Source organism: Aequorivita sp. CRS11 (genome assembly GCF_059693805.1).
Map to the genome: position 1 here is coordinate 1 of NZ_JCATIG010000010.1, position 57,671 is coordinate 57,671.

General features: G+C 39.6%; 48 protein-coding genes and 1 pseudogene (1 of these 49 running past the window's edge). 16 read left to right on the top strand and 33 right to left on the bottom strand.

Annotated features, from left to right (window positions below):
- Window positions 1-263: 263 nt before the first annotated feature.
- From AC58DT_RS14060 to AC58DT_RS14075, 4 genes are all read left to right on the top strand, one after another.
- On the top strand, window positions 264-692 hold the full coding sequence (locus tag AC58DT_RS14060; RefSeq protein WP_497217451.1) for a hypothetical protein: 429 nt from the start codon (window positions 264-266) through the stop codon (window positions 690-692).
- A 182-nt stretch (window positions 693-874) separates the two neighbouring features.
- Complete coding sequence (locus AC58DT_RS14065) at window positions 875-1,129, top strand: hypothetical protein (RefSeq protein WP_497217452.1); 255 nt, start codon at window positions 875-877, stop codon at window positions 1,127-1,129.
- A 29-nt stretch (window positions 1,130-1,158) separates the two neighbouring features.
- The gene (locus AC58DT_RS14070; protein ID WP_497217453.1) at window positions 1,159-2,136 is read left to right on the top strand and encodes a DNA adenine methylase; all 978 of its coding nucleotides are present in this window, start codon (window positions 1,159-1,161) and stop codon (window positions 2,134-2,136) included.
- Entirely contained in the window at window positions 2,137-2,625 is a 489-nt protein-coding gene (locus tag AC58DT_RS14075; protein ID WP_497217454.1) for a PD-(D/E)XK nuclease superfamily protein, read from the top strand.
- A gap of 251 nt (window positions 2,626-2,876) precedes the next feature.
- Here the strand turns inward: AC58DT_RS14075 and AC58DT_RS14080 are convergent, their stop codons facing one another.
- Complete coding sequence (locus AC58DT_RS14080) at window positions 2,877-3,203, bottom strand: hypothetical protein (RefSeq protein WP_497217455.1); 327 nt, start codon at window positions 3,201-3,203, stop codon at window positions 2,877-2,879.
- Between the two features lie 100 nt (window positions 3,204-3,303).
- Between AC58DT_RS14080 and AC58DT_RS14085 the strand changes: the two genes are divergently transcribed.
- The 3 genes from AC58DT_RS14085 to AC58DT_RS14095 all read left to right on the top strand — a co-directional run bounded on the left by AC58DT_RS14085 (window position 3,304) and on the right by AC58DT_RS14095 (window position 6,896).
- Window positions 3,304-4,008, top strand: coding sequence for a hypothetical protein (locus AC58DT_RS14085; protein ID WP_497217456.1), 705 nt, complete (start codon window positions 3,304-3,306; stop codon window positions 4,006-4,008).
- 133 nt (window positions 4,009-4,141) lie between these two features.
- The gene (gene uvrB / locus AC58DT_RS14090) at window positions 4,142-6,139 is read left to right on the top strand and encodes an excinuclease ABC subunit UvrB (protein WP_497217457.1); all 1,998 of its coding nucleotides are present in this window, start codon (window positions 4,142-4,144) and stop codon (window positions 6,137-6,139) included.
- A gap of 103 nt (window positions 6,140-6,242) precedes the next feature.
- Complete coding sequence (locus tag AC58DT_RS14095; RefSeq protein WP_497217458.1) at window positions 6,243-6,896, top strand: hypothetical protein; 654 nt, start codon at window positions 6,243-6,245, stop codon at window positions 6,894-6,896.
- Between the two features lie 119 nt (window positions 6,897-7,015).
- Here the strand turns inward: AC58DT_RS14095 and AC58DT_RS14100 are convergent, their stop codons facing one another.
- On the bottom strand, window positions 7,016-8,545 hold the full coding sequence (locus tag AC58DT_RS14100) for a GH3 family acyl-acid amido synthetase (protein WP_497217459.1): 1,530 nt from the start codon (window positions 8,543-8,545) through the stop codon (window positions 7,016-7,018).
- Window positions 8,546-8,660: 115 nt separating this feature from the next.
- Here AC58DT_RS14100 and rluF point away from each other — a divergent pair, with 115 nt between their 5' ends.
- Entirely contained in the window at window positions 8,661-9,515 is an 855-nt protein-coding gene (gene rluF / locus AC58DT_RS14105; protein ID WP_497217508.1) for a 23S rRNA pseudouridine(2604) synthase RluF, read from the top strand.
- A 73-nt stretch (window positions 9,516-9,588) separates the two neighbouring features.
- Here the strand turns inward: rluF and AC58DT_RS14110 are convergent, their stop codons facing one another.
- Complete coding sequence (locus tag AC58DT_RS14110) at window positions 9,589-10,023, bottom strand: Hsp20/alpha crystallin family protein (RefSeq protein WP_497217460.1); 435 nt, start codon at window positions 10,021-10,023, stop codon at window positions 9,589-9,591.
- A gap of 207 nt (window positions 10,024-10,230) precedes the next feature.
- Between AC58DT_RS14110 and AC58DT_RS14115 the strand changes: the two genes are divergently transcribed.
- The gene (locus tag AC58DT_RS14115) at window positions 10,231-11,505 is read left to right on the top strand and encodes a DUF2254 domain-containing protein (protein ID WP_497217461.1); all 1,275 of its coding nucleotides are present in this window, start codon (window positions 10,231-10,233) and stop codon (window positions 11,503-11,505) included.
- Here the strand turns inward: AC58DT_RS14115 and AC58DT_RS14120 are convergent.
- On the bottom strand, window positions 11,502-11,897 hold the full coding sequence (locus tag AC58DT_RS14120) for a tellurite resistance TerB family protein (protein ID WP_497217462.1): 396 nt from the start codon (window positions 11,895-11,897) through the stop codon (window positions 11,502-11,504). The genes AC58DT_RS14115 and AC58DT_RS14120 overlap by 4 nt on opposite strands.
- A 62-nt stretch (window positions 11,898-11,959) precedes the next feature.
- On the bottom strand, window positions 11,960-13,150 hold the full coding sequence (sucC, locus tag AC58DT_RS14125; protein ID WP_497217463.1) for an ADP-forming succinate--CoA ligase subunit beta: 1,191 nt from the start codon (window positions 13,148-13,150) through the stop codon (window positions 11,960-11,962).
- A 196-nt stretch (window positions 13,151-13,346) separates the two neighbouring features.
- On the opposite strand from sucC, the gene lysA reads away from it, so the two are divergent.
- The 3 genes from lysA to AC58DT_RS14140 all read left to right on the top strand — a co-directional run bounded on the left by lysA (window position 13,347) and on the right by AC58DT_RS14140 (window position 20,864).
- On the top strand, window positions 13,347-14,552 hold the full coding sequence (gene lysA / locus AC58DT_RS14130; RefSeq protein WP_497217464.1) for a diaminopimelate decarboxylase: 1,206 nt from the start codon (window positions 13,347-13,349) through the stop codon (window positions 14,550-14,552).
- A 159-nt stretch (window positions 14,553-14,711) separates the two neighbouring features.
- Window positions 14,712-14,903, top strand: a complete 192-nt coding sequence (locus AC58DT_RS14135) for a cold-shock protein (protein ID WP_026451656.1) — start codon at window positions 14,712-14,714, stop codon at window positions 14,901-14,903.
- 159 nt (window positions 14,904-15,062) lie between these two features.
- The gene (locus AC58DT_RS14140) at window positions 15,063-20,864 is read left to right on the top strand and encodes a M36 family metallopeptidase (protein WP_497217465.1); all 5,802 of its coding nucleotides are present in this window, start codon (window positions 15,063-15,065) and stop codon (window positions 20,862-20,864) included.
- A gap of 82 nt (window positions 20,865-20,946) precedes the next feature.
- Here the strand turns inward: AC58DT_RS14140 and AC58DT_RS14145 are convergent, their stop codons facing one another.
- The 12 genes from AC58DT_RS14145 to bshC form a co-directional block, all read right to left on the bottom strand.
- Window positions 20,947-21,888 (bottom strand): NAD(P)H-dependent flavin oxidoreductase, encoded by a 942-nt coding sequence (locus tag AC58DT_RS14145; RefSeq protein WP_497217466.1) that lies wholly within the window; start codon window positions 21,886-21,888, stop codon window positions 20,947-20,949.
- Window positions 21,888-23,519 (bottom strand): S8 family peptidase, encoded by a 1,632-nt coding sequence (locus AC58DT_RS14150; protein WP_497217467.1) that lies wholly within the window; start codon window positions 23,517-23,519, stop codon window positions 21,888-21,890. Before AC58DT_RS14150 ends, AC58DT_RS14145 begins: the two co-directional genes overlap by 1 nt.
- Window positions 23,520-23,530: 11 nt before the next feature.
- Window positions 23,531-24,721: a tRNA 2-thiouridine(34) synthase MnmA gene (gene mnmA / locus AC58DT_RS14155; protein ID WP_497217468.1), complete on the bottom strand. Its 1,191-nt coding sequence runs from the start codon at window positions 24,719-24,721 to the stop codon at window positions 23,531-23,533.
- A 78-nt stretch (window positions 24,722-24,799) separates the two neighbouring features.
- Window positions 24,800-25,489, bottom strand: coding sequence for a toxin-antitoxin system YwqK family antitoxin (locus AC58DT_RS14160; RefSeq protein WP_497217469.1), 690 nt, complete (start codon window positions 25,487-25,489; stop codon window positions 24,800-24,802).
- Between the two features lie 74 nt (window positions 25,490-25,563).
- On the bottom strand, window positions 25,564-27,444 hold the full coding sequence (yidC, locus tag AC58DT_RS14165; RefSeq protein ID WP_497217470.1) for a membrane protein insertase YidC: 1,881 nt from the start codon (window positions 27,442-27,444) through the stop codon (window positions 25,564-25,566).
- Window positions 27,445-27,543: 99 nt separating this feature from the next.
- Entirely contained in the window at window positions 27,544-29,163 is a 1,620-nt protein-coding gene (pyrG, locus tag AC58DT_RS14170; protein ID WP_497217471.1) for a CTP synthase, read from the bottom strand.
- A gap of 170 nt (window positions 29,164-29,333) precedes the next feature.
- Window positions 29,334-29,564: a DUF3820 family protein gene (locus AC58DT_RS14175; protein ID WP_497217472.1), complete on the bottom strand. Its 231-nt coding sequence runs from the start codon at window positions 29,562-29,564 to the stop codon at window positions 29,334-29,336.
- Window positions 29,548-30,078 carry a DUF922 domain-containing protein gene (locus AC58DT_RS14180; protein WP_497217473.1) on the bottom strand — a complete coding sequence of 177 codons (531 nt, stop codon included), beginning with the start codon at window positions 30,076-30,078 and terminating at the stop codon, window positions 29,548-29,550. The genes AC58DT_RS14175 and AC58DT_RS14180 overlap by 17 nt, the downstream gene beginning before the upstream one ends.
- An 82-nt stretch (window positions 30,079-30,160) precedes the next feature.
- Window positions 30,161-30,565 carry an OsmC family protein gene (locus AC58DT_RS14185; protein ID WP_497217474.1) on the bottom strand — a complete coding sequence of 135 codons (405 nt, stop codon included), beginning with the start codon at window positions 30,563-30,565 and terminating at the stop codon, window positions 30,161-30,163.
- Window positions 30,562-32,463: a LysM peptidoglycan-binding domain-containing protein gene (locus tag AC58DT_RS14190; protein ID WP_497217475.1), complete on the bottom strand. Its 1,902-nt coding sequence runs from the start codon at window positions 32,461-32,463 to the stop codon at window positions 30,562-30,564. The genes AC58DT_RS14185 and AC58DT_RS14190 overlap by 4 nt, the downstream gene beginning before the upstream one ends.
- A 51-nt stretch (window positions 32,464-32,514) precedes the next feature.
- Window positions 32,515-34,044 (bottom strand): glutamine-hydrolyzing GMP synthase, encoded by a 1,530-nt coding sequence (guaA, locus tag AC58DT_RS14195; RefSeq protein WP_497217476.1) that lies wholly within the window; start codon window positions 34,042-34,044, stop codon window positions 32,515-32,517.
- 72 nt (window positions 34,045-34,116) lie between these two features.
- Window positions 34,117-35,715 carry a bacillithiol biosynthesis cysteine-adding enzyme BshC gene (gene bshC / locus AC58DT_RS14200; protein ID WP_497217477.1) on the bottom strand — a complete coding sequence of 533 codons (1,599 nt, stop codon included), beginning with the start codon at window positions 35,713-35,715 and terminating at the stop codon, window positions 34,117-34,119.
- Between the two features lie 181 nt (window positions 35,716-35,896).
- On the opposite strand from bshC, the gene AC58DT_RS14205 reads away from it, so the two are divergent.
- Window positions 35,897-38,371: a M14 family metallopeptidase gene (locus AC58DT_RS14205; protein ID WP_497217478.1), complete on the top strand. Its 2,475-nt coding sequence runs from the start codon at window positions 35,897-35,899 to the stop codon at window positions 38,369-38,371.
- Between the two features lie 144 nt (window positions 38,372-38,515).
- Here the strand turns inward: AC58DT_RS14205 and AC58DT_RS14210 are convergent, their stop codons facing one another.
- From AC58DT_RS14210 to AC58DT_RS14220, 3 genes are all read right to left on the bottom strand, one after another.
- Window positions 38,516-39,271 (bottom strand): DUF6503 family protein, encoded by a 756-nt coding sequence (locus tag AC58DT_RS14210; RefSeq protein ID WP_497217479.1) that lies wholly within the window; start codon window positions 39,269-39,271, stop codon window positions 38,516-38,518.
- Between the two features lie 706 nt (window positions 39,272-39,977).
- Entirely contained in the window at window positions 39,978-41,159 is a 1,182-nt protein-coding gene (locus AC58DT_RS14215) for a lipoprotein N-acyltransferase Lnb domain-containing protein (RefSeq protein ID WP_497217480.1), read from the bottom strand.
- A gap of 223 nt (window positions 41,160-41,382) precedes the next feature.
- A complete protein-coding gene (locus AC58DT_RS14220; protein WP_497217481.1) occupies window positions 41,383-42,450 on the bottom strand; it encodes a putative type IX sorting system protein PorV2 in 1,068 nt (355 codons plus the stop codon).
- Window positions 42,451-42,677: 227 nt separating this feature from the next.
- Between AC58DT_RS14220 and AC58DT_RS14225 the strand changes: the two genes are divergently transcribed.
- The gene (locus AC58DT_RS14225; protein ID WP_497217482.1) at window positions 42,678-43,427 is read left to right on the top strand and encodes a CDP-alcohol phosphatidyltransferase family protein; all 750 of its coding nucleotides are present in this window, start codon (window positions 42,678-42,680) and stop codon (window positions 43,425-43,427) included.
- A 30-nt stretch (window positions 43,428-43,457) separates the two neighbouring features.
- Here the strand turns inward: AC58DT_RS14225 and lptB are convergent, their stop codons facing one another.
- From lptB to AC58DT_RS14245, 4 genes are all read right to left on the bottom strand, one after another.
- Window positions 43,458-44,198, bottom strand: coding sequence for an LPS export ABC transporter ATP-binding protein (gene lptB / locus AC58DT_RS14230; RefSeq protein ID WP_068762006.1), 741 nt, complete (start codon window positions 44,196-44,198; stop codon window positions 43,458-43,460).
- 277 nt (window positions 44,199-44,475) lie between these two features.
- A complete protein-coding gene (locus tag AC58DT_RS14235) occupies window positions 44,476-44,826 on the bottom strand; it encodes a carboxymuconolactone decarboxylase family protein (protein WP_497217483.1) in 351 nt (116 codons plus the stop codon).
- Window positions 44,827-44,963: 137 nt separating this feature from the next.
- The gene (tatC, locus tag AC58DT_RS14240) at window positions 44,964-45,797 is read right to left on the bottom strand and encodes a twin-arginine translocase subunit TatC (protein WP_497217484.1); all 834 of its coding nucleotides are present in this window, start codon (window positions 45,795-45,797) and stop codon (window positions 44,964-44,966) included.
- A complete protein-coding gene (locus tag AC58DT_RS14245) occupies window positions 45,797-46,762 on the bottom strand; it encodes a KpsF/GutQ family sugar-phosphate isomerase (protein ID WP_497217485.1) in 966 nt (321 codons plus the stop codon). The genes tatC and AC58DT_RS14245 overlap by 1 nt, the downstream gene beginning before the upstream one ends.
- Before the next feature lie 203 nt (window positions 46,763-46,965).
- Here AC58DT_RS14245 and recQ point away from each other — a divergent pair, with 203 nt between their 5' ends.
- The gene (gene recQ / locus AC58DT_RS14250; protein WP_497217486.1) at window positions 46,966-49,158 is read left to right on the top strand and encodes a DNA helicase RecQ; all 2,193 of its coding nucleotides are present in this window, start codon (window positions 46,966-46,968) and stop codon (window positions 49,156-49,158) included.
- 30 nt (window positions 49,159-49,188) lie between these two features.
- On the opposite strand, the pseudogene AC58DT_RS14255 reads toward recQ, so the two are convergent.
- The 9 genes and pseudogenes from AC58DT_RS14255 to AC58DT_RS14295 form a co-directional block, all read right to left on the bottom strand.
- Window positions 49,189-50,345: pseudogene (locus AC58DT_RS14255) on the bottom strand (nucleoid-associated protein).
- Window positions 50,346-50,432: 87 nt separating this feature from the next.
- Window positions 50,433-50,945 carry an IS1096 element passenger TnpR family protein gene (locus tag AC58DT_RS14260; protein WP_497217487.1) on the bottom strand — a complete coding sequence of 171 codons (513 nt, stop codon included), beginning with the start codon at window positions 50,943-50,945 and terminating at the stop codon, window positions 50,433-50,435.
- Window positions 50,946-51,020: 75 nt separating this feature from the next.
- Complete coding sequence (locus AC58DT_RS14265) at window positions 51,021-52,040, bottom strand: COX15/CtaA family protein (RefSeq protein ID WP_497217488.1); 1,020 nt, start codon at window positions 52,038-52,040, stop codon at window positions 51,021-51,023.
- 67 nt (window positions 52,041-52,107) lie between these two features.
- Window positions 52,108-53,553 (bottom strand): CCA tRNA nucleotidyltransferase, encoded by a 1,446-nt coding sequence (locus AC58DT_RS14270; RefSeq protein WP_497217489.1) that lies wholly within the window; start codon window positions 53,551-53,553, stop codon window positions 52,108-52,110.
- A gap of 39 nt (window positions 53,554-53,592) precedes the next feature.
- Entirely contained in the window at window positions 53,593-53,967 is a 375-nt protein-coding gene (locus tag AC58DT_RS14275) for a GxxExxY protein (protein ID WP_497217490.1), read from the bottom strand.
- Window positions 53,968-54,017: 50 nt separating this feature from the next.
- Complete coding sequence (locus AC58DT_RS14280) at window positions 54,018-54,578, bottom strand: L-threonylcarbamoyladenylate synthase (RefSeq protein WP_497217491.1); 561 nt, start codon at window positions 54,576-54,578, stop codon at window positions 54,018-54,020.
- A complete protein-coding gene (locus AC58DT_RS14285; protein ID WP_497217492.1) occupies window positions 54,568-55,479 on the bottom strand; it encodes a glycosyltransferase family 2 protein in 912 nt (303 codons plus the stop codon). Before AC58DT_RS14285 ends, AC58DT_RS14280 begins: the two co-directional genes overlap by 11 nt.
- 94 nt (window positions 55,480-55,573) lie before the next feature.
- Entirely contained in the window at window positions 55,574-56,638 is a 1,065-nt protein-coding gene (locus AC58DT_RS14290) for a glycosyltransferase family 4 protein (RefSeq protein ID WP_497217493.1), read from the bottom strand.
- A gap of 11 nt (window positions 56,639-56,649) precedes the next feature.
- Window positions 56,650-57,411 carry a glycosyltransferase family 2 protein gene (locus AC58DT_RS14295; protein WP_497217494.1) on the bottom strand — a complete coding sequence of 254 codons (762 nt, stop codon included), beginning with the start codon at window positions 57,409-57,411 and terminating at the stop codon, window positions 56,650-56,652.
- A 59-nt stretch (window positions 57,412-57,470) separates the two neighbouring features.
- Here AC58DT_RS14295 and AC58DT_RS14300 point away from each other — a divergent pair, with 59 nt between their 5' ends.
- Window positions 57,471-57,671 carry the start of a polysaccharide deacetylase family protein gene (locus AC58DT_RS14300; RefSeq protein ID WP_497217495.1) on the top strand. 504 nt of this gene lie beyond the right edge of the window, so 201 of the gene's 705 nt are visible here — the first part of the coding sequence; it begins with the start codon at window positions 57,471-57,473; the stop codon falls past the right edge of the window.

Below are 57,671 nucleotides of genomic sequence, written 5' to 3' on the forward strand. Positions count from 1 at the left end.
TTAAAGCTTGTGAAGAGTTTTTCCTGATAGTTTTTCTTGCCTTGCATAGGCATGAAATTAAGAAACTTCTCAATTTTATACAAGCCTTTTGCTATATTTGAAGAGGTGGTTGTGCAACAGGCACACCGTATATAATTTATTGCTAGTTCTAGCCTACTTACGAAAATCCTCGCGGATTTTCTATTCGGTTTTTATTTGCTAAATTTAGTGCTTAAACCACGCAACAAACCATATACAAACACGTTGTGCGGCAGCTAAAAAAAATGAACCGAATAGTAAAATATGGACTGATAACGATTTCAATTTTGATAATTGGACTGTTTGTCGCTTATGGAATTTTCATAAACAACTTTGACTTGTTCGGAGAACCTGAAAAAGAAATCTTGAAAACAAACTGTGACTATGAAGGACTTAGACAGGCGACAATTTTCGAATATGGCGGAAATGCAGTGACCATACCTGCTATAATAGTTTCAATTGACTTAGGTTGCTCTGACAATCCAGACAACTCAAAAAAGAAAACAGTTTTCTCCGCTGAACACACAGGCGGTACGACTGTGGAGACAGAGTGGAAATCGTTTGACACATTAAAAATTATCTATTCGGACAGACTTGAACCGATAACACAACTTGACAAAGTAACTTTCTCGGATTCAACTTTGAATGTAATGATTGACTATGAAACGAAATAAAAAAAGCCGACCGCACAACAACACCTAAAGCTAATGCGGCCATTTCGTCTTCGGCAGACACAGACGCGGTTGACGATGACGATCTCGGTTCTTTTGGAACTTGCGGAAAACCGCACTAGCTTTAGCCAAACCGTTGTGTGTAATGCGAGAAAAAAAGGAACAAAACATTAAAAATAGAACAAATGGAATGTAAAAAGGACCACAGATTTAACGAAGAATTTAAAGAATTACCTCACGATCAAGGAGGACACGGAAGACACAAATGTGCAGGTTGTGCTTACGATAAAGGCTACGAAGATGGACTTCAAAGGAAAGAAAAATTAGATTTAGATTTAGATAGTATACCTAATAGTCAAGCAGGAACTGTAAGACACAAAAGTCCTCACGCGTCTTATGCTAAAGGATATTATGATGGTGTTACGCAATCTTACAATTAAATTTTTATCTTTGATCAAAACCGAAAATTATGTCCAAACCTTATTCAATTCCAAAAAATGAAAATAAAGCAGAAGATTTATTTTATGAATATAGACTTGGAGCAAAACCATTTTTAAAATGGGTTGGCGGAAAACGTCAATTACTTGACCAATTTGAAGATTTATATCCAACAGAACTAAAACAAAAAAAAATAAAAAACTACTACGAACCTTTTGTTGGTGGTGGAGCAGTATTCTTTGATATCGCTCAAAAATACGAAGTTGAAAATGCCTACCTATATGACATTAATGATGAATTGATCTTAACATACAAAGTCATTCAAAAAGAGCCTAATAAGTTACTTGAATTTTTGTCTAAATATGATAAAACTTACAAACAATTATCAGAAAAAAAACAAAAAGAATTTTATTACGAAGTCAGAGAAAGTTTCAATCTAAATCGCTTTCACATTGATTATGAAAAATATTCAGAAAATTGGATTTCGAGAGTAGCACAAACCATATTTTTAAATAAAACTTGTTTTAATGGCTTGTTTAGGTTTAATTCAAAAGGTGGATTTAATTCACCACAAGGTCGTTACAAAAACCCAAAAATTGTTGACGAGCAGAATATACTTAACGTTTCTAAACTATTAGAAATTGCGACAATCCGTAAAGCTGATTTCAAAGAAGTTAAAAACGATATCAAAACAAGTTCGTTTGTTTATTTCGATCCGCCTTATCGACCAATTAGCAAGACTGCAAGTTTTACAGCTTATAGCAAATTTAACTTCGAGGATGATGAACAAATGCAACTTGCTGGTTTATTTTATGATCTTCACAAACAAGGAAGTAAATTAATGTTGAGTAATTCAGACCCAAAAAATAACAATCCTGATGATGATTTTTTTGATAGTATCTATTCAAATTTTCAAATATCAAGAGTTGATGCTAAAAGATCAATAAATTCAAACGCAAAAAGAAGAAACTCAATAAAAGAAATAGTTGTTACAAACTATAAAGACTAAATGGAAAAAGGAAAGTTCACAAACATTACTGGAAACCAACTTGAGGTTGCAGTACAAACAGTTTTATTAGGAAAAGGGTTTGAAATTGAAATGTATCGAAAGTGGGCAAAAAACCCAGAAAATTATGGAGAAGAGTTATTATTAAAAAATGTTCCTTTCACTACAATCTATGGACACGGTGGAAATACAGAATTTCTTTTGGTTTCAAAAAAATATGATTTAAGAATTCGTATTGAGTGCAAATGGCAACAAAGTGCTGGTTCGGTAGATGAAAAACTACCTTATTTATATCTTAATACAATCGAGGCAATGCCTGAAAAAGATGTAATGATTTTGATCGATGGCGACGGATTTAAAGCAGGTGCAAAAGTTTGGCTTCGAAATGCAGTTAAAGAAAAGCTTTATACTACCGAATTGAATAATGACACAAATGTTATGGTGTTTTCTTTAGCGGAGTTTTTCACTTGGGCAAACGTAACTCTACATTAACAAAAAAAAGCACTACACACAACACCGGTAACCGTTGCACAACCCCTTAATTTTTTAAGTCCGAACCAATATAAGCCGTTTTAAGCCCCCCCTGCTAGCGCACGTGTGCAACGTGTGCCCCCAAACCTGCTCAATCCCAGTTCCGAATCATACCAGAGGCAAGGCACACCCCTGTCATACTCAGCTTCGCCAGTCCTCAGCTTGTCGAAGGGTCAAAGCCTCACCTCGAGCTTAATGGTACAGTCAAAGCACTAAACAATAAAGAAGAACCCAACAGACACCGGCAGGGGCCTAAACAGCCAAGAAGGGGCCACATAAGTTGGGTTCTTTATATTTTCCATACACCATCCAATCATCACACCCCCTTTCATAGTGCCCTTTGTGCCTTCTCCGTGCCCTTTGTGGTAAAAACCCAATGAACCAATCCCCCAATTAAACAAGAAACAAGAAACAAGAAACACAACACGTTCCTCAAAGCCAATATCATTTCCCTCACAGCCAATATATTTTCCCTCAAAGCCAATATCATTTCCCTCATTCCTCATCGCTAATCCCTCAGCACCAGTATCATAAAGCACAAATCCTTAAAAATTTAACTCAAATTAATTTTGAAATTTCACGAAAGCATTTTAAATTTATTTTGATAATTAATTGTCTTAAATCTAAAATCCAAAACCTATGGCATCCCGCACAGAAAACACCTTCGGAGCGCGTCTTTATAACGCAGAACAACTCTCCACAAACCTTGCAACCTTTGCAGGGTATGTACCACTAACCCCAGAAACTTCAGTGGCAGCATACAATACCTTAATTACGGCTATAGAAGACGTCAACGCTCAAGTTGCCGCCGCACACTCTCAGTTCTCCCTCGCGGTAGATAACCGTCAGTACCTATTTATGAAAAGCGAAACATCATTGTTCAAAACAATGTCACCCATCCTCTCTTACGTTAAGGCAAAGTTTGGCAAAAAGTCTGAACAGGCTGCAGAAATAACCACCCTTGTAAACAATATAAGAGGAGAAAAAACAACCAAACTAAAAAGAGACGAAGAAGGCGAATTTGTATCTCAATCACACCGTTCCTACGGTAGCCAGACCCAGTATTTTGCAGATATTATTACAATTCTTAACAGTTATGGCGCAGCATACGCCCCCACAAACACAAGCATCACCACAGAAAATCTAACCCTGCAGTTAGAAGCCTTAACAGCCGCAAACACGCAAGTAACAACGGCATACAGCACATTAAAACCCCTTCAGGACATGCGCCTCAATGAGTACAGTACCCTTTCAAGCCGCTCCCAAACCATCAAGGACGCAGTAAAATCACAATATGGTATCCAATCATCAGAATACAAACTCATAAAAGGCTACAAAATATAAAAAGACGCCCGCACCAGCGGGCGTTTCCATTTTTCTCACTCAAAGAAAAGCCTACCATCAAAACTTCTCACCACTCACCACTCACTACTCACGTTCTATTTCACTACTTTTGTAAAGCAATGAAAAAGAACAAATGAATTTTAAATTAGCTACAGAATACACCCCCTCCGGCGACCAGCCCGAGGCCATAAAAGCCTTGGTAAACGGCCTAAACGCAGACGAAAAATACCAAACCCTCCTCGGCGTAACCGGCTCCGGAAAAACCTTTACCGTGGCAAATGTGGTGCAGCAAGTGCAAAAGCCAACCCTGGTGTTGGCGCACAACAAAACCCTCGCGGCACAGTTGTACACAGAGTTTAAAAACCTCTTCCCCGAAAATGCGGTGGAGTACTTTGTGTCCTATTACGATTATTACCAGCCCGAAGCGTTTATTCCCAGCAGCGGCACCTATATAGAAAAAGATCTTTCCATAAACGAAGAGATTGAAAAAATGCGCCTTAGCACCACCTCGTCCCTGCTTTCTGGCAGGAGGGATGTGCTGGTGGTTTCCTCGGTTTCCTGCCTCTACGGTATCGGAAACCCTGCGGAATTTCAGAAAAACGTAATCAGTTTGGAAAAAGGGCAGATCATCTCCCGCACCAAATTGTTGCACCGTTTGGTACAAAGTCTTTACTCAAGAACCGAAGCGGAATTCAATCACGGCCGTTTCCGCATCAAGGGCGATACGGTAGATGTGTACCCTGGATATGCGGATGATGCATTTAGAATCCACTTTTTCGGAGATGAAATTGAGGAAATAGAAGTCTTTGACCCATTGAACAACAACATAAAAGCCAAATACGACCGACTGAATATCTATCCCGCAAATATGTTCGTTACTTCGCCAGATGTCCTGCAGGGCGCCATTCGCCAGATTCAGGACGATTTGGTAAAACAGGTGGAATATTTTGGCGAAATAGGAAAACATCTGGAGGCAAAACGTCTGGACGAACGAACCAATTTCGATTTGGAAATGATACGCGAACTCGGCTATTGCAGCGGGATTGAAAACTATTCGCGCTACTTGGACCAGCGACTGCCCGGCACGCGCCCGTTCTGTTTGCTGGATTACTTTCCCAAGGATTATTTGATGGTAGTAGATGAAAGCCACGTGACCATCCCGCAGGTAGGCGCAATGTACGGCGGCGACCGTTCCCGAAAAGAAAACTTGGTGGAATACGGCTTTAGATTGCCCGCCGCGATGGACAACCGTCCGCTAAAATTTGAGGAATTTGAAGCCCTGCAAAACCAAGTAATCTACGTAAGCGCCACGCCCGCCGATTACGAACTTGAAAAAAGCGGTGGCGTGTATGTGGAACAGATTATTCGCCCCACAGGTTTGCTGGACCCACCCATTGAAGTGCGTCCCAGCCTAAACCAGATTGATGATTTATTGGAGGAAATCCAATTGCGCGTGGAGAAAGACGAACGCGTTTTGGTAACCACCCTGACCAAAAGAATGGCGGAAGAATTGACTAAATATTTAACAAGGGTACAAATCCGTACCCGCTATATTCACAGTGATGTGGATACCTTGGAACGCGTAGAGATTATGCAGGATTTGCGTCTTGGTCTTTTTGATGTGTTGGTAGGAGTGAACCTTTTAAGGGAAGGATTGGACTTACCGGAAGTTTCCTTGGTAGCCATTCTCGATGCCGACAAGGAAGGGTTTTTGCGAAGCAACCGCTCCCTCACCCAGACCGTAGGCCGCGCCGCCCGGAACCTAAATGGAAAGGCAATTATGTATGCCGATAAAATCACCCGAAGTATGCAGGAAACCATTGACGGCACCGAGTACCGCCGCCAAAAGCAGATTGCCTATAATGAAGCGCATGGCATTACGCCGACGCAGATAAAAAAGTCATTTGAAAACTCATTGACGAAATCCAAGCAGGAGGCCTATACGTTTGAAAATGCCGAAACCCTCGCCGCGGAATCGGAGGTGGAATATTTGACCAAGGCACAGATAGAAAAGAAAATCCGCGACACCCGAAAAGCCATGGAAAAAGCCGCAAAGGATTTGGATTTTATGATGGCCGCCAAATTGCGGGATAAGATTAAGACGTTTCAGAAACAATTGGAGGAGGTTTGAGATTAGTTGGAAGTTTTCAGTCACAGTCTCAGTCGCAGTTAACACTTAACACTTAACACTTAACGTTTAACCCCAAACCCAAACTCCAAACAATAACTTTATAATGCCTTTAACGTCCCTCATAAAACCTATTTTGAACTTTACCATTTCTATGGTTTCAGCGCAAAATATCAATTTGGACAATAAGATTATTCCCGAAAGTATCAAAAAAGAAGTTATTGAGGCGATTTCCTTTTATCCTGAACTGTACGATACCGCAATTGAATTCAAATTCAAGGATAATATTAAAAAATCCACCATGCAGGCCCAGCCGCGGTTTGCGAGTTTTTTTAAGAGAAAGGAAAATCGGGAGTATGTAATTTTGATAAGCAGAAATATTCAGATTGAAGGCGAACAATTCACCATGGAAGACATTCCTTCAGATGTAAAAATAGGTTGGCTAGGCCACGAACTGGGCCACGTAATGGATTATAGGGAGCGCACAAATTTTGGAATGCTCATCTTCGGAATAAAATATCTGTTCTCTTCAGCACATATCAAGGAAGTTGAGCGCACTGCAGATACCTATGCCATTGCCCACGGGATGGGAGATTATATTTTAAAGACAAAAAACTTCATACTCGACAACGCCAGCCTGTCCGAAAAATACAAGGAGCGCATCCGCCGCCTTTACATTTCCCCAGAGGAAGTAATGGAGCTCATCAATGAAAATAAAGTAGAGGAGGAGCCAGAGATTGTGGGGGGAGAGGGTAGTTGATATGTTTAACTGTTGAAGCGTTAATTTGTTTAATAGACCCTTCGGCCTCGTTCACGGCAACAGGATTTGTGATTAGAAATTTTCGGAATTTGTATTTTTAGAACCTCACACCTCACACCTCACACCTTAACCTGAGTTTTTACAAACCTTTCCCACTCAGCAAACTTTTCCTCATCCATAACCTTTTCCATTTTTACCTGTCCGCCCTTCTTTTTGTTTTTGGCGTTCCATTCGTGGAAAATTTCAGGATTAACAGTATTCACTTTTACGCCCTTCAACGCTTTTGAACGTGCGACTGCGTAGTTTTTATTTGCTTCCTTTAAGGCTTCATCCAGCGCGTTCGCTATTTCTGCTGCGTCGATTTCGGTTTCCGTACCTAAATACCAATGGTGATAAAATTCGCCATCTATTTTGACCGCTGCTAAAGTAAATTCGGGGATTTTTATATCGAATTTCTCCTCCATTTCACGCAGGGCAACTTCCATTTTGTTCACGGATAATTGTGAACCAACCACATTTAAAAAGAATTTGGTGCGCCCCGTGATTTTTATTTCGGCCTTTTCCACATCGGTAAAAGCAATGGTATCGCCAATCAAATAGCGCCAAGCGCCCGAGACTGTACTGATTATCAAAACATAATCCACACTCGGTTCCACTTCGGCGAGGGTTAGGGCAGGGGCGTCCTGTGCAAGGGAACCATCATCGTTGATATACTCGGGTTTGAAGGGAACGAATTCAAAATAGATTCCATTGTCGGTAACCAACTTCATTGAAGTGGTATCGGGCCTATTCTGAAATGCCAAAAACCCTTCCGAGGCCAAATAGGTGTCAATCACAATAATGGGATGCGCCAATAATTGGTTAAAACTCTTCTCATACGGCTGAAACGCAACACCGCCAGTGGTATAGACCTGCAGGTTTGGCCAAATTTCGTGAATGTTTGCCGCGTCGTGATATTCAATAACTTTCTTCATCATCAGTTCCATCCACGAAGGAATTCCGCTGAGGGCTCCAATGTCCCAATTTCGGGCATTTTTGGCGATGGTTTCCACCTTTTGGTCCCAGTCGTCCATTTGGGCAATTTCCTCTCCCGGTTTGTAATAGCCCCGAAACCAAAACGGAATGTTGCTGGCGCTGATACCGCTTATTTCACCCTCCAAAAACTGATCCTGTTCTTCCAGATTGGTGCTGCTGCCCAGCATCATGATTTCTTTTTCGTAAAAATCGGAAGGAATTTCAAAATTTGTCAATGCGCCAACTTGCTTGATGCCCGTGGTGCGAATGGCCTCGATCATCTCGTCGGTAACGGGAATTCGTTTTGAGGTTTTTCCTGTTGTGCCGCTGCTTCGGGCAAAGTAGGTGGGTTTTCCAGGCCAACTTATATCTTCCATCCCTTCTTGGGTTTTGCACCACCATTCGGCCTCCATTTGGTGGTAATCAAAATAGGGAACTTTCTCGGCAAACTCTTTTTCAATATCGGTTGCTTCAAGAATTTTTGAAAAGCCGTAATACTTCCCAAAGGCGGTATCCTTTGCCTTTTCGAGCAGATTTTTTAGGACTTCCCGCTGCGATTCCACGGGAGATTTTTCTGAAACGATCGCTCCCCGTAGATCGATCGCGGTTTTTATTATTGAGCCGAGTATTGCCATTGTTGAAATTTTTGTTGAAACTACAATTTTTTAAAAAGTTGGATAGGGCGTTTAAATCAAATTTAACCTTTTCGCTATGCGCTGCAATAATGGTATCTTTGTTGAAAAATTAGAAATGCACCATCCAGATTCCGTACGATTGAACAAGGCGATAAGCGATAGCGGTTACTGCTCCCGCCGCGAGGCCGATACTTTAATTGAAAAGGGACGCGTAACCGTGAACGGTGAAAAAAGCGGGCTGGGCGATAGGGTAATGCCCGAAGATGAAGTGCGCGTGGACGGAAAACTCATTAAGGAAAATACTGCCGAAGTGTATATAATGCTGAACAAGCCCGTGGGCATAACCTGTACCACCGACACCCGTTTTGACGATAACGTAGTTGATTTTATTAAACATCCCGAACGTATTTTTCCGGTCGGAAGATTGGACAAACCCAGTGAAGGGCTGCTGTTGCTTACAAATGAGGGCGATATTGTAAACAAAATCCTGCGCGCGGGGAACAAGCACGAAAAGGAATACATAGTAAAAGTAGATAGACCGGTTACCGATGAATTTATTAAACGCATGGGTTCCGGGATTCCTATTTTGGATACGGTAACCAAGCGCTGCAAGGTGGAACGAATCAGCAGGTTTGAGTTTCGGATTATTTTAGTGCAGGGACTAAACAGGCAGATTCGCAGGATGTGCGAATATTTGGGGTATGAAGTTGTTGCTTTACAACGCATCCGCATTATGAACCTTGAGTTGGGAGATTTACCCGTGGGCGCGTGGCGCGATCTTACGGCGGAAGAACTTAAAACGCTGAAAGACTCCGTTAAGGATAGTGATGGTCTCCCCAAGGCTTATCAAAAAGATGGCCGGGAAAAGGCGGTAGAAACCGTAAAACCTGAAAAGAAAAGACAAGAGGAGCGAAATTTAAAAAGAGCCCAGAGAAGTACAGGTGGTCGAAAAAGGAGAGGGCCCAATTAACCCCATGAAAAAACCGCGCACCGATTGAGTAGCACGCGGTCATTTTCAACTAACTAACCAAATTAAATTTCAATTATGAAATCTCAACCATTTTCTTCAATGCTTTCTTTTCTTCCATCTTTGGAAGCGTAACCCTTAGGATTCCATTTTCGTAATTAGCCTGAATATCTTCAGTTTTAATGTTTTCGGGAAGTTTGAAAGAACGTTCAAAACTTTGAAAATTGAATTCCCTTCTTCTAATTTGGGAATTGCTACTTTCTTCCTTCTTTTCTTCTACCTTCTTTGAAGCGATTTTTAAGGTATCTTCCTCAACCTCAATGGTAAAATCTTCCTTTTTCAAACCCGGAACGGCCAATTCGACTACAAAATTCGGGAAATTTTCAGTAATATTTACTGCTGGAATGCTAAATGTTTCATAATTGTTATTAAATACATCTAACTTGTTGTCAAAAAGCAGGTTATCCAAAAGTCCCGGTAACCAAATACTGTTTTTATTAACTGTTTTCATAACTATATATTGTTTAAAATTCTGACTTATTTTTCAATCTATTAGTCAATAATGATTCCATAGTATTTTTACAGACATTTTGACCGTAAAGAAAGAGTTTGAAATGACTTTTTGGCACTAGACAATGGGACGCTTGGAAGATTTAATTCATTTTTAAGAATTTTGAATAGTGGTTTCAGTACTTTTAAAAATCACTAACTGACATTTATGAAAAAACTTTTCATCCGCATTTTTGATTTCTTCAATACCATTGAAAGCAAAATTGCTTTTTACCCTACACTATTTGCCATTTCCGGTTTTTTTGTTGCCCTTTTAATGATTTATTTAGAGCAACACGGAATATCCAGAAAAATAATGGACGTTTTACCGTTGTTAATGGTAGAGGATGGAGATACCGCGCTAACGGTACTTAGTGCATGTTTGGGAGGGCTTATTTCGTTGATGGTTTTCAGTTTTTCCATGGTAATGCTACTGCTTAGCCAGGCATCCAATAATTATTCCCCGCGATTGCTTCCGGGTTTGATTAGCGATAGGCGCCACCAAGTAATTTTGGGAATATATCTTGCCACGATTCTTTACAATATTTTTATTCTTTTTTCTATTGAACCAAGTGAGGATAAATATACCCTACCGGGATTCTCGGTACTTTTGGGAATTGTTTTTACCATTGTTTGCTTGGTTGCCTTTATCTATTTCATCCATAATATTTCACAGAGTATACAGATAAACAACATTTTGGATGCCATTTTTGAATATGCCGAAAAAAGACTTCAAGGCTTAATTGATTCTGAAAAAGGACAATTTAAAAAATTTCCAAATACAGATAATTGGTACGAGTATAAAGCGGGAAGAAGCGGTTATTTCCAGAATATATCCATAAAAAATATTTTGAGAATTTGCGAAGATGAAGAAACCAAGATTTACATAACAATACCAAAAGGACTTTTCGTGCTGAAGAATTCAATTTTTCTGAAATCTGAAAAGCAATTGGATGAAAAAGTAGTGAATTCAATTATTTCCAACATCAGCTTTGCACGTGGCGAATTGGTTGAGGACAATTATATTTTGGCATTTAAGCAAATTACCGAAATAGCTGTTAAGGCAATGTCACCTGGAATCAATGATCCCGGAACCGCTATCAATGCCGTAGATTATTTGACGGATTTGTTTGCATTACGGATGCAGAAAAATGATAATGGAATTATCATACATAAAGAAAATGCAACACTTAGAATGGCGGTTGTCACCTTTAAGGAATTGATGTATAATGTAATGGCTTCGCTGCGCACCTATTGTAAGCACGATCCGGTAATGGTTGAGAAACTGTTGTGGATGATGGTCTATCTTCAAAAGCAACCTGCCGCAGAAGATAATTACATAGCAGTGATTAAGGAAGAGATGGGAACGCTATTGGAGCAGGCTAAAAACGCTTTCGACTCCGAATGGGATGTTTCGGTGATTGAAAAAATGATTGCTGACTAATTGTAATATATTTTGAAAATTTTCAGTAGTTCTTCAGCGGGTACCATCTTTTCTTCAGATTCATCCATTTTTTTCAAAATCTGATCGGCAACAATGGGGCGAATGCCCATTCTAAGCCCAAAATTCTTTAGCGCAACAATTTCAGATTCGTGAGTTTCGTTGTCCACATTCATCATCAAGATTAATTTATAGAAGTGTGTAATGCGCTCCACCTCATTAAAGACTGGGCGTGAGGGTTGAGGATTCTCAAATAAATCAACCAATTCCTTATCCGAAATTTCCATACGTCTGGCCAGCTTCTGGATAAAGTCTATCTCGGAAGGTTTTATTTTCCCGTCGGCCATTACCATATTTATTAAATCACTAAGAAGGGATTTGGGGTTCCTTTCCATACTTTATATTTCAAAAAAAAGCCCTTGCAAATGCAAAGGGCTTTTGCAATTATAAATTAGGTTTATGAAAGAACTGCTTTTACTTTATCGGCAGCCTCTTGAAATTCAATAGCGCTCTGTACGTCCAGCCCGCTATCGTCAATTAGTTTTTTTGCAATATCTGCATTTGTTCCCTGCAAACGTACAATAATTGGAACATGAATAGTTCCCATATTTTTGTAGGCATCAATCACGCCCTGCGCAACACGGTCACAACGTACAATTCCCCCGAAAATATTTATCAAGATTGCTTTTACGTTCGGGTCTTTCAAGATTAATTTAAATGCAGCCTCAACACGCTCGGCATCTGCAGTTCCACCAACGTCAAGGAAGTTTGCGGGCTCACCGCCAGCTTGTTTAATCAAGTCCATTGTTGCCATTGCGAGTCCGGCACCGTTAACCATACAACCAACGTTTCCGTCAAGGTCAACATAGTTCAAGCCTTTTTCCTTTGCTTCAACTTCCACAGGGTTTTCCTCGCGTTTGTCGCGCATTTCCATATAATCTTTGTGGCGGTAAAGGGCGTTGTCATCAATACTTACCTTGGCATCCACGGCAATAATTTTATCATCACTGGTTTTTAAAACCGGGTTTATTTCAAAAAGGGAAGAGTCAGATTCATTGTATGCTTTGTATAGCGCAGTAACAAATTTTGTCATTTCCTTAAAAGCCTTTCCACTCAAACCAAGATTAAAAGCGACCCTTCTTGCCTGAAAGCCCAATAAACCAACGGCTGGATCAATTTCTTCAGTGAATATTAAATGTGGAGTTTCCTCGGCAACAGTTTCAATATCCATCCCGCCTTCGGTAGAATACATTATCATATTTCTTCCTGTGGAACGATTTAAAAGCACGCTCATATAATACTCTTCCGGTTCGCTATCACCTGGGTAATAAACATCTTCGGCAATCAAAACCTGGTGAACCCTTTTCCCTTCCGCAGAAGTTTGCGGGGTAACAAGGTCCATCCCTATGATTTTTCCAGCAATATCCTCAACTTCCTGAAGATTCTTTGCAAGTTTTACACCTCCGCCCTTACCCCGGCCCCCGGCGTGAACTTGAGCCTTAATAACGTGCCAGCCCGTTCCGGTTTCCTCGGTAAGTTTTTTGGCGGCGTCCACTGCCTCTTTTGGAGTGGTAGCCACGATACCGCGCTGTATTTCAACGCCAAAACTGTTTAAAATTTCTTTTCCCTGATATTCGTGTAAATTCATAGTAGCGGTTTTGTACTTGTTTATGGAAGGCAAAAATAACAAATGTTGCAGGAATGGACTAATGTTTTTTGAAGCTTTGCATTACAGAAATTTTACGGATTTCAAAAATCTAAAAATTTAAGTGTTTATTAATGAAGTAATTCGAGTTACATCCCTATTTTTGCGCCTTAATTTTTAAAAATTTATTCTTAAAATAATGAAAAATCAAGACCTTTTGGCGATAGCCCAAGAATTCGGAAGCCCTGTTTATGTTTATGATGCCGCTAAAATTGAAAGGCAGTATAAACGGTTAACCAGCGCTTTTGATAAGGTGGAGAAACTGAGAATAAATTATGCGGTAAAGGCACTTTCCAATATTTCAGTGTTAAAACTGATTATAAAAATGGGTGGTGGCCTAGATACCGTCTCTATACAGGAAGTGATGCTTGGTTTGGAAGCTGGTGCAAAACCTGAGGATATAATCTACACTCCCAACGGAATTTCTTTGGAAGAGATAGAAAAGGCTGCAAAGCTTGGGGTACAGATTAATATTGACAACCTTTCCATTTTGGAACAATTTGGAACCAAGCATCCTAAAACACCAGTCTGTATTCGTATAAATCCACATGTAATGGCTGGCGGAAATGCAAATATTTCCGTGGGGCATATTGATAGCAAGTTCGGGATTTCAATACACCAAATGCCCCTGCTGAAAAGAATTGTTGAAAATACCGGTATGAATATCAATGGTATCCATATGCACACCGGAAGCGATATTCTTGATATTGATGTTTTTCTTTATGCTTCGGAAATACTTTTTAATGCCGCAGAAAACTTTGACAATCTGGAATTTATTGACTTCGGAAGCGGTTTTAAAGTTCCCTATAAAGAAGGCGATATTGAAACAAACGTTGAGGAACTCGGAAAAAAACTGAGCAAGCGTTTCAATGATTTCAGCAAAAAATACGGTAAAAAACTAACCTTGGCTTTTGAGCCTGGTAAGTTTTTGGTAAGCGAGGCCGGACAGTTTTTGGTAAAGGTGAACGTGATTAAACAAACTACTTCTACGGTTTTTGCTCAGGTTGATAGTGGTTTTAACCACTTAATTCGTCCAATGCTTTACGGGTCTCAGCATGAAATTTCAAACGTTTCTCGCCCTCACGGCAGGGATCGCTTTTATACCGTAACAGGTTACATTTGCGAAACTGATACGTTTGCAAACAACAGAAGAATTCCCGAGGTTCACGAAGGAGATGTTTTATCATTCCACAATGCAGGGGCATATTGCTTCACTATGGCAAGTAATTATAATTCACGTTATCGACCCGCAGAAGTGCTTTGGTATAAAGGAAAAGCACATTTAATAAGAAAGAGGGAAACGTTTGAGGATATTCTAAAAAATCAAATAGCTATTGATTTGTAGTGATGATTGGAATTTGTTTTTTTGATATTTAATCAAAAATGTTAATTTTTTACAGAAATTTTAAAAATTTAAGTTTTTAAAATAAACAATCTTAAAAAGTGTATTTGTCAATTATAATACTATCTTTGCCACTTATTATAAATTTTTTAATTAAATACAATGAACAAAGGAACAGTAAAATTCTTCAACGATACCAAAGGTTTTGGTTTTATCACTGAAGAAGGAACCAACAAAGAACATTTTGTACACATTTCAGGCCTTATCGACGAAGTTCGCGAAGGTGACGAAGTAGAATTTGATCTTCAAGAAGGTAAAAAAGGATTGAACGCGGTTAACGTAAAAGTACTTTAATACACACAATTTTTTTAAGACAAAGCCTCCCATTTGGGGGGCTTTTTTTATGGATAAAATTTTACAGTAAAAAATTTTATTTTGAAATATATGATGACAATTAGTTGATAATAACGATTTTATCATACATTTATAGAACTAACTAAATCAAATTTCAAAATGAAAAAATCAACACTACTCTTGATGGTGTTGTGCATGTTGACATTTCAATTTTCGGCGCAACACAAAAACCCAGAAAAAGAAAAAGAAGCGGCGCGATTAGCCACAGAACCTTCAAACATTTCGCTAAAAAACCTTATTACACAAAAAAGTGATTCCTATGTAATTACTAAGGAACACGTAAGTAGCATTAGCGGTATTCGCCATGTCTACATACGGCAAGCCATCAATGGGCTTGAAGTATACGGCACCGAATCCAGTGTGCATTTTGACAAAACTGGAAATGCGATAATGGAACACAACAAATTCTTGGCAGATGTGAAAGCAACCGTTAAGAATAGTTCTCAGGGAATTTCAGCAAGACAGGCAATAACTTCTGTTGCTGGGCAGATGGGATACCGTATTGCAAATCTCCAAGAAATAAAAAGTATTGGAGGTAAAAATAAAGCTGCCGTATTTAATAAGGCAGGAATTTCTTCTGAAGATATCCCTGTTAAATTAATGTACTATTATAAAGAAGGGGTTGGCACCCAACTAGTTTGGGAGCTTTCTGTGGCCGAAACAACTTCCTCTGATTGGTGGAATTTTCGAGTAGATGCGGCCTCTGGTAAAATTATAGATAAAGATAATTGGACTATATCCTGTAATATATTAGGAGATCACGAAAACCATATACACGCACCCAAGGATACAGCTCCTTTTGTAGGACCTATGGAGGAACCAATTACCTATAATATGGCCAACTCATCAAATATGGCAGCACCCCCGGCCGCAAGTTACAGGGTGTACGCTATGCCAATTGAAAGTCCAAATTTCGGAACTCGTACTTTGGTTACCAATCCAGAAAACTTGACGGCTTCACCTTTTGGATGGCATGATACAAATGGTGATGATACCCCAGAATTTACAAATACCCGCGGAAATAATGTGGATGCGTATGATGATGATAATGCTAATAATAGTCCAGATGGTAAATATGCTTTTAGTCCAGGCGGAAATTTAATTTTTGATTTTCCACTGAATACAACATATAGTGCTGGGAATCAATCTGAAAATGCCGCAATCACTAATTTGTTCTATTGGACAAATATTATTCACGATGTTACCTATCAGTATGGTTTTGATGAAGCCAGTGGAAACTTCCAACACAATAACTATGGAAATGGTGGTGCAGGAAACGATCCTGTAAATGCCGAGGCTCAAGACGGCTCAGGAACGTGTAACGCAAATTTTGCTACTCCGGGAGATGGCAGCAGACCAAGAATGCAAATGTATGTTTGTGGCTCACGTGATGGTGATTTGGATAATATGGTAATCATTCATGAATACGGCCATGGAATCTCGAATAGATTAAGTACCCTAGGAGGCCAAGAGCAGATGGGGGAAGGTTGGAGCGATTATTACGGCTTAATGCTTACAATGGAAAGTGGAGATGGCGGACCAGATTCAAGAGGTGTGGGTACTTGGTTGATTGGCGAAGGTCCAGGAGGTCCGGGTATTAGAACTTGGCCGTACAGTACAGATTTTGGAGTAAATCCACATACTTATGACGATATTAAAACTGAAGTAGCTCCCCATGGTGTTGGTTCAGTTTGGGCTGAAATGTTGTGGGAAATGACTTGGGAACTTATAGCCATCCATGGTTTTGATACTGATTTTTATAATGGCACTGGAGGAAATAACATTTCCTTGGCCTTAGTGACCGAAGGCTTAAAATTACAAGCTAGCCAACCAGGTTTCGTAGATGGCCGTGACGCTATCCTAGCTGCAGATATGGCAATGTACGGTGGGGCCAATCAGTGTGCTATTTGGGAAGCTTTTGCAAGAAGAGGTCTTGGTTATAGCGCCATTCAAGGTTCTTCGGGAAGCAAAACTGATGGAACGGAGGCTTTTGACTTACCACCGTCTTTTTCAGGTTTGGATGTTATTGATGAAGTATGCCTTTCTGATGGAATACAAACAGGACTTTCAGGCGGTAACCCAACAGGAGGTGTTTATAGTGGTTCCGGTGTAACCGATGATGGTAACGGTACGACTTTTACTTTCGACCCAAGCGTTGGTGGTCCAGGTTTGGTAACTATAACGTATATAGTGAACGATTTCTGTACTGGAGCACCGACTACTTTAACAGATGATATCATCGTAACCAACAACCCGCCAGAAATTATATGCCTGGGTACCGGAAACGTGCCAATGAGTGGTTCTTCAAGTATTAGTCCTGGGACTCCAATTACCAGTAATAATACAATTACAAGTACGTTGACTGTTACTGATAACGTAAGTATTACCGATTTAAATGTAGATTTGAATATTAACCATACTTGGGTTGGTGATTTGGTAATTACACTCGAATCCCCGGCAGGAACGGTAATTACAATTTTAGATCCTGGTTCTTGTAGTGGGGACGATGTTGTTATTCTTCTAGATGATGAGGCACCAACAACCTCCAGTGCCTGTTATGGAACAGGAGCAAATCAAGCGTATCCAGACCCAAGCTATCAGCCATTTTCACCACTTTCTATCTTCGATGGCGAAAATACGATGGGCGATTGGATTCTTTCAGTTTCAGACACTGCCGGAGGTGATGAAGGCACTTTGAATAGCTGGAGCTTAAACTATGATTATGAAGTAACTGCTCCCGTATTGGACGTTACCCTTGACGGAAGCGGAAATGCCACGGTAAATGCAGAAGATTTGCTTTTTAGTGTTAGTGTAGATTGCGGAGGTTATACAGTACTTGCTGGAAGCCCATTAGCCGCCACGGTGAGTTTTACCTGTTCTGACACAGGCTTGAATACAGTTGCTGTTGAGGTAACAAATGACAACGGTGCAACTTCAACCTGTTCAGCTATTGTAAATGTTATTGGCGGCGGTGGCGGTGGCGGCCCATTTGTTTGTCCTGGCAATATTACCCAAGACAATGATCCGGGAATTTGTGGTGCCGTTGTGACTTATACCGTTGAGTCTCCTACGGGATGTGGCGGTTCTGGACCTTTGGCAACAGGAATAGCTACACTGGAATTGGTTTCTTCAGCAGGGGGAACTGGAAACAGGTCTGGAGTTAGCTATAATCCTTCAACAGACAGGTATTATAGTGTAAATGCAGGATCTGGTGGATATCCAATAGATTGCTTTGATGGTACTACAGGAGGTATTATTAGTAGTATTGCAAGTGGTTTTGATTATAGAGGGGCTTGGTGGAACCCTTCCTTAAGTCAATCTGAAGGAAATGGAATTAGTGCAAACGGAGTAGTACTTACAAATTTATCAGGTGATTGTCCATCAGGGACTACTACACCTATTTTGCCTGACAATCAACCCAATGCTCAATCATGTGGTGATTTAGACTATGATAATAATGAAATTATCTACTATAATGCAGGTTCCATCACGCAAGTTGATAGAGCAACAGGAATTACTAATGGTACCCTGGCACTTTCTGGAGTGCCTGGAGGTTCAGTCTATGCAGTAGTTTCTGTGGGATATACAGGTGTAGTGGGTTATGAATATGCAATCTATGATAGTACTACCCAATCTGTCCATTTATATGATCGGGCAACGGGAGCGTATGCGGCTACAAGTTCAATAGGTTTAACTACAACTAATTTTGGTTTTGCTTATGAAAATGATCAAGCATGGGTGTATGCTAATGACAGATGGAACGGCTTTATCATTTTTGGTGCACCAAGCGGAACTATTACACAAACAGCCGGTTTGCCAAGCGGAAGCACTTTCCCCGTGGGAACAACCACCAATACTTTTGAGTATGACGATGGTGTAAACCCGGTGCAAACTTGTTCTTTTGATGTAACTATTAATGACACCGAAGCTCCAGTGGCAGTTTGCCAAAACATAACCGTTCAGTTGGATGCTTCTGGAAATGCTTCAATAATTCCTGCCGATGTTGATGGCGGAAGTACTGATAATTGTGGAATCGCTTCCTTAAGTGTTTCTCCAAGTATTTTCACTTGTGCTAATGTAGGCGCAAACAATGTTACCTTTACTGTAACTGATGTCAATGGAAACTCAAGTACCTGCACCGCAGTAGTTACTGTGGAAGACAATGTAGCTCCAGCGGCAGTTTGCCAAAACATAACCGTTCAGTTGGATGCTTCAGGAAATGTGTCCATAACTGCTGCTGATGTTGATGGTGGAAGCACAGATGCTTGTGGAATTGCAACTACTTCAATTGATGTTACAGATTTCACTTGTGCAGATATTGGTCCTAATAACGTGACCTTAACGGTAACTGATGTAAATGGAAACTCAAGCACTTGCGTAGCTGTGGTAACTGTGGAAGATGACCTCCCACCAACAATAGTTTGTCCTGCAAATATTACTGCAAGTACAGATGTAGGAATGTGTAGCGCAGCCGTTAGCTTTCCAATGGCAATTGGCCTGGATAATTGTAGTGTAACCGTTTCACAAACTGCTGGGCTAGCTAGTGGCAGTGATTTCCCTGTAGGTGTTAGTACTGTTGAATTTACCGCAACAGATGGCAGTGGAAATACAACAATATGTAGTTTTACAATTACGGTAACTGATAATGAACTTCCAACAATGGTTTGCCAAAACATTACAATTCAATTGGATGCCTCAGGAAACGCTTCAATTTCGGCTTCCGATATAGATGGCGGCAGTTCAGATCCTTGTGGTATTGCAACCATTTCGGTCAGCCCGAGTACTTTTGATTGTAGCGATGTAGGTGATAACCCTGTTGTACTTACAGTTACTGACATCAATGGAAATTCCAATACTTGTACAGCAATCGTTACAGTAGAGGACATTACACCACCGATAGCAGTTTGCCAAAATATTACAGTTGAATTGGATCCCGTGACTGGTACAGTAACTATTGATGGTACAGACGTTGATGGCGGAAGCACAGATGCTTGCGGCATTGATACCTATGTGCTGGATATTGATACGTTTGATTGCTCAAATATTGGAGATAACACAGTGGTGCTTACAGTAACAGATGTTAATGGAAACATTAGTACCTGTACGGCTATCGTAACTATTGAAGATAACACAAATCCAGAGCTTATTTGTCAAGATTTTACTTTGGAACTTGGGGCTGATGGAACAGCTATACTAGATCCAAACGATGTAATAGCAAGTAATACTGATAATTGCGGAATTGCTACTGTGGCGGTAGATATTACTGAATTTAGCTGTGCCGATATCGGCACGCCTGTAACAGTTCAAGTATTCGCGAGCGATGTGAACGGCAACTTAAGCACTTGTACGGCTGTAGTAACTGTGGTGGATTTATTGACACCAGTACTTACTTGTCCTGCAGATCAAACGGTTGATCCGGGAGCTGGTAATTTATTTTACATTGTTCCAGATTATTTCACAACAGGAGAAGCGACAGCAGTTGATAATTGTACTGCCCCCGTTACTTTAACTACACAAGATCCTGCAGAAGGCACACCTTTATCTGATGGTGTTTATACCATTACACTAACTGCGGAAGATGAATACGGAAATGTATCTACTTGTACATTTGAGTTAACCGTTGAAAGTGTGTTGGGCGCTGGCGACAACAATGCTGATATTGGAAGTTTACAAATGTATCCAAACCCTGCTAAGCATACAGTAATGATTGGAAATCCACAAAACCTTTCTCTTGAAAAACTCAACATATTTGATATTAGAGGAAGAGTTGTGAAAACAGTAGATTTAAGAAATATGGGAGCCGAAAAAGCTATCAATGTTTCAGAAATGGCCGCTGCTACCTATATAGTAATTATAGAAAGTGAAACTGGTCCAATAACCAAAAGGCTTATCAAAGAATAGACATACGTTTTAATTCAAAAGAAAACCCTTCCGATTAACTTCGGAAGGGTTTTTAATTTAGTGTAGGTTGATATTAAATATCTTACAAGTTATCTATTTCTTTCTTTGCCTTTTCAAATTCGTCAATCATATCCTTGAGAATTTGCGCTGCTGGTTTTATATCGTGAATAAGCCCTGCAATTTGTCCGATTTCCAATTCTCCTTCTTCCAAATCGCCTTCAAACATACCGCGTTTTGCACGTGCCCGACCTAAATGCTTTATCAGGTCTTCTTTTGTGGGGTTGGTGGTATAAAGCTGTATAACACTTTCGAAGAATTTATTTTTTAGCATGCGCACGGGCGCCAACTCTTTCAAAGTAAGTTGTGTGTCGCCTTCTTTGGCATCAACCACCATTTGTTTAAATGCACGATGCGATGAGGCCTCTTCCGAAGCAACAAAGCGGCTTCCCACTTGTACGCCATCAGCTCCTAAAACCATAGCGGCTAACATCCCCCGGCCGGTTGCTATTCCGCCGGCAGCAATCAATGGGATCTCCAACTGCTCTTTCACCATTGGAATCAAGGTGAAAGTTGTAGTCTCTTCACGGCCGTTATGCCCTCCTGCTTCAAATCCTTCGGCAACTATCGCATCCACTCCAGCTTCTTGAGCTTTTAGCGCAAATTTTACACTGCTCACTACATGAACTACCATAATGCCATTTTCCTTCAGTTTTGAAGTATATGTTCTTGGGTTTCCGGCAGAGGTGAAGACAATTTTCACACCCTCTTCAATAATGATATCGATTATTTTATCAATATCGGGGTATAGCATCGGCACATTGACACCAAAGGGTTTATCAGTCGCATTTTTGCACTTTAGAATATGCTCACGAAGCACTTCAGGATACATAGAGCCCGCTCCCAATAGTCCTAATCCACCCGAATTCGAAACTGCACTGGCAAGTCGCCAGCCACTATTCCAAATCATTCCAGCCTGGATTATTGGGTATTCAATATTAAAAAGTTCGGTAATACGGTTTTGCACTACTTCTTAATAATTTTATAGCTTGTTGTTCTGTTGTTTGAAGTAATTGAAGCTATATACATTCCTGAAGAAAGCCCAGACACATCGATACTGTTTTTTAAAGTTGTAATATTTGTTTGAAGGACTTTTTCTCCTAAAATATTGAACAATGAAAATTCAGCACTTTCCGAATTTTTAGGAAATGAAATGTTTATGTGAGTACTCACTGGGTTTGGATAAAGTGCAAAATGGTAATCCTGCATCTGCTCTTCTACGCCCAATAAAAGTAATGCGTTTAAAGCATCTCCAAAATCTGGAATACCATAACCCATTTGGTTTGTAGGGTTGTTGTATTTATCTGCAGATTCACGAATAGCCTGCATAACAACGCTATTCTTTAAGCTGGGGACAGCTTGCCATAATGAAGCAACGGCTCCAGCAGTAATCGGTGAGCTAAATGATGTACCGCTAGCAGTGGTAACATCTCCAAATTGATCCACAATAGCAGCATTACGACCCTTAGCCATTACATCAGGCTTCACCCTACCATCTACCGTGGGGCCAATAGCACTGAAACTCACGTAATCTCCACTACTATTTACGGCTCCAATGGTGAGCACGCCAGGAGAGTCGGCAGGGCTTCCCACCCATGGAAAACTCTCATTGCCATTATTGCCGGCTGAGTTTACCATAATCATTCCTTTGTCATACGCGTGATTTGCACCGCGCGCACCTAAAGTAGTCTGTCCGTCCAAATCTTCGTAAGTATATGTATACTGAGGATAATTAGGTGAGAAATCGCGATAGCTTAAAGAAGTATTTACTACGTAAACCCCAAGGCTGTCTGCACGTTCCAGAGCTTCTACCCAATACGCTTCCTCAACAGGGTTTTCATCACCTCCGTCTTCAGTAACGAATAAATAATAGGAAGCATTTGGAGCAGTGCCCACAAAATCTCCGTCAAGAAAACCTGCGGCATCACTGAAAGTTGAAGATCCATGACTTCCAGTACCATTTGGATTTGTTACTCGGTCTACAAAGTCATAATAACCTAATAATCTCCCCTCATTCCGAAGCGTGGTATATGCAGGATTGGTCAATACGCCCGGATAACCATTATCCATAAACGCAACTATAATATCTTCTCCGGTATAATCATTTTCGTGTAGGTAATCAACATTTAGCATGGTGGTTTGGTTTGTAGCATCACCATAATTGTATATTACTCTTTCTTGGTTTTCAATTTCAAACTTGTCTTTGGCAATCGGAGTCTCAAATGGTCTGTTTAAGCTCTTGTCCATAAATTCCACGGCTGTAACGAAATTCAGGTTTAAAAGATTATTGATATTGGTTTCCGTTCCACGAACGTAAACAGCATTCATCCATTTTGATTTTGCATAAACGGTAATACCTGTAGCGGCTTCAATTGCAGATTTTTGGGTTTCGTTTAAAGGTACATCGCGATCATCAATAGAGGTGCCTTGAGCGGTTTTTCTATCAAGGGCTGCTTGGGATAAAATAGTTGATGGGTCTGCTAAAGCTGCTGCCACAACGGTAGGATCCTTAGCTTCCAAAAACACAAGTGCGTCTTCTATTTGTCCAAAACTAAGCGTGGAAACAAAAAACAAGACCAATAGGGATAATTTTTTCATCATATTTTTTTTTAAGAGATTACACCGCTCCCCAATAATTCGTAACCGCTATACCAAGCAACAAATTGGCCTTCGGTTATGGCGGATTGCGGGTTTTCAAATATAACATAAAGTCCGGAAACTGTGGAGTGTATTGTGGCTTTTTCCAAAGGCTGTCTATAACGAATGCGTGCCATTACCTCCATTTTTTGGTTTTCGGAAAGCTTGAGGTCTTCACGAATCCAGTGGATTTCTTCTTTTTTAACAAAAAGTCCACGTCTGTAGAGACCCGGATGACTCTTTCCTTGCCCTGTGAAAATGATATTCTCGTTAACATCGGTATCAATCACAAAAAGTGGTTCTTTGGTGCCGCCAACGGCCAAGCCTTTGCGCTGTCCTTTAGTAAAATAATGTGCTCCGTGGTGGACACCAATTTTTTTACCATCCGTCAAAGAATAGGTGTGTTTTGAGGCAAGATATTGTAGTTCTTCTTCTTCGGAAGTAAAATTAGGGGTTTCCAATTTGTATTCCTCGAAATCTGAAGGTACCTCTACAATAATGCCATCCTTTGGAGCCAATTTCTGTTGAAGAAATTCCGGCAGTCTCACTTTTCCGATAAAACACAAGCCTTGGGAATCACGCTTTTCAGCAGTAATTAAATTTTGTTCCGAAGCAATTTTCCTCACTTCCGGTTTCAACAATTCCCCAATAGGGAAAAGCGTTTTTGCAAGCTGTTCCTGCGAAAGTTGGCACAGAAAGTAGGACTGGTCCTTGTTTGGGTCCTTGCCCGAAAGCAATTGATATATTTTTTTCCCGTCTTTTTCAATTATGCCTTTGCGACAATAGTGCCCCGTAGCAACAAAATCAGCTCCAAGACCCAGGGCAATTTTCATAAACACATCAAATTTTATTTCTCGGTTGCAAAGCACATCCGGATTTGGAGTACGGCCCATTTGGTATTCGCGAAACATATAGTCAACAATACGTTCTTTATACTGTTCGCTTAAGTCTACCGTTTGAAAAGGAATACCTAGTTTTTCTGCCACAAGCATGGCGTCGTTACTGTCCTCGAGCCACGGGCATTCGTCAGAAATAGTTACGGAGTCGTCGTGCCAATTTTTCATAAATAGCCCAATAACATCATAGCCCTGTTCTTTTAAAAGATAGGCTGCAACGCTGGAATCTACGCCTCCGCTAAGTCCGACAACTACTCGTTTTTTCATAAATATTTTGTGTACAAAGATAAAAGACTTTGTAAGTATAACTGTCGGGAGATTGTTTGCCAACTTACCCGAAAAGGCTTATTTATCTTTTTTAGGATATGTTTCTTCCAAAACTACCTTGCCATTTTTATAGTATTTCCAAAGGCCGTGTTTTTTTCCTTCTTTATAAAAACCTTCAATTATTACATTGCCATAGGCATCATAGTACAAAGCTGGTCCGTGTAATTCGTTTTCTTTATAAAGCAGTTTTTTCAACAAAACTCCTTCGGGCGAGTAATAATTGTCTTCACCTTCCTTTATCGCATTTTTATAAGTGGTTTCTTGGGTGGTTTTTCCGTTGGGGTAGTAGGTAATCACCTTTCCGTCAAGTTTGCCGTTTACGTATTGCTCTCGGGTCATTACATTTTCAGACTTTTCGTGGTAATAAATCCATTCGCCTATGCGGTTTTTGTCCAGCATTTTTCCCTCACTCACCAATTTTCCTTTTACGGTGAAGTATTTAACATGGGCAATATTATCTTTTCCTGTGAAATTTTTTATGACCATTGGCTGGTTTTTGCAATCTTCACAGTAAAATTTGAATTCACCCACTTCCTTTCCATGGTCAAAAGTACCTTCATAGCGCAGCTGATCAGTTCCTTCAAAGTTTTTTTTCCAAACCCCGTGACGTTTTCCCTGCGCATCCATTTGGTTAATTTCACTTTGTGAAAAAGCAAAAGGAGAGCAGAGCATTATTCCGAAGAAGAAAATTAAAGCAGTTTTTTTCATTGTTCATTTACTTAAAAAGCAAACGTTTAAATCTAAAATCTATTTCTTAATATGTTTTAAATCTAAAGAAAAACCTAACGTTTTCCTGCTTTTTTCTGTTGTTCGGCCTGTTCCATCATCTCGGCCATTTTGCGCTGAAACTTGTTTTGTTTCTTTGGCGTGGCCTTTTTCACCTGAATTTTTGCATGTACTTTGTCTTCATCAATAATGAAGTTTTTGATCACGAGCATAATGCCAATGGTAATCAAGTTTGAAACAAAGTAATAAAGTGAAAGTCCACTCGCGTAGTTGTTGAAGAATACCAACATAAACAGGGGCGAAAGATACATCAGGAATTTCATATTCGGCATTCCCGGCTGTTGTTGCTGTTGCATGTTTGCACCCATGGTCATCATCATATAAACAAAGATGGCAATGGAAGCCAAAATAGGGAAGAGGCTCACGTGATCTCCATAAAATGGAATGTGGAACGGCAACTCCGCAATGGTATCGTAACTTGAAAGGTCATCAGCCCATAGGAAGCTCTTCTGCCTTAAATCAAAAGCTGAAGGGAAGAATGTAAATAGCGCATAAAACACCGGAATTTGCAGCAATGCAGGCAAACAACCCTTCAGCGGGCTGGCGCCGGCAGAGTTTTGTACCTTCATGGTTTCCTGTTGTATTTTTAAACTGTTGCCTTTGTATTTTTCTTTGATTTCGTCGAGCTCTGGTTTCAAAACCTTCATTTTTGCCTGTGCCAAATACTGTTTGTACTGAACTGGCGAAAGCATAAGCTTTATAAGAATTGTTAAAACAATAATAGCAATTCCCGCAGGAAGGAAATCACTCAAAAAGCCGAACAATGGTATAATGATGTACTTATTTATCACCCCAAAAATACCCCAGCCCAATGGCATGGCTTCATCCAGATTACGGCCGTATTTTTTGAAAATTTGATAGTCTGAGGGACCGTAGTACATATTCATGTCATAAGACAAGGCGCCATTTTTGGGCTCCAAAAGCATCTTTGCACCGTATTGTTTGGTGAAGGTGGTGTCCACTTCTTCATCTTTCACCAAATCAACCGAAGTCAATTTCACTTCCTTAAATGGAGTATCGGTAAGTAACATAGAACTGAAGAAATGCTGGCGGAAGTTCATCCAGGTAACGTCCTTCTCTAATTCATCATCTTCGCCCGAAGGAGAAAGTTTTGAATGTTTTTCGTCATCATATTCATAGGTCAAGCGCGAGTAACGGTTTTCGTATGAAATGCTTTTGGCGTGACGATAACCTTTCAACTGCCAATCCAAATACATAGGTTGGGAAGTATTGATAATTCCGTCCAATCCTTGGCTATTGATGCTGAAATCCATCATATATTCACCCGGATGTAAGGTGTAGCGGTATTCAATAAAACCGTTTTCTGAAGTTTTAAGCTTCATGGAAAGCACTTGGTCTTCGCCATTTTTGTTTAGAGTAGGTTCAAAATAAAGGTCTTGTGAGTTTAGAGTTCGATTTTCAGAACTAAACTGAAGATTTAAGGAAGCAGTTCCATCTTTTATAAGATAAATAGGAACGGAATCATACTTGGTGAAATTCTTGAGAAGTGCTTCGGTTATGTAACCTCCTTTATTACTCACTTCCAAATAAAGCACATCATTCTCCAAAACGGTTGTACCTTCAGTTGCAGAAGGAAGTGTTTCGGAATATGCAAAGGAGCCCAGCTTGATTTTTAATTGCTCAAAAGCCAGAGAGTCTCCCTTTATACTCATTGAATCTGTTGTGGCTTGAGCAAGGGTAACTTCCTCTGTGGTTTTTGCAGCTTCCGCTTCTTGTTTGGCAGCGGCTTCGGTTTTGGCTTTTTCTGCTTGAAGTTCTTCTTCGGTAGGTTTGTTTAGATACAACATCCAAATTAGGATACCGCCAATTAATAAAAAGCCTATAAGTGAGTTAAAGTCGAATTTTTTTTGTTCCATATTTTATTTCTTCTTTTGAAATAATCCAAAAGTGTATTTTCGTTAATTGTATGTTGCAGGGCAATAACCCCGCCTTTTATTTTATTGCGTCAAATTGTCCTATTTCTTTTTTGAGGCGTGTTGGTGAACTGCCTGTACAAAAGCCACAAAAAGTGGATGCGGATTGGCAACCGTGCTTTTGTATTCCGGGTGATATTGCACACCAACAAACCAGGGATGCTCCGGTATTTCTACTATTTCAACCAAGCCAGTGTCAGGATTTATTCCAGTAGGAACTAGGCCTGCTGTTTCAAACTGTTCACGGTATTTATTATTGAATTCATATCTGTGGCGGTGGCGTTCCTCAATCGTTTTTGATTTGTAGACCTTGCTGACGATGCTTCCTTTTTTCAGATCGCATTTCCAAGCTCCCAAACGCATGGTGCCGCCCATGTTGGTAATGTTTTTCTGATCTTCCATAATACTTATTACCGGATTCTTGGTTTGCGAATCCATTTCAGTACTGTTTGCATCTTTCAGTTTTAGCACGTTTCGGGCAAATTCAATAACGGCCATTTGCATTCCCAAACAGATACCCAAAAAGGGAAGATTGTTTTCACGGGCGTATTTCACAGCTGCAACTTTTCCCTCAACCCCGCGTTCTCCAAAGCCGGGCGCGACTAAAATTCCATCCAGCTTGGAAAGTTTCTTGCCAATGGTTTTTGCATTTATATGCTCAGAATGGATGTATTCCACCTTTACTTTTACTTCATTTTCAGCACCTGCGTGGATAAAAGCCTCCAAAATTGATTTGTAGCTATCCTGTAATTCTACATATTTTCCAATGAGACCAATGTGAACTTCGCCCTTTGGGTTTTTGTGTCTTTGCAGAAATTTATTCCATTGTTTTAAATCAGGTTTTTTGGAATTTTTCAAATTTAACTTCTGTAGTGTTACGGTGTCCAAACCTTCCTCAAGCATCATATTTGGCACATCATAAATAGTAGAAGCATCGATGGATTGTATAACCGCTTCTTCTTTTACATTACAGAAAAGTGCAAGCTTTCTTCGCAAATCGTCCGACAGCTCGTGTTCGGTTCTACAAACCAAAATATCTGCACGTATTCCGCTTTCCATCAAAGTTTTTACGGAGTGTTGCGTAGGTTTGGTTTTCAATTCACCAGCTGCGGAAAGGTAGGGTACAAGTGTTAAGTGAATAACAAGCGCATTGTCATCGCCCATTTCCCACTTCATCTGCCGCACGGCCTCAATGTAAGGCAATGATTCAATATCGCCCACGGTACCGCCAATTTCGGTAATGATTATATCGTACTCGCCTGTGTTTCCAAGCAACTGTACACGCTCCTTAATTTCGTTGGTAATGTGCGGAATAACCTGTACGGTTTTTCCTAAAAATTCGCCACGGCGTTCCTTTTCAATTACGCTTTGATAAATACGGCCTGTGGTAACGTTATTTGCCTGTGAAGTATTTACATTCAAAAAACGCTCATAGTGACCCAAATCAAGATCAGTTTCGGCGCCATCATCGGTTACGTAACACTCGCCATGCTCGTAAGGATTCAGCGTTCCCGGATCCACGTTAATATATGGATCTAACTTTTGAATGGTAACTCGGTAGCCTCTGGCCTGTAGCAACTTAGCCAGCGAAGCTGCGATAATTCCTTTTCCTAAAGATGATGAAACCCCGCCCGTAACGAAGATGTATTTTGTAGTGCTCATGAATACCTTTGCTGAAATAACTATACGGGATGCAAAGGTACATTTTTATTATGGAAAGGAAAGGGGGAAATTCTAAAAAACAAATGCCAAATATCAAAAGGGTAGCTCGTGGAACTAGGACAAAGTATCAAACTTTGTAAAAGTTCAGTATCTAAGGCTATTGCCAACCGCTAGTTTTTTATGAGCTTTTGAACCAATCCTTCCAAACCGTTCAATTTAAGCTCGTACATTTCAGCCATCATTCTGCCCAGTTTTCCTTCGGGAAAGCCTTTTTGTTTGAACCACACAAAATAATATTCAGGAATATTTGCTAAATAATAACCTTCATACTTTCCGAAGGGCATTTTGTAGTTTGCCAATTCCACCAAGTGGTTTGGATTGGGTTTACTTCCAAGATTCATATTCGGATAGTTGCTGTGAAATATATTGCTGCCAAAAAGCTTCTTTTTCTTGGTTTCGGGAATGGTCGCTTTCAGCATCAAATTTCGTCTGCATTGCCCGTCTTTTCTGTTCTATTTCTTGATAGATACTTTCTATTTCAGATTTTATTCTTTTTGAGAATTTTTTTCCGTAAAGGTTTTTCCGAAGCATACGCGCGTGCAATTCCGAAATATCAAAATGAGCCTGTTCGTGCCTTAAAATATGGGCATTCACTCTTTGTGGTATGTACCACGAACCTTCCGGATTAAAAAAACTCTCAACGGAATATTCCACATTTATATCACCATTTTTTATGGAGTATGAATATTGAAAACTGATACCCGTATTGGTACTAGCTACAAAACTTGCACTGGGTACTGGTTTTCCTCGAAAATCTTCCCAAGATAATTTTTGATTTTCGTTCCAAAAAATCTTTTCAGAATTGTGTTGCGGAAAGAGGAAAAAAGAAAATAGAAAAGCGAAAAGTAGTTTCATATAAAATTGAAATCAAAAATAGTACCTATTTTTTTGATTGTACTAACTAACTGCCAACTGCAACTGAAAACGGCTCACTTTTTTATCCCCAATTAAAGGTGATTATTTTTTCAATCTCCGGATGAAGGCTGTAAAGCACTGGGCAGGTTCTTCCTGTGTTTTCAAGGATTTTTCGAGACTTATTATCTATTCCTGCAGGAAAATTTAATATCACTTCAATTCTAGAAATGCGGCGTGGATCTGCTGCCATAATTTTGGTTATCATTGCTGTGGTTCCGTCCATATTTACTTGCATATCGCGGGCCTTGATGCCCATAACTGTAATCATGCAATTTGCAAGTCCGGTTGCCACAGTATCGGTAGGCGAAAATGCTTCCCCTTTTCCATTATTATCTGTTGGGGCATCGGTAATGAATTTGTTCCCAGATTTAAGGTGTTCGTTCTCTGTACGAAGATTTCCCAAATATGTTACTTTGGCGGTGCTCATTCTACTACTTCAAATTTAAGGTCGTCATTATACTTTAAGATATATGCCGCTTCATTGCAATAGCCTTCGGTTTTCGATTTTTCATATCGAAATTTATTTTCAATATATACCGTTTCGCTTTCGGGCATAATGGCGTCATAAATATCCTTTTCAGCAGCCAATCGTAGCAGTACATCATAGGTTACATCAAAACCCCGGATGGCATACCTGTTGGGAAGCACGCCGTACTTATTTTTGTAACTTATTAAAAAAGGACTGCGGTCTTCTTCATTAATATTCTTGTTTACGGAAGGAAAAGTGAAGTTCAGCTTTGCCAGTCGCATACTGGAAACCTCGTGCCATTCATATGCATCGTTTTTGTGTAAAGTGAATAAGCGCATTTTGTAATTATTGGGCATTGCGGAAAGCACATTTACTGCACTACTTACCAATACCGGGTTTTCAGATTCTAGAATTACCCAATTTTCCATCCCCTCGGAAGCTACCGTTGCTATGTCACTTGCTTGAATGTATCCGCCACCTCTGGGTGATACCGTTTTTGCCGTTGGAATAGCTGTTTGGATCATTTCCTTTTGCTTCACTCTTTTGCTATCTGAAATAATGATGATATTTTTCCCTGCACTGTGCTCCTTTAGATAACGAATCATTGTTTTTTGAAGCACGGCATCCGTAGGTAGGGTCTGAAAAAGATTTTCATTCATTGCCATTTCCCTGTTGCTCAAAGGTGAAAAAACCGGAATCTTTTCATCTTTCAGCATATCTGAAGCCTTTTCTACATTTTTTTGAAGAAGCGGGCCTATTACGGCATCTACGTTTTTGAATTCATTTCTTGAAATTATGGAAGCCACTTTACTATCGCTCTTTTCGGTGTCATATACATTTAAGGTAACGGATATGCCATTATCCTTTGCGAATTCTGCTGCCATCAATGCGCCACTGTAAAAATCCAAAGCCACTCGAAGGGTTGGATCTCTTTTTAATAAATCTTGGTCATTGCTGGTAGAGTCATTAACATTACGCATTAATCGGAAAGGAAGCATCAGCGCCACCGTTTTCATTTTTTTATTGTCAATCCTTTTTTCAAGATCAATGAGCGAAATATCTTCCTGCGAAATTGAGGTTTCTTCTTTTGGTAATTTTAGAATCATACCATCTTTCAATCCATCTTTTGCATAAGGATTAAGCGCTATGATTTCTTCTTCGGAAAGTCCAAATTTTACTTTTAGCCTAAAGAAGCCTTCTTTGGGTTTCACTTCGTAATACTGAAAATTCTCCTCGTCAATTTCAGCATTTTCGATTACTGTTTTATCGGGGACGATTATGGTAGTGCCCACTTTAAGCCCTTCGACCAAATCTGGATTCAAATCCTCAAGTTCGGCAATGGTAATACCAAATTTTCTGGCAATACCGAATTTGGTCTCCTTCGCCTTAACTGTATATTTTTGGGTTCCAGGTAAAGTGTTTCCAGTATTTGTATTAGTGTTTCCAGTATTATTGGAAGTGGCGGGAATCAACAATCGCTCCCCTTTTCTGAGGCCGCGGGAATATAATTCCTTGTTCAACTTTTTAATGTCGTCAACACTAACGTTATAAAGTTGTGCAATTCCGTAGAGTGTCTCTTTCTTTTTCACTCTATGGTCGCGATAGTTGTTATTATTGGTTCCCGAGCTTATCACGCTGCTTGAGGGAATAATAAGCACACTGTTAACCTTCAATTCATTTCTGGAATCGGGGTTGAGGTTGTAAATGGTTTCTTCGGAAATGTTATACTGCTTGGCAATGCTGTAAACCGTTTCTCCTTTTTTTACAGCGTGACTTTTGTACTGTTGCTGGGCCGCAGAGCCACAGCTTACCATAAATAGGAAAGTTACCGAAACGTATATTAAACACTTCAACATAGGGATAATCATTTTTTTAGATTTGCTAAACATAGTCTCGGTTTCATTTTGTTATTCCCACTCTATGGTCGCGGGCGGTTTTGAGCTGATGTCGTAGACTACTCTATTAACGCCTTTAACGCGGTTTATTATATGGTTGCTTGTTTCTTGCAAAAATTCATACGGAAGATTTACCCAATCGGCCGTCATTCCATCGGTGGATTCCACGGCTCTTAGAGCAACTACTTTTTCGTAAGTACGTTCGTCTCCCATTACGCCAACGCTGTTTACTGGAAGCAAAATTGCGCCCGCCTGCCACACCTTATCGTAAAGCTCCCACTTTTTCAAGCCGTTTATAAAGATTGCGTCAACCTCTTGTAAGATACGAACTTTTTCGGCCGTAATATCTCCTAAAATTCGAATTGCCAAACCTGGTCCGGGGAAAGGGTGTCTTCCCAATAATTCGGGGTCTATGCCCATTTCCTTCCCTACGCGTCGCACTTCATCTTTAAAAAGCATGCGCAAAGGTTCTACTACTTTCAGCTTCATAAAATCTGGCAAACCACCTACGTTGTGATGACTTTTTATGGTAACCGAGGGGCCATTTACCGAAACGCTTTCAATAACATCGGGATAAATTGTTCCCTGCGCCAACCAATCCACACCAGTCAACTGATGCGCCTCGTCATCAAAAACTTCGATAAACGCGTTGCCGATGGCTTTTCGTTTTCGCTCTGGGTCGCTCTCGTTTTTCAATGCTTCCAAAAAACGTTCCGAGGCATCCACGCCTTTTACGTTAAGCCCCATATCTTTGTATTGGTGCAGCACGTTTTCAAATTCATTCTTTCGGAGCAAGCCGTTATTTACGAAAATACAGAATAGGTTTTTACCGATGGCTTTATTCAGAAGAATTGCTGCAACGGTAGAATCTACACCACCACTTAAGCCAAGAACAACTTTTCCGTCGCCAATCTGCTCTTTCAGAGTTTCAACCGTAGTTTCCACGAAAGCCGCGGGTGTCCAAGTTTGTGGTACTTCGGCAATATTTACAAGGAAATTTTCAAGCAACTGCTTACCGTGGGTTGTGTGATAAACTTCTGGGTGAAACTGGATTGCATAGGTTTCTTCGCCCTCAATTCTATAGGCTGCGTTTAAAACATCAACCGTACTGGCCAAGCGCACTCCGTTTTCGGGAAGTTGCGCAATGGTATCGCTATGGCTCATCCAAACATTTGTGTTCTCCGGAATATCTTTAAAGAAATCCTCGCCCGATTTTATCATGGAAAGTTTCGCCCTTCCGTATTCACGGATGTTTGAAGGTTCTACGCTTCCACCGTTGAAATGTGCCAAATACTGTGCGCCATAACAGACCGCCAAAAGGGGTTTATGACCGCGAATTTTTGAAAGGTCTGGGTGGGGCGCATCTTCCGCGCGAACGGAAAACGGACTGCCCGAAAGGATTACGGCCTTAAACGGGTCAAGGCTTTCCGGTATGTGATGGTAAGGGTGAATTTCGCAGTAAATGTTCAGTTCCCGCACGCGTCTAGCGATAAGTTGGGTGTACTGCGAACCAAAATCTAAAATGAGGACGTTGTTTTGCATAGGCAAAAATACTTTAAATATATAAGTTGGTTAAATGGTTGCGTGGAATTTTTTTAAGGGTTTTCAACAGAATTAATATAATTTTAAAACAGTAAAATTGGAATCAAGCGGATCTAAATTTTCTTTCAAAATGTCAAGTAAGTTTTCTCCATATTCCAAATAAAACTCAGAAAAATTAAGCTGGCGTTCCTGCAAACTTTGGTTAATAAATAGTTGGTCTTGAATATTTCTTACTCGCTCAAGTTCTTCGGAAAGATTGCGTTTTTGGGCTTTTAGCAATCGCTTTTCAAGATTGTCCAAACCGTTCAACTGTTTCTTTTCCTGCGCGCCCACGGCTCCCAAAAACGATGCGTCGGTTTTTTTTGCCAATTCGTATAAATCCTTAAACTGTTGTTTGAGGAAATTTTTCTGTTTTGAAAAGTCAATATCTATTTTTGAAATTTCCTTTGTGTGTTTCGTCATTAATTCGTGCTGCGGAAGGAATAAATTTTCAACTTTCACATCGAGTTTTTGCAATTTTTCAGAAAGCATTTTTGGAACCAAAAGCACAGAATTCCGAAGTAAAAGAATAGGGAAAGGAACTTCCACTTTGTTAAAATAATCCTTCAGCTGAAACCAATACGCCAATTCCCCGCCACCGCCAATGTAACATAGATTCGGCAAAATTTCTTCTTGATACAACGGACGCAACAAAGCATTCGGTGAAAACCGTTCAGGATTTTCGTGCAGTTTCTTTAAAATTTCTTCTTTTGAAAAAGAGATGTCGGTTTCATTTATAAAAAACCGTCCTTCCCTTTCAATAATACGTTCCCGAAGGTTTTCTTTTAAATAGAAAAGATTTATTTCCCTTGGATGTACTTGTTCAGAAAATCCCAAATCAGTAAGCTTTTCCGTAGTTTCTGAAACCTTTTTAAAGCTGAGGTTTTCGGTCAGTTCCTTTTCTGCATAGGGAATAAAACATTTTTTCAGCGCTACATCGTTGCCGTCAACTATCACCAAACCGTGATGGTAAAAGAGACAATTGGCCAAAAATCGAGTGGCATCGGCAAGGTTATCGTGTTTTGTATAAGCGTCGGAAAAATAGGAAATCAACTTTTTGGCATTTTCGCTTTCGCCAAATTCTTTTTTCAATTGCTGCTTCACTTCCTTTAAACCTTCCGTTGAAAGCTCCCCAACAGCGCCGGAAGCATTTCTTTCCCATTTCACCTTTTTTCCAAATAGATTGAAATAATTGATCTCCTCAAAATCGTGGTCCTCCGTCGCCATCCAATAAACGGGTACAAAATGGTTTTTTGGGTAGGTTTTGTTTAACTCTTCAGCAAGGTTTATGGCTGAAAATATTTTATAAAGAAAATATAGCGGTCCCGTAAAAAGATTGAGCTGATGACCGGTTGTTATTGTAAAAGTATTATGCTCGCGAAGCAAATCAATATTGCTTAAAGTTGATTGCGAAATGGAATTGTCGCCATACTGAAACATAATCCGTTTCGACAACAAATGCCGTTTTTCATCCGTAAAATTCTTTTGCTTTTCCGTTAGCTGATGCTTGAAATTTTCCAAGTTTGGAAAGCGATTGTAAAAAGGTTTTAAATTTTCATCTTCAGCGAGGTAATCGCATATCAATTTTGAAAAATACCCTGTGTTTTTATACGGAATGGAATGGTTTGGCATAGGTTCTTTGGAAAAAGTCAAACAAAAATAACCGTTTTATATGGGTCGCAGGTTTAAAGATACGTTAATATGGTTTTCAAATTCCGAATTTCAAGCACCAAATATCAAAACGCACCCATTGGAATTTGGAATTTCGTTTTTGGAATTTAACTATCTTTGGCCTTCAATTAAAATATTCAAAATGGTTCGCAAGCTAGCTTTTCTTCTATATTTAATGCCACTTTTTATTTTTGCCCAACTGAAATCTCCTTCCGATTATTTGGGTTATGAAATTGGAACCCAATTTTCCCGCCATGCTGATGTTGTTTCCTATTTTGAACATGTGGCTGCAAATAGCGGAATGGTAAAATATTTCGACTACGGAAAAACCAACGAACGCAGAAGATTGACTTATGCAGTTATTTCTTCCGAAGAAAACCTTGCAAATCTTGAACAAATACGCACCGACAATTTAAAAAATATTGGCATTCTTTCCGGGAGTGCGAACCCAGATAAAACCATTGTTTGGCTTAGTTACAACGTACACGGCAACGAGGCCAGTAGCAGCGAAGCCGCGATGAATACAGCATATAAACTCATTACTGAACACGCAGATTGGCTTAAAAATGTTGTGGTAATTATGGATCCGGGTGTAAATCCTGATGGTCGCGATCGTTATGTAAATTGGTACAATCAAGTGAAAGCTTCACCCTATAATTCATCCCGTGACGCAATAGAGCACAACGAACCTTGGCCCGGTGGAAGACCAAACCATTATCTTTTCGATTTAAACCGCGATTGGATGTGGGCAAGCCAAGTGGAAACGCAACAACGTTTAAAAATCTATAATCAATGGATGCCACAGATACATGTTGATTTTCACGAGCAGTTTATCAACAATCCCTATTATTTCGCGCCAGGAGCTGAACCATACCACGAAATAATTACCGATTGGCAGCGTGAATTCCAAAACAAAATAGGGAAGAATAACGCTAAATATTTTGATAAAAACGGCTGGCTTTTCTTTACCCGCGAGAGTTTTGATTTGCTATATCCCAGTTATGGCGATACCTATCCGCTCTATATGGGTGCTATTGGGATGACTTATGAACAAGCGGGCCACGGAATGGCTGGTTTGGGAATTATAAATGACGAAGAAATTGAACTAACCCTTGTGGATCGTGTGGCGCATCACACAACTACAGGACTTTCCACTATTGAAGTGGCTTCACAAAATGCGGCTTCTCTTAATTCTGAATTTAAGAAATTTTTCAAAAACGATAATCTTAAGTATAAAAGTTTCGTTTTAAAAGGCAATCCTGATAATATAAAATCGCTGACAGAAATGCTGGACCGTCACGAAATAAAATACGGATATGCAACTGACGGAAATGTAAGCGGCTTCAGTTATTCTGAAAGTAAAAAAGGAACAATGGATACCAAAGGTGCGTTGGTGGTAAGCACCAATCAGCCAAAAGGGAAAATGGTACAGGTTCTTTTTGAACCCAATGCAGCACTATCAACGCCCATTACTTATGATATTACAGCTTGGAGTTTGCCGTATGCTTTTGGACTTGAAACGGTGGCGAGCACTACTTTGGTTCCAGCAACGGGAGCTAATCCAAATTATAATGTTTCCAACACTTCTTCACCAATGGCAGCTGGCTATATTGCAAAATGGAACAGTTTGCAGGATGCCAAATTTCTTTCAGCTTTATTGCAAGCAGATATAAAAGTTCGTTTTTCTGAAAATGAACTCAGCTTTGGTGGTAAAAATTTTGGTCGCGGTAGCTTGATTATTACGCGAAGTGACAATAAATCGAATCCAGATTTTGATAAAACCCTTATAGAAATCGCGAACGAAATGGACCGCCAATTATACGCTTCCCCAACAAGTTATGCAGATAGTTTGACTGATTTTGGGTCGCAATATGTTCATTTAATTAAAAACAAAAAAGTTGCAATGCTTCAAGGGGAGGGAACTTCCTCATTGAGCTACGGCGCACTTTGGCATTTTTTTGAAACCCAATTAAAATACCCAATCACTTCAATAAATACAGACGATATCGGAAATATTCAATGGAGCGATTATGATGTTTTGGTAATGCCGGATGGTTACTACAAATCTATATTGAATGAGGATGCTTTCAAAAATCTTGAAGAATGGATTAACAGGGGTGGAAGGGTAATCGCAATTGGCAATGCAGTAGCTACTTTTGAAGGAAAAGAAGGTTTTGATCTTAAAAAGAACGGTGATGAAAAAGCTGAAAAAGTAAAAGATAGTTTGGGCAATATGACTCCATACGCCCAACGCGAACTTGAAAGCACCAAGGAAATGATTACAGGGAGCATTTACAAGGTGAAATTGGATAGTACCCATCCGTTGGCATTCGGTTTTGGAGATACTTATTATACTTTAAAACTGGGTAACGATTCCTATAGTTTTTTAAAGGAAGGCTATAATGTGGCTTATATTAATGAACCTGAAAGCGTTTCTGGCTTTTCAGGGGAAAACGCAAAAGCTTCACTTAAAAATTCAATCGTTTTTGCGGAAGCGAAAAAGGGCAGGGGCAGCGTGGTTTATATGGTTGATGATGTTAGTTTCCGTTCCTTTTGGCAGAACGGAAAACTGTTTTTGGCGAATGCTATCTTCTTTGGGGATACCGGAAGCCATTAATAATTTCGACTTAGATATTTTTACTACAGAGGGCACGAAGTTTTTTCACAGAGTCCACAAAGAAAACTCCGTGAACTTTGTGCCTTCTTTGGGTACCTTGTGGTTTTTTTAAAGGTTCTGCTCAAATTGTTTTGAATTAGAAGTTTATTTCCGTTCTTGGAAAATATCCACTGAGATAGCTTTCGTTTCAATTTTTGAGAGCAACTCTAGTTTTCCAGCTTCATATAATTCATCAACCGTCTTTAAATCTGCCGATTCCCACGGTTCCAGTTTGTAGTTTTCGTAATCCACAAACCGTATTCCGTTTACCATTCTTGGGTTATAAGCCTTTCTGAAACGGATGCCGCCCTTGTCTGTATAAAATTTATAGGCGAAATAATCTACCGTAAAATCATCCTGCTTTATCCAGTACATATATACATCTTCATGGTCTGTGCCTCCGCTTTCTTGGTCGAATGTTACCTTTATTTCATAATATTTCTTGCCGTTTATTTCGGCTTCGCCAAGCAGGTCCTTTTTAACGGCTGGGTCGTTTAGACCGAAGGGCAGTTGGACAAAGTAATGAACAGAGTTTACCGAGTTTGCGTATTTGCTTGCAGTGGAATCCGACAAGATAATCTTGGTAGCGTTCACATAACGTTCAAAACTGTTATTGGTAAGCATATCGGTAGTTTCGCCTAAGGAATCCGTAAAGGTTCGGGTGAGCTCATAATTGCCTTTTTTTCTTTGGCTGCTGTATTTTGTGTCGCGGAAGGTAAATTTTATAGTTGCCATATCATACTTTTTGCCACCTGCATTTTCAATGGCGCGATCAATAATCTGCTGGGCGGTGAGTGGTTTATTTTCTTGCTTGCAGGCAATAAAAAGTAGGAGTAGACCGAGTATGGAAAGGATGCGCATGGCGAATGGGTTTTTGTAAAGATACACAGGAGTGGAATTAAACAGCGAAATAATTATAAGTTTTGGGCAATTTGAAATAATTACACAGGTTTTAAGATTAATTAGTGATGGCTTTCTGTATTCCCTTTACGGTACAGCCCTCGGTAATATAAAGCCTTACATCTTCAAACGTGAGATATAGGCAAGGAACGTGTCTCACCAAAAATCCTCTCCCACGGCTACTCCATAGCAAAGCCATACCAAAGCCATAGCAAAGTCATTAGATTGTAAGAAAACAGCCCTTTTTTCCTACAAAATTTTAAGAACATAATTTTCAATTAAAAAATCTTATTCTTTCAACCAACATTCTAATTTTTTCGTCAAAACGGGTTCCTCTTTTTAAGACGAATAGCTTCACCTCATAGATAAATTCCTTTAAAACCTAAATCAAGCTCCCTCCCTTCGAAGGGAGGGCTGGGGAGGGATGTTTTACACGAATAGAACCGTAAGAAACATTTTAAGTTTAAATTTTCAACCGCGCTCCATTTATCCCTTCTCTTCAAAGTCGTTGTACTGGATCGGTTGCAGTAGAGGACTGGGCGGAATATTTTCCATTAGCTGTCACTTTCAAAATCTCCTGTTTAAAGCCGAAGTGTTGAGTCTTATAAAAGTTTCTTACAAATGCAATCAAGCTTTCTCCCTTCGAAGGGAGGGCCGGGGATGGATGTCATTCCTTCTTCCCAATAAAATAAATCAAATAAACATAACGCACCGCCAATGCAATCAGCAGGGGTAACAAACCAATGGCAAATACCTGTACGCCGGTAATCCAATGGATTGCCAAAAGAATTAAAAGAAGTAATAATAACAAAGCGTATCTTTTAAATTTCGGGGAAACCTTCTTTTTAGCGATTGCCCAAAACACCAAAATTGAAATAGGAAACGCCCACAAAAGGTTGTAGTTGTTTGCAGTTGCGGTATGGTCTGTCGCAAACCAAAGTAATAAAAGGAAGATGCCGATAAGCCCTGTAAAAAAGAATATAGTAGTGTCAAGATATCGGCTTCGGCAACTATTTTTATAATTGCGATATGTTAAAAATATTATCAATAAACCCAATAATCCCAATGTAAAAATCGGACTTAAAAAGAAATTATTTGCAGGGGGTTGAGGTGAATTTTCAAAAAGAAGTTTTGTGTTTTTCACCAATGGCTCAGTCTCTCCGTCTCGGTGTATGAAGGCATTGGCGGCGCCCTTAAAAACATAATCTGGCAAAAACTGGTATTCTATGGGTTTTGCATTCCTGTCAATTACAGCGCCCAAAGCAATGTCTATGCCCAAACTTCCCCAGCTATTAGCTTTAAGGTTCTGCTGAATGAGTTCCCGAAATGTATAGGTTTCTGTTATATGATCATCCTTAAATTCCAGTTTATTGCCCAATACCTCTTGTGTCAGGTCACGAATCTTGGTAGCGCAATTGTCAAAAAAGAAATCGTATTTATATTTTTTGTTTTCGGGCTTGGCGTTGTTCCAAAGAAAATCGGAAACTGCCTGCTTTTCCGCCTGACTAAGATTAAGGGTCTGTTCCTTTATCCAGCGGTTTTGGGCTACATAGCTTTTGTAAAAAGATTCGTAATAACTTACCCCTAATTGATAGAGCAGTTTGCCTTGTGCGAATTTTGTATAAAAGTTGGGAGTGTCAAAGTCGTATACCCCATAATTGAAAACCACATCCACCCCGCTAAGGCTATCCTTGATCCTAAAGGCACTGTGCCCAAATTTGTCATAAAGCTCCGCCCCTGGGCCAATGGTCAGTATACTTATTTCTGCTGCCGGCGATAAAGACCCAAACTGCGCCTTTACGGAAACAGTCGCTAATAGAAGAAAGAAGAGGAAGTATTTTTTTGTCACAGGTTTCTTGTTTCAGATTGAAAATTCAAAATTCAAGGTTGAAGGTTTGTGGTATGGGGTATGAGGTTTTCGTGTTTTGATTCGTTAATTCGTTAATTTGCGATTTGCGATTTGCGATTTGCGATTTGCGATTTGTGATTTCGTATTTCGTATTTCCGTTTTAATATTTGGAATTTGTCATTTGGAATTTCACCATCCGTCACCCAGCACCCAGCACCTTCCATCATCTAAAAATCTCCCAATCCAGTTTCAGCGAAAATACATTGGAATACAAAGCAGCGCTTTGGTCGCCAATATCTGTCAACGCATAGTCCACTTGAATGCCCTTATACCTAAAACCAACACCGATGTTAGGTTGAAAACCAACAGATTCGCCACCATCCAATTGTTTTATATTCTGGAAATTTCCAACTCCGCCACGCACGTAAACCATATCGATATATGCAAATTCAAGGCCAAGGGAAGGGGTAATACTTGCGAAGGATGTGGAAATTACATCATTGGTCTCTGCAAAGCGAAAATTGAGATCTACTTCGGCTAACAGGGAAAAATCATACCTGTAAACAAATTTACGCGCCATCCCTAATTGAAGTTTTGGGATAGTAATCTCGGTAGTTTCAGGCAATTCTTGATTCTGTCCTTCAACTGCACCCTGTATTTCGGCAAATTTTTCTTCGTCTATACTCCAGGCATTAAATGTGGTAGTAATGTCGCGCGCCATAATCCCAAACATCCACTTGTCTGTTCTAAATTGCACCGCAGCATCCAGCCCAAAACCCCACGATGATGCAAAATCTCCAATAATACGGCGGATAACCTTGGCATTTACACCATAATTCAATCCGTCCAAAGGAAGTCTGCGCGCATAAGAAAAAGTAACTCCATAATCTGCAGTGGAAAAAAGACTGATACGGTTGTAATCTATATTGCCTTCGCTGTCAATTAATTGGGTGGTATTTAAGATATCATCAACTCCAAAACGAATAACGGAAAGCCCTACCGCACTTCTGTCGTCCAGCGGCATTGCAAAAGCAGCATAATCGTAATTTGCAATATTGGCAAAATAGGAGGCATGCATCAGGGAAATTTGTTTGTCTTCAAGATTCACCAATCCAGCCGGGTTCCAATAGCCCGAATTTACATCGCCAGATGAAGCCACCACGGCATTGCTCATCCCGAAAGCTGCGGCATCAACGCCAATATTCATAAATTCATTGGAATATTTACGAACGGTCTGGGCTCCCAGCGTAGCCGAAACAAGGAATAAAAGCAGTAAAAATTTCTCTTTCAAGCTTAAAATTTTAGGACAAATATGGCACTATTTTACAGAATACTAAACTTTAAATTTATGTACATATTGTGTTTGAATGCCTTTGGACGGAAATACTTTGTTATTTTTACACATAATCTTAATAGATATTATAAAATCCACTCCTATTAGGCTCCTCCCCTTTGAAGGGGAGGTTGGGAGGGGATGTTTTGCCTAAATCATAAATTCCAAACTGCGCTATAAAGAATATGAATATATCAAAACAAATCCCAAACATCATCACCTCCCTAAACATCCTCTGTGGATGCGTTGCGATTCTTTTTGCAATATCCGGTGATTTGATAACCGCCTCTTTCTTTGTTTTTCTCGGAATTTTCTTCGACTTTTTTGATGGTCTGGCCGCGAGATTGCTAAAAGCCCAAAGCGAAGTGGGCCTTCAGCTTGACTCTTTGGCAGATGTTATTACCAGTGGCGTTGCCCCAGGCGTTGTTATGTACCAAATGCTGAATTTATCCTATTTCCATCAAATGCAGACGCTCACCGAAACATTTTCTTTGGAAGGATGGAATATAAGTTTTAAAAATTATCTACCGTTAATCGGGTTGTTGATAGTAATAGCTTCTGCCTACCGCTTGGCAAAATTCAACGTAGATACCCGGCAAACCTCAGGCTTTATTGGTTTGCCAACACCCGCAAATGCTTTATTGATTTTAAGCTTCCCGCTAATCTTGCAGTTCCAGTATTCCGAATTAGCAGAAACCATTATTTTAAACCGATGGTTTTTGATAGGAATGACATTGCTGAGCTGCATACTTTTAAATGCCGAAATACCCCTTTTTGCCCTCAAATTCAAAACCTGGGATTTTAAAAGCAACGCAGTGCGTTATATATTTTTAATTCTTTGTGTAGTGCTTTTGGTACTGCTGAAGTTTTTGGCAATCCCTTTTATAATAATACTCTATATATTGCTTTCCTTATTTTGGAAAGTGAAGAAGTAGAAAAACATTCGTGAATCCGTGGCGAAAAAATTAAAACTCCAATTTCTTCTTCCGAAGTTCAAAATTCTGCCCAAGATATACTTTCCGCACCATTTCGTCTGCGGCCAGTTCTTCGGGTACTCCGTGTTTTAGAATGCTTCCCTCAAACATCAAATAGGTTCTGTCGGTGATTGCCAATGTTTCCTGTACGTTGTGGTCGGTAATAAGAATCCCGATATTTTTGTTTTTAAGCTGCGCCACAATGCGCTGAATGTCTTCCACGGCCACGGGGTCAACTCCCGCAAAGGGTTCATCAAGAAGTATAAAATGTGGGTCAGTTGCCAAAGCACGTGCAATCTCGGTTCTACGTCTTTCCCCACCGCTCAAAAGATCGCCGCGGTTTTTACGGATGTGGCCCAAACCAAATTCCTCAATAAGCGATTCCATTTTAGCCCGCTGTTCTTTTTTGGAAAGCTTGGTAAGTTGCAAAACGCTCAAAATGTTGTCTTCAACGCTCAATTTCCTAAAAACCGAAGCTTCCTGCGCCAAATAACCAATACCGTTCTGTGCGCGTTTGTACATTGGGTACTTGGTGATTTCGGTACCTTCCAAAAAGATATTGCCGCCGTTGGGTTTTATCAAGCCCACAATCATATAAAATGAAGTGGTTTTACCCGCACCATTCGGTCCAAGTAAGCCCACAATTTCACCTTGGTTTACTTCCACAGTGATGCCCTTCACAACCTTTCGGCCTTTGTAGGATTTCATTAAATTTTCAGCTTTTAGCTTCATGTGATAGGATTGAAATTTTGCCACGAATACACAAATGATTTTCGAGGCTGTATGTTTTTTAACACGAATGCATACATGAATAAGCTTCCAGTGTTTGACTCATTTTTTTAGTCTATTCTCTATTCTTTGTTCTCTGTTCTCTGTTCTCTGTTCTCTGTTCTGCCCCAACCATTCTTACGAATATATCAATAATTCGTGAATTCGTGGCAGTTCTTTCTTTGTGCCCTCTATGACCTTATGGTTAATACATTATTAAGCTCAAAGGTAAAGTTAACAATTATTTTTCTGCCTCCAAGGCCTCCCAATATTCAAAAGCCCTACGCAGATGGGGAATTACAATTGTTCCGCCAATTAAAAGTGAAATGCTCATCCCTTCAACCACTTCTTCCTTGGTCAAGCCCAGTTTGTAACACTCTTCCAAATGGTAACGGACGCAATCATCGCAACGAAGCACCAACGAATTTCCCAAGCCCAGCAATTCCTTTGTTTTCTTCGGAAGCACCCCTTCCATATAGGCGTTAGTGTCTAAATTGAAAATGCGTTTGATGATTTTATTATTGTCATCCAGCATTTTTTCGTTCATCTTTGCGCGATAGGCATTAAATTCTTCTACTATATTGTTTTTCATAAATAAATTTTCGTTTTAAAGAAATAAGAGTTTTAAAAATCAATTCTATTGTCCGGTCGAGCGCAGTCGAGACCTTATTTTATTTCCTAGTGATAGTTCTCGATTGCGCTCGAATAGACCGAAAGTAAGTTCCGTCTTTATTCTTTCTTCCTTCTTCTTTCCTCTCTCTTTTGATTCCTTATTACAATCTTTGAAATATAGATACTCACTTCATAAAGAATAAGTATCGGGATGGCAACAATTACCTGGCTTACAATATCCGGTGGGGTGATTACTGCCGAAAGAATTAAAACGATAATTAAAGCAAATTTGCGGTATTTCCGAAGGATTTCAGGGGTAATCAATCCAATTTTTGTGAGAATGTACATAATGATTGGCAATTCAAAAACAATTCCACAGGCCAATACTGAAGTACGCACCAATGAAATATAACTGTCCAAATCAAAGTCGTTAAATACTTCCTTGCTCACTTGATAACTTCCCAAGAAATTGATTGAAAGTGGAGTGATAAGATAATACCCAAACAATACGCCCAAAAAGAAAAGTAGGGAGGCAATAACGATAAACCCGCGACTGCTCTTGCGCTCTTTTTCTTTTAAGCCTGGGCTAATAAATTTCCAAAACTCATACAGAATATAAGGGAAAGCCACAATTATACCTGCATAAATTGAAGTCCACATATGTGCGGAAAACTGACCAGCCATAGTTCTACTTTGAATACGGAAAGGCATTTCCTGAAAACAGAAGGTGTCCATTCCCAGCGAGCGCGAAATACTACAGAACATTCTATAAGTTGGAAAATCTGGACGCTTGGGCCCGAAAATAAGGGTGTCAAATATAAAGTCCTTTAAAATAAATGCACCCAACGCCAAGAGAACAACGGCAATGGTAGAACGTATAAGGTGCCAGCGCAGCTCTTCCAAATGGTCCAAAAAGGACATTTCTTTTTCTGGGGAACCTATTTTCTTCATTATATAATTCCCTCTTTGGTGAGATTATGGATATGTACTACGCCACTATATTTTCCTTTGTCCTCGGCAAGAATTTGCGTGATACCGAAGTTGTCCATCATTTCCATGGCCTCTACCGCCATAGCGTTGTTGGCTATTTTCTTAGGATTATGGGTCATAATATCTTTTGCGGTCAGTCCTGCAAAGCTATCGGTTTTTGTCAACATGCGACGTAAATCTCCATCTGTAATAATTCCTACAATTTCATTATTTTCAACTACGGCAGTTACGCCTAGCATTTTTTCTGAAATTTCTACGATTACTTTTTTCACATCAGTATCGGGACTTACCTGTGGTTTTTCATTTAAGGAAGTAAGGTTGCTAACCCTTAAGTATAATTTTTTCCCCAAGGAACCGCCCGGATGGAACTTTGCAAAATCCTTGCTCGAAAAACCACGAAGGTCTAAGAGACACATTGCCAGGGCATCGCCAATAACCAATTGCGCAGTAGTGCTAGTGGTAGGTGCAAGGTTATTGGGGCAGGCTTCTTTTTCAACATATGCATTTAAAACAAAATCTGCCTGCTGTCCCAAAAAGGATTCTCCGTTACCTGTTATGGCAATTAATTTATTGTCAATAGCTTTTATTAGGGGAACAAGTACTTTTATTTCAGGAGTATTTCCACTTTTTGAGATACATATTACAGTATCGTTTTCTTGAATTGTTCCTAAATCGCCGTGGATGGCATCAGCAGCGTGCATAAAAATGGACGGCGTACCTGTGGAGTTAAGGGTGGCAACAATTTTGGTTGCAATATTGGCGCTCTTGCCAATTCCGGTAACAATCACCCTGCCTTTGGAATTGTATATATAATCAACCGCACCAGCAAATTCCTCATTTACCAAATGGGCCAGATTTGCAATAGCTTTACTTTCAGTTTCTATGGTGTTTTTCGCTACGGAAATGATTCTCTCTTGCTTGTTCAAAATTTTAATGCTTTTGAATGTTTGTAACTGTTTCAGAAATTAGTATATTTAGAATAGAATTTAACGCAATTCAGAAATCTTAATATAGAAACTTTTTCTTTTAAGATGCAGTCAACATAATACGGTTGCAAAATTACAATTGTTAATCTGTAAAACAATGTATTGTTGGCTAAAACTGAAGTATCCCTAAAAACCCAAGCAGCGTGGCAGAAATTGACATTTACGCAGCCCTGAAAAAATATTTTGGATTTACCCGCTTTAAAGGCTTGCAAGAAGAAGTGGTAAAAAGCATTCTTAGCGGTCACAATACCTTTGTAGTGATGCCTACCGGCGGCGGAAAATCGCTTTGTTACCAGCTACCTGCCCTTATGCAGGATGGAACGGCAATAGTTGTTTCGCCACTTATTGCATTAATGAAAAATCAAGTGGACGCCCTGCGTTCCCTTTCTTCCGAAGAAGGCATAGCGCACGTATTAAATTCTTCCCTCAATAAAACCGAGGTAAAAAGAGTGAAAAACGACATTGCCAACGGAGTAACTAAGTTACTTTACGTTGCACCCGAATCATTAACAAAAGAAGAATATGTAGATTTTCTGCAAACCCAGAAAATTTCCTTTATGGCAATTGATGAAGCCCATTGTATCAGCGAGTGGGGTCACGATTTTAGGCCAGAATACCGAAACCTTAAAAGCATTATCCAGCGTATTGGCAATGATATTCCAATCATCGGACTTACCGCTACGGCAACGCCAAAGGTGCAGGAAGATATATTGAAAAACCTCAATATGCAGGATGCCAATACCTTCAAGGCTTCCTTCAACAGACCAAATCTTTATTACGAAATACGTCCCAAAACCAAAAATGTTGATTCTGACATTATTCGTTTTGTAAAACAAAACGAGGGCAAAAGTGGTATTATTTATTGCTTGAGCAGAAAAAGAGTGGAAGAATTGGCGCAAACGCTACAGGTCAACGGTATAAAAGCTGTACCCTATCACGCTGGCCTTGATGGCAAAACCCGCGTAAAACATCAGGATATGTTCTTGATGGAAGATGTAGATGTGGTGGTTGCGACAATCGCTTTTGGAATGGGGATTGACAAACCGGATGTTCGTTTCGTTATTCATAATGATATTCCAAAAAGTATTGAAAGCTACTACCAAGAAACTGGACGAGCGGGCCGTGACGGTGGCGAAGGACACTGTCTTGCATTCTATAGTTATAAAGACATAGAGAAACTTGAAAAGTTCATGAGCGGAAAGCCCGTTGCCGAACAGGAAATAGGCCATGCCCTTTTGCAGGAAGTGGTAGCTTTTGCCGAAACATCCATTTCCCGAAGAAAGTTCATCCTTCATTATTTTGGGGAAGAATTTGACAATGAAACGGGGGAGGGTGGTATGATGGACGACAATATGCGCCATCCCAAAAAGAAGCACGAAGCAAAGGAGGATGCCAAACAACTATTGGAAGTGGTTTCAAAAACCAACGAACAATATAAAAGTAGGGAAATAGTACATGTTTTGGTAGGCAAAGTAAATGCGCTCATAAAATCCCACAGAACCGACGCCCAGGAATACTTTGGCTCTGGAGCAAACCATGAAAGCGCTTATTGGATGGCATTGCTGCGTCAGTTATTGGTAGCAGGATATTTGAAAAAAGATATTGAAACCTATGGCGTGATTCATTTAACCGCAGAAGGAAAGAAATTTATAAAATCTCCCACATCCTTTATGATGACGGAAGACCATTCTTTTAAGGATGCCAATGATGATGTGATTGTCGGGACCAAAAAAGGTGGTGATGCCGCAGATGAAAACCTTTTCAAACTTTTAAAGGCCGAATTAAAAAAGGTAGCACACGATTTGGATCTGCCCCCATTTGTGATTTTTCAGGAGCCATCCCTGGAGGACATGGCGCTTAAATACCCCGTAACTATGGAAGAACTTTCCAATGTTCACGGAGTAGGGGAAGGAAAAGCCAAAAAATACGGCAAGCCGTTTTTAAAGCTTATCCAAAATTATGTGGAGGAAAACGACATTATACGCCCCGAGGATTTTGTTGTAAAATCAACGGGCAGTAATAGTTCCCTCAAACTATATATCATTCAGAATGTGGACCGAAAGCTTGCCTTACCAGACATAGCCAACGCCAAAGGCCTCGAAATGCCAGAGTTTATTAAGGAAATGGAAGCCATTGTATACAGCGGCACCAAGCTGAATATTGACTATTGGATTGATGAGGTGTTGGATGAAGACCAACAGGAAGAAATTCACGAATATTTCTTAGAAGCAAAAACTGATAAAATTGAAGAAGCCCTCGAAGAATTTGACGGCGACTATGATGAAGAGGAACTGCGGCTGTATCGTATTAAGTTTATTAGTGAGGTTGGGAATTGACCGCACGTAGAGACGCACGGCCGTGCGTCTCTACGATTTCTGTTCCTTATTGAAATAGACCAAATAATAATACATCTGCTTCTCCTCGTCCCATCCTTTTTCCACAAATTTTTCAGCACTCTCAGGGTTGATAAAGTCCAATTTGATCTGGATGTTCGTATCCAGATTTATGACGTTTTTTATTTTTTTGCGGGCAGCAGTAACGGCCGTATTGGCAATAGGGAANTGATAAAGTCCAATTTGATCTGGATGTTCGTATCCAGATTTATGACGTTTTTTATTTTTTTGCGGGCAGCAGTAACGGCCGTATTGGCAATAGGGAAGGTTGTTAGATCCTCGATACTGTACTTAGGCGCTTTTTCGGTTTTATAATGACGAAATTCCGGCAATAAATCTGGATTGTCAATCACTTCGTTCATAAAGGCGGTTTCCTCAAAATTGTCATTTTTGGCAAAATGGTTCACCGCACGGTTCATAAACATCACTTCCTGTTTTTTATCTTCCGCAGGCAGCACCACATCCTTTGCAAAATCCTGACAGAATTTTAGATATTTTTTAGTGTAGAAATTATCGTCTGCAAAAGCCTCTACCCCAAGAAAACTTTCCAACCAATAACGGGCATCGTAACGATTGCTGTCCACTGAAAGAATTTTATATCCCTCTTCTTTTTTTGAATTGAAAATGATACAGCCTTTGTCCAATTTATTTAAACTAACCCCGTGCTGAAGCATCGCTTCCAATTGATTACCTTCCTCGGCAAATTGAAGGAAATCCTGTTTCAATTCACTTTTAAAAATGCCGATGGCATCCATTTTCACGTTGTCCAACTGTACATTTTCCAGATAGGCTATATACACTTCGCCACTTTTAATATGTGGATGTTCGGATTGGTTGTATAGATAGGTCGCAATTTTTCGGCTCTCTTCGTGAATGTTCTGCGGATTGTCAAAAATTTTGTTTGCACTGTTGTACAATTCGTGAAATTCCAAATCAGCTTCGTGTGTAAACTGAAAGTAATTTTCTTCTTTATCGCGAAAAGGTTTCAGAAAAAATTCCTTTAAAAGTGGCGTAATTTCATCGTCCATTTTATAGGGCTCGGCCGAAAGAAAAATTGCTTCGTTTCTGCTTTTATTACCCACTCTGTGGATGGAAAGGGATGCAATGTGGGTACTGAAAAGGTTAATCATATTTGAATTGGGAAATTAAAAATGTGAAATTAGAAATGTGAAATGTTTTTTTACCGACAACCGACAACCGACAACCGACAACCGAAATTAGTTCCAATTTTCATCAAAATCGAGATTGTCGTAATCTTCCGGATCAAGATCAAAATCTTCGTCATAGTCCTCTTCCTCTATTTCCTCGGCAATAAACTCCTTTTCGGGTGCTTCCTCCGGAATTTGCCCGTGCGAGTACATCAAATTTGGATAAGTGGTACCCGCTTCCGCATCAGCAATATCGGCAAGCTCCACCATAAACGTCCACATATTTAGGAAATCGTAAACATAAAGTAGTCTTGTGTTTTCTTCATCAACTACATCTTCCAAAATGGTTTCGCCCATAATACGAATGCCACCCGGCTCATCGCTTACGTCAAAAAGGGAGATTTCTTCATCTTCCTCCCACAGTTCATTACTGGTATAAAAAGATGCCATTTCCTGTCCGTCAAATCCAAAAGATTGGGTGATGGCGTTATGGAAATCTTCCAGGGTGGCCGAAGCTTCTATTTCGATGTCGCGGAAAACGTCTTCGTGGGTGTCGAGGATTATTCTGAAACGGTAAATCATTTTAAAGAAATTTTAGGGTGCAAAGTTACAATTTTATACCTCTCTTAAGGCCTTGAAATTTTTGTTTTTTCAGAGTTATTTACTGAATCTGTGCAAAACAAAAGTCATTGTAGCCAGTAGGAAAAAAGCAGTTACTTGATGCAAAACTCCCAAAACTACGGGCACTTGCAGGATAAGCGTGAAAACTCCTAAAATAAATTGAAGCAAAACCAAAAGCAACAATACATTTATTCCGTTTTTCTGCGGAAGTGTGAGCTGCAATTTTCGGGTTTTGTACCAAATAAAGAAGATTATTCCCACCACCGCATAAGCCATATACCTATGGACGAACTGCACGCCGCTTTTGCCTTCCACAAAATTTTTCCAAAGTGGATTTTGTTCAATATAAACTGTTTCGTGCAACCACTCGCCATCATTCATTAATGGCCAATGGTTGTGTATCCACCCAGCATCGAGTCCCGCTACAAATGCACCCCATACAATCTGTATAAGCAAGATTGCCATTCCAAAACGGATTATATTTCGGATGTGTTTGTTAATTTCTTTTTTAACCGGATACCAAAGATCCATCGCCACCCAAAAAGTATAAGCAAACGTTATAAACGCCGTAGTTAAGTGCATCGCAAGCCGATAATGGCTCACATCCGGACGGTCCACCAAGCCACTTTTCACCATATACCATCCCAGAAATCCTTGAAATGCACCTAAACACATTAAAATTATTGCTTTTCCAATAGTAGGCTTGCTAAGTTGTTTTTTCAGAAGAAAATAAAGAAAAGGAATGATAAAAACTATGCCCAGAAGTCTGCCTAGTAATCGGTGCAGCCATTCCCAAAAATAAATATCCTTAAAATCCTGCAAGCTGAAATGGTTGTTCAGCTTTTGGTATTCTGGAAATTGCTTGTAATGGTCAAACTCGGCAATCCATTGCGCTTCATTCATTGGCGGCAACGTTCCGGAAATAAGTTTATAACTTGAAATTGAAAGCCCGGAATGGGTGAGGCGCGTAATGCCTCCAATCACTACCATTATAAAAATAAGGAAACATCCTGCGAGGAGCCAGTAGATTACTTTTTTGTTGTCTTTGTTTGCCACCAATTATAATTTTTTATTAGTGCATTCGTGGTGGACTTTTTAACCACGAATACACGAATTATTTTTTTCAATCTTCATTTCCCCCTTTGGGGGTTAGGGGGCTTAATCCTAATTCCTTCCCTCTTTTCAACATAAACTGATGCGCTGCTTCATATTCATTGGGAATTTCGCCCTCTAGGATTGCTTCTTTAATGGCATCTTTAATAATACCAATTTCACGCGAAGGTTTTAAGTTGAAAGTTTCCATAATTTCTTCACCTGTAACAGGCGGTTGAAAGTTCCTTACTTGATCTCGTTCTTCAACTTCCACAATTTTATCGCGCACCAATTGAAAATTTGCGTGATATTTTTTAAATTTTTTAGGGTTCTTTGTGGTAATATCTGCTTCGCAAAGCGTCATTAAATCTTCCACATTTTCACCTGCGTCAAAAATCAAACGGCGAACGGCGCTATCAGTAACTTCACTTGCCAAAACGATAGGGCGGGAGCTCATCAAAACCATTTTCTGGACGAATTTCATCTTCTCGTTCAACGGCATTTTCAACCTTTTGAAAAGTTTGTAAACCATTTTTGCGCCTACAAATTCATGTGCGTGAAAGGTCCAACCCAATTTTTTATCAAATCTCTTTGTCGGTGCTTTTCCAATATCGTGAAGCAATGCAGCCCAACGTAGCCAAAGGTCATCAGTAGCTTGTGAAATATTATCGACCACCTCCAGCGTATGCCAAAAATTGTCTTTATGCGTTTGGCCTTCTTTTTCGTCAATGCCTTGAAGTGCGATTAATTCCGGTAAAATGAAAGGCAATAAACCTGTTTTGTGCAACAAGGCAAATCCTTTTGAAGGAACATCCGATAGCAGAATTTTGTTCAGTTCGTCAACAATCCGTTCTTTGGAAATAATTTTTATGCGTTCAGCATTTCTGGTAATTGCTTCCAACGATTCTTTTTCAATTATAAAATCTAACTGTGTTGCGAAACGAATGGCGCGCAGCATCCGTAATGGATCGTCGCTATAGGTAATATCTGGGTCTAAAGGTGTTCGGATTATTTTTTTCTGAAGATCTTCAATCCCATTGAATGGATCCAAAAGTTCTCCAAAAGTTTCATCATTAAGGCTAAGTGCCAAAGCATTTATGGTGAAATCCCTTCGGTTTTGGTCGTCTTCCAAAGTGCCGTTTTCCACAGCAGGATTTCTGCTTTCCTCGGAATAGGATTCTTTGCGAGCACCAACAAATTCAAGTTCAATACCGCCACTTTTCAGCATTGCGGTGCCGTATGTTTTGAAGACGGAAACTTTCGGTTTTCCCGGTAATAGTTTTGATACTTCTTCAGCTAAATCAATTCCGCTTCCAACGGCAACTATATCAATATCTTTCGCATCGCCTCTTTTCAAAAGAAAATCACGCACATAACCGCCAATTACATAACTTTCCAAATTTAAGTTATTGGAAGCTTTGGAAATGGTTCTAAAAATTGGGTTTTTTAGAGCGGATATGTAGGTTTTTTTTGCCACGAATACACGAATATTTTTTGTGGGGGTATATTTTATAGTTTACAGAACAATTCTTTGATGGTCTAAAAAGTCTTTATGAAAATTAACTAAAAGAGCTAGTTTGCAACCTGAAACTTTTAAATAGTTTATACATTGGGCCAAATGTTTGTCGTTTAGCATTTCAATAGATTTTATTTCCAGAATTATTTTATCCATTACTACAAAATCAGCATAAAACTTATGAGGCAAAATAATGTCTTTATATTTTACTGAATATTGTTTTTCTCTTTCAAAAGGAATACCTTTTAATTTGAATTCATATTCAATTGCATCCTTATAAACAATTTCTGAAAATCCACCGTCTAATTGATTATAGACGTCGAACATACACCCAACAATAGCATAACTTTCCTCTTTATATGTAATGTTTGCCATTATTTCATAGTATCATTTTTACAAAAACATTCGTGAATTCGTGGCAACTTTTACTGCCGAATCACTTTTACCGAACCATCATTCTTCAGCTTGATAATAGCCGAAGGTTTTCCTGATTTTTTTTCGTGGTGCAAATTTACAACATAGTCCACGCCTTCCAAAATTAAAGGGTCTATTTCGGCATAACTTTGCGGGGTTTTTTCTCCTGAAATATTTGCCGAAGTAGAAACTAATGGTCTTCGGAATTTCTGAATTAGTTTTTTACAGAATTCATCTTTCGTTACCCGAATGGCGAGTGAATTATCCTCGGCAATAATATTTTCAGCAACACGAATTGGATCATCGTAAATAATTGTGGTGGGTTTTTTGGCGTATTTTAAAATATCATAAGCCACTTCCGGTACATTTTCAACATATTCATTCAGCATTCTAAAATCGTGTACCAAACAAATCAGCGATTTTTCGTCACTTCGTTGCTTCAGCTTAAAAACTTTGTCCACGGCTTCAGGGTTGGTGGCATCGCAGCCTATGCCCCAAACCGTGTCGGTGGGGTAAAGGATTAAACCGCCTTTCTTTAAAACGGCGATGCAGTTTTCAATTTCAGTCTTCATTTAAAAAAGTGATTTTTTGTTTCTGTTTCAACGATTGGGTTTGGTTGTTGCTTTTCAGAATAATGGGCAGCAAATACCATTTTTTCGGTTTCAGCAATAGAGCAATGGACAAATAAATCCTGATAAATAGGTATTTTCCAAAACCGTAATTCTTCCGAATTATATACAAATACGAAATATAGCTTTCCCTGTTCATTGTTTTTGAAGTGCCCGTGCTTACGCCTTGATGGTGTAAAATTTTCGCTTCGGGCACCAGCCAACTTTCATAGCCAAGTTTTTTTAGGCGATGGCAAATGTCCATCTCTTCCCAATACAGAAAAATGTTGGTGTCGAAACCGCCAACCTCCGCAAATGCCTTGCTATCAAAAAATAGAAATGCGCCGTTTACCCAATTTACTTTTAAAGGTTTGGAATATTCTTTTTTGCGCTTTGGATATAGTTGTGGATTGTTTTTTTCAAGAAAACCTCTTCCGAAAAGTAAACGCCGCAACCCCTTATTATGGTCAAACGAAGCAACAAACCTATTGTTTTCGTCAAAATTCTGAGCCGTTGAAACACCCACTTTTGGATTTGCTTTCATAAAATTCAGCAAAATACCCAAACAATCATTCAGCAACATAGCATCATTATTCAGAAAAAGGAGATAATATGATTTTGCGAATTGTGCTCCGAACATATTTCCGCCGCCAAAGCCTGTATTTATAATACTTCGGTGTAAAGAAATGTTGTTTTTTTTCGGAAAGTTTTCTTCAAGAATTTTATATTCTGAAGGTGTTGAATTGTTGTCAACCACGATTATTTGATACTTTATCGCCTCCGAAGTTTTTTCAATCACGGTATTTACGCACTCCAAAGTATATTTTGAAGAGTTGTAATTGACAATGATTACGGCTACATCCATCAAATAAATTTTAATCGCGAAATTTTTCCGACTGATTTTGGCAAAGATACAATTACTGTCCGTGGCAGTTTGCCCAAAGTTTTAATAAAGTTATTTAGAGCAAGCTTTTATAAACCTCCAGATATTTTTCAGCAGTGGTTTTCCAGTTGAAGCTTTGGGCGCGAGCAGTGTACCAATCTTCATAAAACTGCTTTTTACTGTTGAATTTTTCCATTCCATTTTTCAGCACCTGCGCCATATATTCGGGTTCGTAGTGATCCCAAAAAAAGCTATGCTCACCACCAATTTCGGGTAGGGAAGTGTTGTTTGAAAGAAATACGGGTTTCCCAAAACGCATGGCTTCTATGGGTGGAATTCCGAAACCTTCCCGTAACGAAGGAAAAACAAAGGCCTCGCAATTTTGAAGGTAGTATTGCTTTTCCAAATCGGCTATTTTCCCAGTTTGAAATACCCTGTTTTCAAAACCGTACTGTTTTACTTTTTCAGTAAGCTTTTCGGCGTAACTTGAACTGTTGCTTCCCGCCAAGACCAAATTATAATCGGGCAGAAAGCGTAACATTTCCACCGGGCTCATAAAATTTTTGCGTTCGCTGAAATCGCCAATCGAGAAAAGATAGGGTTTTGGCGGCAAAAGCGAAGGTTTGTAATCCTTCGGAAGTGTGATTTCGGTAATTGTATTGCCGTTGTAAATTACGTATTCCGGAATGTTCGGCACATCAAAATGGGCGTGGGTGTCCTGTTTTGCAAATTCTGAAATATAAGCAATGGCGCTGCTTCTTTTCAATTTTTCGTTGAATTGTTTTTTCAGTTTTTGCTGCAATTCCTCAGAGCCTTCCGTTACAAAATGTACGTCGTGAACCGTCAATAAATACGGAATGTTGAAGAAGGGTTCAATCTTTATATTTTGATTTAAACAATGCCAAAGATTGTATTTTCTCTTTATTCGGAAGGGTTTATGGCGGGTTAGCGAATTGTATTTTCGGTATTTAAAAGTATCGCCAAATTCCTCTTCAAGCTCTGAAATATTTTTCGCATTTAATACAATTTCAAAATCGTCTTGGGGAAACGTAGCCAACGCTTTTATAAAATGATAGTTAAACTGGCCAAAGCCCGAATAACGGTTTTTTAAATTGTGCGATTCTAAAAAAACTTGTTTCAATTTACGGATTGTTAATTAATCTTTCTGTACAAAAGCCAAAGGTTTACATATCTTTTAAATACTGAAAACGCACTTACATAGGCGAGGATAAAACCTTCTTTCCCGTCTAAAATACCCAATCTGAAAATAAATTGGTTCCAGAATCTGTAAAACGGGCGGAATAGAAAATGGTAATAGTTGGGCTTCTTTCCTTTTTTATAGAGCATTTGTGCTTGCAGCGTGCTGTATTGGTGCATTTTTGCGGTGTAATCATCAAACGATTTATAGGTGTGGTGCGGCAGGCTATTTTTTAAATTTTCGGTTTTGCCGTCGGTTTCCAATGTTTCGTGGACCAGGTTTGCGTTGTATTGGCAATGGTTTTTATTGAAAAATCGGATGATACAATCATTCTGCAAACCACTGTATTTAATGCGTTTCCCCATAAAATAGAAATCGCGTTTTACAAAATAGGCAATGGCTTTTGGATTTTTAAATTTTTCTAAAATTTCATCGGTGAGTGCTGGCGTAATTTCTTCATCCAAATCAAAAAATGTAACCCAATCGTTTTTCGCCTTTGAAATAGCGAAATTCTTTTGCGCAGAAAAATTATCGAATGCCCTTTGGTAAACAGTCACTTTTTCGTTTTTGGAAGCCAACGCTACCGTTTCATCGCTGCTAAAGGAATCCACAATCACAATTTCATCCGCAAACCAAAGGCTTTTTAAATAGCCTTCAATATTGGCGGCTTCATTGAGCGTAATGGCAAGGGCGGTGATTTTTACAGGGTTTTCCAAAAACAGCTTGTAGTTTGCGTAAAAGTAATAATTTTACAGGTATAAATTTGAAAACCGTTATGGCGAAGCTTCCTATTTTAATGTACCACCACGTTACTGCTGAAAAGGTGAAAGGATTGACCATTTCGGTCGAGAACCTTGAAAAGCAGTTTAAGCATTTGGCTGAAAACGGCTATAAAACCTACCATTTTAAGGAATTGGTAAAACTGAAATCATTGCCAAAAACCAAAAATATCATTATCACTTTTGATGATGGCTAT

What these genes read in the sequence shown, in the direction of transcription:
- AC58DT_RS14060 (WP_497217451.1), top strand. Translation starts at nt 264, where the DNA reads ATGAACCGAATAGTAAAATATGGACTGATAACGATTTCAATTTTGATA.
- AC58DT_RS14065 (WP_497217452.1), top strand. Translation starts at nt 875, where the DNA reads ATGGAATGTAAAAAGGACCACAGATTTAACGAAGAATTTAAAGAATTA.
- AC58DT_RS14070 (WP_497217453.1), top strand. Translation starts at nt 1,159, where the DNA reads ATGTCCAAACCTTATTCAATTCCAAAAAATGAAAATAAAGCAGAAGAT.
- AC58DT_RS14075 (WP_497217454.1), top strand. Translation starts at nt 2,137, where the DNA reads ATGGAAAAAGGAAAGTTCACAAACATTACTGGAAACCAACTTGAGGTT.
- AC58DT_RS14085 (WP_497217456.1), top strand. Translation starts at nt 3,304, where the DNA reads ATGGCATCCCGCACAGAAAACACCTTCGGAGCGCGTCTTTATAACGCA.
- uvrB (WP_497217457.1), top strand. Translation starts at nt 4,142, where the DNA reads ATGAATTTTAAATTAGCTACAGAATACACCCCCTCCGGCGACCAGCCC.
- AC58DT_RS14095 (WP_497217458.1), top strand. Translation starts at nt 6,243, where the DNA reads ATGCCTTTAACGTCCCTCATAAAACCTATTTTGAACTTTACCATTTCT.
- AC58DT_RS14100 (WP_497217459.1), bottom strand. Translation starts at nt 8,545, where the DNA reads ATGGCAATACTCGGCTCAATAATAAAAACCGCGATCGATCTACGGGGA.
- rluF (WP_497217508.1), top strand. Translation starts at nt 8,661, where the DNA reads ATGCACCATCCAGATTCCGTACGATTGAACAAGGCGATAAGCGATAGC.
- AC58DT_RS14110 (WP_497217460.1), bottom strand. Translation starts at nt 10,023, where the DNA reads ATGAAAACAGTTAATAAAAACAGTATTTGGTTACCGGGACTTTTGGAT.
- AC58DT_RS14115 (WP_497217461.1), top strand. Translation starts at nt 10,231, where the DNA reads ATGAAAAAACTTTTCATCCGCATTTTTGATTTCTTCAATACCATTGAA.
- AC58DT_RS14120 (WP_497217462.1), bottom strand. Translation starts at nt 11,897, where the DNA reads ATGGAAAGGAACCCCAAATCCCTTCTTAGTGATTTAATAAATATGGTA.
- sucC (WP_497217463.1), bottom strand. Translation starts at nt 13,150, where the DNA reads ATGAATTTACACGAATATCAGGGAAAAGAAATTTTAAACAGTTTTGGC.
- lysA (WP_497217464.1), top strand. Translation starts at nt 13,347, where the DNA reads ATGAAAAATCAAGACCTTTTGGCGATAGCCCAAGAATTCGGAAGCCCT.
- AC58DT_RS14135 (WP_026451656.1), top strand. Translation starts at nt 14,712, where the DNA reads ATGAACAAAGGAACAGTAAAATTCTTCAACGATACCAAAGGTTTTGGT.
- AC58DT_RS14140 (WP_497217465.1), top strand. Translation starts at nt 15,063, where the DNA reads ATGAAAAAATCAACACTACTCTTGATGGTGTTGTGCATGTTGACATTT.
- AC58DT_RS14150 (WP_497217467.1), bottom strand. Translation starts at nt 23,519, where the DNA reads ATGAAAAAATTATCCCTATTGGTCTTGTTTTTTGTTTCCACGCTTAGT.
- mnmA (WP_497217468.1), bottom strand. Translation starts at nt 24,721, where the DNA reads ATGAAAAAACGAGTAGTTGTCGGACTTAGCGGAGGCGTAGATTCCAGC.
- AC58DT_RS14160 (WP_497217469.1), bottom strand. Translation starts at nt 25,489, where the DNA reads ATGAAAAAAACTGCTTTAATTTTCTTCTTCGGAATAATGCTCTGCTCT.
- yidC (WP_497217470.1), bottom strand. Translation starts at nt 27,444, where the DNA reads ATGGAACAAAAAAAATTCGACTTTAACTCACTTATAGGCTTTTTATTA.
- pyrG (WP_497217471.1), bottom strand. Translation starts at nt 29,163, where the DNA reads ATGAGCACTACAAAATACATCTTCGTTACGGGCGGGGTTTCATCATCT.
- AC58DT_RS14175 (WP_497217472.1), bottom strand. Translation starts at nt 29,564, where the DNA reads ATGAATCTTGGAAGTAAACCCAATCCAAACCACTTGGTGGAATTGGCA.
- AC58DT_RS14180 (WP_497217473.1), bottom strand. Translation starts at nt 30,078, where the DNA reads ATGAAACTACTTTTCGCTTTTCTATTTTCTTTTTTCCTCTTTCCGCAA.
- AC58DT_RS14185 (WP_497217474.1), bottom strand. Translation starts at nt 30,565, where the DNA reads ATGAGCACCGCCAAAGTAACATATTTGGGAAATCTTCGTACAGAGAAC.
- AC58DT_RS14190 (WP_497217475.1), bottom strand. Translation starts at nt 32,463, where the DNA reads ATGTTGAAGTGTTTAATATACGTTTCGGTAACTTTCCTATTTATGGTA.
- guaA (WP_497217476.1), bottom strand. Translation starts at nt 34,044, where the DNA reads ATGCAAAACAACGTCCTCATTTTAGATTTTGGTTCGCAGTACACCCAA.
- bshC (WP_497217477.1), bottom strand. Translation starts at nt 35,715, where the DNA reads ATGCCAAACCATTCCATTCCGTATAAAAACACAGGGTATTTTTCAAAA.
- AC58DT_RS14205 (WP_497217478.1), top strand. Translation starts at nt 35,897, where the DNA reads ATGGTTCGCAAGCTAGCTTTTCTTCTATATTTAATGCCACTTTTTATT.
- AC58DT_RS14210 (WP_497217479.1), bottom strand. Translation starts at nt 39,271, where the DNA reads ATGCGCATCCTTTCCATACTCGGTCTACTCCTACTTTTTATTGCCTGC.
- AC58DT_RS14225 (WP_497217482.1), top strand. Translation starts at nt 42,678, where the DNA reads ATGAATATATCAAAACAAATCCCAAACATCATCACCTCCCTAAACATC.
- lptB (WP_068762006.1), bottom strand. Translation starts at nt 44,198, where the DNA reads ATGAAGCTAAAAGCTGAAAATTTAATGAAATCCTACAAAGGCCGAAAG.
- AC58DT_RS14235 (WP_497217483.1), bottom strand. Translation starts at nt 44,826, where the DNA reads ATGAAAAACAATATAGTAGAAGAATTTAATGCCTATCGCGCAAAGATG.
- tatC (WP_497217484.1), bottom strand. Translation starts at nt 45,797, where the DNA reads ATGAAGAAAATAGGTTCCCCAGAAAAAGAAATGTCCTTTTTGGACCAT.
- AC58DT_RS14260 (WP_497217487.1), bottom strand. Translation starts at nt 50,945, where the DNA reads ATGATTTACCGTTTCAGAATAATCCTCGACACCCACGAAGACGTTTTC.
- AC58DT_RS14275 (WP_497217490.1), bottom strand. Translation starts at nt 53,967, where the DNA reads ATGGCAAACATTACATATAAAGAGGAAAGTTATGCTATTGTTGGGTGT.
- AC58DT_RS14280 (WP_497217491.1), bottom strand. Translation starts at nt 54,578, where the DNA reads ATGAAGACTGAAATTGAAAACTGCATCGCCGTTTTAAAGAAAGGCGGT.
- AC58DT_RS14285 (WP_497217492.1), bottom strand. Translation starts at nt 55,479, where the DNA reads ATGGATGTAGCCGTAATCATTGTCAATTACAACTCTTCAAAATATACT.